This is a genomic window from Paraburkholderia sp. 22099, from assembly GCF_052045835.1.
Classification (GTDB): Bacteria; Pseudomonadota; Gammaproteobacteria; order Burkholderiales; family Burkholderiaceae; genus Paraburkholderia; species Paraburkholderia terricola.
In genome coordinates this window covers 1-57,671 of the sequence record NZ_JBQEPU010000032.1, presented here as the reverse complement: position 1 = coordinate 57,671, position 57,671 = coordinate 1, and the positions used below count along the sequence as shown (strand labels likewise).

48 protein-coding genes and 1 riboswitch (1 of these 49 running past the window's edge) are annotated in these 57,671 nt (G+C 63.2%); of the genes, 23 read left to right on the top strand and 25 right to left on the bottom strand.

Features of this window, described 5'->3' with window-relative positions; all coding sequences use genetic code 11:
• The 13 genes from urtA to ureG all read left to right on the top strand — a co-directional run.
• Nucleotides 1–991: the 3' portion of an urea ABC transporter substrate-binding protein gene (urtA, locus tag ACTJLC_RS25570; protein ID WP_083085774.1), read on the top strand. The gene continues 308 nt to the left of window position 1, outside the view; 991 of the gene's 1,299 nt are visible here — the last part of the coding sequence; its start codon lies beyond the left edge, outside the window; it ends in the stop codon at nt 989–991.
• 138 nt (nt 992–1,129) lie between these two features.
• Nucleotides 1,130–2,776, top strand: a complete 1,647-nt coding sequence (urtB, locus tag ACTJLC_RS25565; protein WP_310130258.1) for an urea ABC transporter permease subunit UrtB — start codon at nt 1,130–1,132, stop codon at nt 2,774–2,776.
• Nucleotides 2,776–3,960 carry an urea ABC transporter permease subunit UrtC gene (gene urtC, locus ACTJLC_RS25560; RefSeq protein ID WP_440845586.1) on the top strand — a complete coding sequence of 395 codons (1,185 nt, stop codon included), beginning with the start codon at nt 2,776–2,778 and terminating at the stop codon, nt 3,958–3,960. Before urtB ends, urtC begins: the two co-directional genes overlap by 1 nt.
• Entirely contained in the window at nt 3,957–4,820 is an 864-nt protein-coding gene (gene urtD, locus ACTJLC_RS25555; RefSeq protein ID WP_310130260.1) for an urea ABC transporter ATP-binding protein UrtD, read from the top strand. The genes urtC and urtD overlap by 4 nt, the downstream gene beginning before the upstream one ends.
• 965 nt (nt 4,821–5,785) lie before the next feature.
• Nucleotides 5,786–6,478 (top strand): urea ABC transporter ATP-binding subunit UrtE, encoded by a 693-nt coding sequence (gene urtE, locus ACTJLC_RS25550; protein WP_083085771.1) that lies wholly within the window; start codon nt 5,786–5,788, stop codon nt 6,476–6,478.
• Between the two features lie 105 nt (nt 6,479–6,583).
• Nucleotides 6,584–7,501: an urease accessory protein UreD gene (locus tag ACTJLC_RS25545; RefSeq protein ID WP_073431683.1), complete on the top strand. Its 918-nt coding sequence runs from the start codon at nt 6,584–6,586 to the stop codon at nt 7,499–7,501.
• Between the two features lie 228 nt (nt 7,502–7,729).
• Complete coding sequence (locus ACTJLC_RS25540; protein ID WP_073431682.1) at nt 7,730–8,533, top strand: transporter substrate-binding domain-containing protein; 804 nt, start codon at nt 7,730–7,732, stop codon at nt 8,531–8,533.
• Between the two features lie 177 nt (nt 8,534–8,710).
• Nucleotides 8,711–9,013, top strand: coding sequence for an urease subunit gamma (ureA, locus tag ACTJLC_RS25535; protein ID WP_011487082.1), 303 nt, complete (start codon nt 8,711–8,713; stop codon nt 9,011–9,013).
• A 12-nt stretch (nt 9,014–9,025) separates the two neighbouring features.
• The gene (locus tag ACTJLC_RS25530) at nt 9,026–9,331 is read left to right on the top strand and encodes an urease subunit beta (RefSeq protein WP_073431681.1); all 306 of its coding nucleotides are present in this window, start codon (nt 9,026–9,028) and stop codon (nt 9,329–9,331) included.
• Nucleotides 9,332–9,386: 55 nt separating this feature from the next.
• On the top strand, nt 9,387–11,093 hold the full coding sequence (gene ureC, locus ACTJLC_RS25525; RefSeq protein ID WP_440845582.1) for an urease subunit alpha: 1,707 nt from the start codon (nt 9,387–9,389) through the stop codon (nt 11,091–11,093).
• 2 nt (nt 11,094–11,095) lie between these two features.
• Nucleotides 11,096–11,728, top strand: coding sequence for an urease accessory protein UreE (gene ureE, locus ACTJLC_RS25520; RefSeq protein ID WP_073431679.1), 633 nt, complete (start codon nt 11,096–11,098; stop codon nt 11,726–11,728).
• Nucleotides 11,715–12,395: an urease accessory protein UreF gene (locus ACTJLC_RS25515; protein ID WP_073431678.1), complete on the top strand. Its 681-nt coding sequence runs from the start codon at nt 11,715–11,717 to the stop codon at nt 12,393–12,395. The genes ureE and ACTJLC_RS25515 overlap by 14 nt, the downstream gene beginning before the upstream one ends.
• Nucleotides 12,396–12,406: 11 nt before the next feature.
• The gene (gene ureG / locus ACTJLC_RS25510) at nt 12,407–13,060 is read left to right on the top strand and encodes an urease accessory protein UreG (protein WP_073431677.1); all 654 of its coding nucleotides are present in this window, start codon (nt 12,407–12,409) and stop codon (nt 13,058–13,060) included.
• 4 nt (nt 13,061–13,064) lie between these two features.
• Here the strand turns inward: ureG and ACTJLC_RS25505 are convergent, their stop codons facing one another.
• The 5 genes from ACTJLC_RS25505 to ACTJLC_RS25485 all read right to left on the bottom strand — a co-directional run bounded on the left by ACTJLC_RS25505 (nt 13,065) and on the right by ACTJLC_RS25485 (nt 19,012).
• Nucleotides 13,065–13,853 carry a Fic family protein gene (locus ACTJLC_RS25505; protein WP_235004973.1) on the bottom strand — a complete coding sequence of 263 codons (789 nt, stop codon included), beginning with the start codon at nt 13,851–13,853 and terminating at the stop codon, nt 13,065–13,067.
• Nucleotides 13,854–13,940: 87 nt separating this feature from the next.
• A complete protein-coding gene (waaA, locus tag ACTJLC_RS25500) occupies nt 13,941–15,251 on the bottom strand; it encodes a lipid IV(A) 3-deoxy-D-manno-octulosonic acid transferase (RefSeq protein ID WP_073431675.1) in 1,311 nt (436 codons plus the stop codon).
• A 67-nt stretch (nt 15,252–15,318) separates the two neighbouring features.
• Nucleotides 15,319–16,203 carry a Kdo hydroxylase family protein gene (locus ACTJLC_RS25495; RefSeq protein WP_310130266.1) on the bottom strand — a complete coding sequence of 295 codons (885 nt, stop codon included), beginning with the start codon at nt 16,201–16,203 and terminating at the stop codon, nt 15,319–15,321.
• A 48-nt stretch (nt 16,204–16,251) separates the two neighbouring features.
• Nucleotides 16,252–17,193: a lipopolysaccharide heptosyltransferase I gene (gene waaC, locus ACTJLC_RS25490; protein ID WP_235004975.1), complete on the bottom strand. Its 942-nt coding sequence runs from the start codon at nt 17,191–17,193 to the stop codon at nt 16,252–16,254.
• A 424-nt stretch (nt 17,194–17,617) separates the two neighbouring features.
• Nucleotides 17,618–19,012 (bottom strand): phosphomannomutase/phosphoglucomutase, encoded by a 1,395-nt coding sequence (locus ACTJLC_RS25485; protein WP_073431672.1) that lies wholly within the window; start codon nt 19,010–19,012, stop codon nt 17,618–17,620.
• A gap of 292 nt (nt 19,013–19,304) precedes the next feature.
• On the opposite strand from ACTJLC_RS25485, the gene ACTJLC_RS25480 reads away from it, so the two are divergent.
• The 4 genes from ACTJLC_RS25480 (at nt 19,305) to galE (ending at nt 23,644) form a co-directional block, all read left to right on the top strand.
• Nucleotides 19,305–20,567, top strand: a complete 1,263-nt coding sequence (locus ACTJLC_RS25480) for an oligosaccharide flippase family protein (RefSeq protein ID WP_310130269.1) — start codon at nt 19,305–19,307, stop codon at nt 20,565–20,567.
• Complete coding sequence (locus ACTJLC_RS25475) at nt 20,564–21,391, top strand: glycosyltransferase (RefSeq protein WP_310130272.1); 828 nt, start codon at nt 20,564–20,566, stop codon at nt 21,389–21,391. Before ACTJLC_RS25480 ends, ACTJLC_RS25475 begins: the two co-directional genes overlap by 4 nt.
• 69 nt (nt 21,392–21,460) lie before the next feature.
• Nucleotides 21,461–22,609: a glycosyltransferase family 4 protein gene (locus ACTJLC_RS25470; RefSeq protein ID WP_073431669.1), complete on the top strand. Its 1,149-nt coding sequence runs from the start codon at nt 21,461–21,463 to the stop codon at nt 22,607–22,609.
• A gap of 12 nt (nt 22,610–22,621) precedes the next feature.
• Nucleotides 22,622–23,644, top strand: a complete 1,023-nt coding sequence (gene galE / locus ACTJLC_RS25465) for a UDP-glucose 4-epimerase GalE (protein ID WP_310130275.1) — start codon at nt 22,622–22,624, stop codon at nt 23,642–23,644.
• 34 nt (nt 23,645–23,678) lie between these two features.
• Here the strand turns inward: galE and atzF are convergent, their stop codons facing one another.
• The 8 genes from atzF to ACTJLC_RS25425 form a co-directional block, all read right to left on the bottom strand.
• Nucleotides 23,679–25,490 (bottom strand): allophanate hydrolase, encoded by a 1,812-nt coding sequence (gene atzF / locus ACTJLC_RS25460; protein WP_310130278.1) that lies wholly within the window; start codon nt 25,488–25,490, stop codon nt 23,679–23,681.
• 25 nt (nt 25,491–25,515) lie between these two features.
• Nucleotides 25,516–29,133: an urea carboxylase gene (uca, locus tag ACTJLC_RS25455; protein WP_310130280.1), complete on the bottom strand. Its 3,618-nt coding sequence runs from the start codon at nt 29,131–29,133 to the stop codon at nt 25,516–25,518.
• Nucleotides 29,134–29,318: 185 nt separating this feature from the next.
• Nucleotides 29,319–29,960: an urea amidolyase associated protein UAAP2 gene (locus tag ACTJLC_RS25450; protein WP_208645232.1), complete on the bottom strand. Its 642-nt coding sequence runs from the start codon at nt 29,958–29,960 to the stop codon at nt 29,319–29,321.
• Nucleotides 29,961–29,974: 14 nt separating this feature from the next.
• Nucleotides 29,975–30,679 carry an urea amidolyase associated protein UAAP1 gene (locus tag ACTJLC_RS25445; protein ID WP_374710277.1) on the bottom strand — a complete coding sequence of 235 codons (705 nt, stop codon included), beginning with the start codon at nt 30,677–30,679 and terminating at the stop codon, nt 29,975–29,977.
• An 18-nt stretch (nt 30,680–30,697) separates the two neighbouring features.
• Nucleotides 30,698–31,513, bottom strand: coding sequence for an ABC transporter ATP-binding protein (locus ACTJLC_RS25440; RefSeq protein WP_440845576.1), 816 nt, complete (start codon nt 31,511–31,513; stop codon nt 30,698–30,700).
• Nucleotides 31,510–32,325 carry an ABC transporter permease gene (locus ACTJLC_RS25435; RefSeq protein ID WP_083085743.1) on the bottom strand — a complete coding sequence of 272 codons (816 nt, stop codon included), beginning with the start codon at nt 32,323–32,325 and terminating at the stop codon, nt 31,510–31,512. Before ACTJLC_RS25435 ends, ACTJLC_RS25440 begins: the two co-directional genes overlap by 4 nt.
• Before the next feature lie 36 nt (nt 32,326–32,361).
• Complete coding sequence (locus tag ACTJLC_RS25430; protein WP_073431710.1) at nt 32,362–33,432, bottom strand: putative urea ABC transporter substrate-binding protein; 1,071 nt, start codon at nt 33,430–33,432, stop codon at nt 32,362–32,364.
• A gap of 57 nt (nt 33,433–33,489) precedes the next feature.
• Nucleotides 33,490–33,589: riboswitch (guanidine-I (ykkC/yxkD leader) on the bottom strand.
• Between the two features lie 172 nt (nt 33,590–33,761).
• Nucleotides 33,762–35,312 carry a methyl-accepting chemotaxis protein gene (locus ACTJLC_RS25425; protein ID WP_440845574.1) on the bottom strand — a complete coding sequence of 517 codons (1,551 nt, stop codon included), beginning with the start codon at nt 35,310–35,312 and terminating at the stop codon, nt 33,762–33,764.
• A 272-nt stretch (nt 35,313–35,584) separates the two neighbouring features.
• Here ACTJLC_RS25425 and ACTJLC_RS25420 point away from each other — a divergent pair, with 272 nt between their 5' ends.
• Nucleotides 35,585–36,685 (top strand): MraY family glycosyltransferase, encoded by a 1,101-nt coding sequence (locus tag ACTJLC_RS25420; protein WP_114161967.1) that lies wholly within the window; start codon nt 35,585–35,587, stop codon nt 36,683–36,685.
• Between the two features lie 60 nt (nt 36,686–36,745).
• Here ACTJLC_RS25420 and ACTJLC_RS25415 read toward each other — a convergent pair whose 3' ends face one another.
• From ACTJLC_RS25415 to ACTJLC_RS25400, 4 genes are read right to left on the bottom strand one after another with little or no spacing between them, the layout of a single operon-like run.
• Nucleotides 36,746–38,623, bottom strand: a complete 1,878-nt coding sequence (locus tag ACTJLC_RS25415; protein WP_310130290.1) for a polysaccharide biosynthesis protein — start codon at nt 38,621–38,623, stop codon at nt 36,746–36,748.
• Nucleotides 38,624–38,634: 11 nt separating this feature from the next.
• On the bottom strand, nt 38,635–39,657 hold the full coding sequence (locus ACTJLC_RS25410) for an MraY family glycosyltransferase (RefSeq protein WP_310130293.1): 1,023 nt from the start codon (nt 39,655–39,657) through the stop codon (nt 38,635–38,637).
• Between the two features lie 8 nt (nt 39,658–39,665).
• Nucleotides 39,666–40,619 carry a UDP-glucose 4-epimerase family protein gene (locus ACTJLC_RS25405; RefSeq protein WP_310130295.1) on the bottom strand — a complete coding sequence of 318 codons (954 nt, stop codon included), beginning with the start codon at nt 40,617–40,619 and terminating at the stop codon, nt 39,666–39,668.
• Nucleotides 40,616–41,461 (bottom strand): glycosyltransferase family 2 protein, encoded by an 846-nt coding sequence (locus ACTJLC_RS25400; RefSeq protein ID WP_310130661.1) that lies wholly within the window; start codon nt 41,459–41,461, stop codon nt 40,616–40,618. The genes ACTJLC_RS25405 and ACTJLC_RS25400 overlap by 4 nt, the downstream gene beginning before the upstream one ends.
• Before the next feature lie 378 nt (nt 41,462–41,839).
• On the opposite strand from ACTJLC_RS25400, the gene ACTJLC_RS25395 reads away from it, so the two are divergent.
• The 4 genes from ACTJLC_RS25395 (at nt 41,840) to ACTJLC_RS25380 (ending at nt 48,231) form a co-directional block, all read left to right on the top strand.
• Nucleotides 41,840–42,979, top strand: a complete 1,140-nt coding sequence (locus ACTJLC_RS25395; protein WP_083085732.1) for a hypothetical protein — start codon at nt 41,840–41,842, stop codon at nt 42,977–42,979.
• Between the two features lie 167 nt (nt 42,980–43,146).
• On the top strand, nt 43,147–45,894 hold the full coding sequence (locus ACTJLC_RS25390; protein ID WP_440845570.1) for a rhamnosyltransferase WsaF family glycosyltransferase: 2,748 nt from the start codon (nt 43,147–43,149) through the stop codon (nt 45,892–45,894).
• Nucleotides 45,887–47,119: a glycosyltransferase family 4 protein gene (locus tag ACTJLC_RS25385; protein WP_310130301.1), complete on the top strand. Its 1,233-nt coding sequence runs from the start codon at nt 45,887–45,889 to the stop codon at nt 47,117–47,119. The genes ACTJLC_RS25390 and ACTJLC_RS25385 overlap by 8 nt, the downstream gene beginning before the upstream one ends.
• Before the next feature lie 59 nt (nt 47,120–47,178).
• Nucleotides 47,179–48,231 (top strand): methyltransferase domain-containing protein, encoded by a 1,053-nt coding sequence (locus ACTJLC_RS25380; RefSeq protein ID WP_440845567.1) that lies wholly within the window; start codon nt 47,179–47,181, stop codon nt 48,229–48,231.
• Between the two features lie 101 nt (nt 48,232–48,332).
• Here the strand turns inward: ACTJLC_RS25380 and ACTJLC_RS25375 are convergent, their stop codons facing one another.
• From ACTJLC_RS25375 to ACTJLC_RS25355, 5 genes are all read right to left on the bottom strand, one after another.
• On the bottom strand, nt 48,333–49,052 hold the full coding sequence (locus ACTJLC_RS25375; protein ID WP_027801963.1) for an ABC transporter ATP-binding protein: 720 nt from the start codon (nt 49,050–49,052) through the stop codon (nt 48,333–48,335).
• A gap of 7 nt (nt 49,053–49,059) precedes the next feature.
• Complete coding sequence (locus ACTJLC_RS25370; protein ID WP_083085726.1) at nt 49,060–49,866, bottom strand: ABC transporter permease; 807 nt, start codon at nt 49,864–49,866, stop codon at nt 49,060–49,062.
• Nucleotides 49,867–49,946: 80 nt separating this feature from the next.
• A complete protein-coding gene (locus ACTJLC_RS25365; protein ID WP_310130307.1) occupies nt 49,947–50,906 on the bottom strand; it encodes a glycosyltransferase family 2 protein in 960 nt (319 codons plus the stop codon).
• Nucleotides 50,906–51,877, bottom strand: coding sequence for a CgeB family protein (locus ACTJLC_RS25360; protein WP_310130309.1), 972 nt, complete (start codon nt 51,875–51,877; stop codon nt 50,906–50,908). The genes ACTJLC_RS25365 and ACTJLC_RS25360 overlap by 1 nt, the downstream gene beginning before the upstream one ends.
• Nucleotides 51,865–54,471, bottom strand: coding sequence for a glycosyltransferase (locus ACTJLC_RS25355; protein ID WP_310130311.1), 2,607 nt, complete (start codon nt 54,469–54,471; stop codon nt 51,865–51,867). Before ACTJLC_RS25355 ends, ACTJLC_RS25360 begins: the two co-directional genes overlap by 13 nt.
• Nucleotides 54,472–54,633: 162 nt before the next feature.
• Between ACTJLC_RS25355 and ACTJLC_RS25350 the strand changes: the two genes are divergently transcribed.
• The gene (locus tag ACTJLC_RS25350; protein WP_083085722.1) at nt 54,634–55,530 is read left to right on the top strand and encodes a glycosyltransferase family 2 protein; all 897 of its coding nucleotides are present in this window, start codon (nt 54,634–54,636) and stop codon (nt 55,528–55,530) included.
• Here the strand turns inward: ACTJLC_RS25350 and rfbD are convergent.
• The 3 genes from rfbD to rfbA form a co-directional block, all read right to left on the bottom strand.
• The gene (gene rfbD / locus ACTJLC_RS25345) at nt 55,527–56,429 is read right to left on the bottom strand and encodes a dTDP-4-dehydrorhamnose reductase (protein ID WP_310130314.1); all 903 of its coding nucleotides are present in this window, start codon (nt 56,427–56,429) and stop codon (nt 55,527–55,529) included. The two genes, ACTJLC_RS25350 and rfbD, sit on opposite strands and share 4 nt — an antisense overlap.
• A gap of 10 nt (nt 56,430–56,439) precedes the next feature.
• Entirely contained in the window at nt 56,440–56,991 is a 552-nt protein-coding gene (gene rfbC / locus ACTJLC_RS25340) for a dTDP-4-dehydrorhamnose 3,5-epimerase (RefSeq protein ID WP_073428795.1), read from the bottom strand.
• Nucleotides 56,976–57,671, bottom strand: a 696-nt coding sequence (gene rfbA / locus ACTJLC_RS25335) for a glucose-1-phosphate thymidylyltransferase RfbA (RefSeq protein WP_440845562.1), incomplete at its 5' end; no start/stop codon positions are given. The genes rfbA and rfbC, both read right to left, overlap by 16 nt.

Genomic DNA, 57,671 nt, shown 5'->3' with positions numbered 1-57,671 from the left:
GGTCGTGTTCGGCTGCTGGACCTCGGTGTCGCGCAAGTCGGTGCTGCCGGTGTTCGAGGAACTGAACGGCCTGCTGTTCTATCCGGTGCAGTACGAAGGCGAGGAAATGTCGCGCAACGTGTTCTACACGGGCGCCGCGCCCAATCAGCAGGCGATTCCCGCCACCGAATATCTGATGAGCGCGGAAGGCGGCGGCGCCAAGCGCTTTTTCCTGCTGGGCACCGACTATGTGTACCCCCGCACGACCAACAAGATCCTGCGCGCGTTCCTCAAGTCGAAGGGCGTGCAGGAGGCCGACATCCAGGAGGTCTACACGCCGTTCGGCCACAGCGACTATCAGACCATCGTCGCGAACATCAAGACCTTCTCGCAAGGCGGCAAGACCGCGGTGATCTCGACGGTGAACGGCGATTCGAACGTGCCGTTCTACAAGGAACTCGGCAACCAGGGGCTGAAGGCATCGGACGTGCCGGTCGTCGCGTTCTCGGTCGGCGAGGAAGAACTGCGCGGCATCGATACCAAGCCGCTGGTCGGCAATCTCGCGGCATGGAACTACTTCATGTCGGTGCGCAATCCGGCCAACGAGAAGTTCAAGAAGCAATGGGCCGCGTGGGTCAAGGAGAACAATCTGCCGGGCGGCACCAAGCGCGTGACGAACGACCCGATGGAAGCGACCTTCGTCGGCATTCATATGTGGAAGCAGGCCGTCGAGAAGGCCAAGAGCACGGACGTGGACAAGGTGCGCGTCGCGATGGTCGGCCAGCAGTTCGTCGCGCCGTCGGGCTTCACGCTGGAGATGGACGGCAATCACCATCTGCACAAGCCGGTGATGATCGGCGAAGTGCGCGCCGACGGCCAATTCAACGTGGTGTGGCGCACCAAGACCGCGATTCGCGCGCAGCCGTGGAGCCCGTTCATCGCCGGCAATTCGAGCAAGCCGGACGTGGTCAGCTCGATTCCGGCATTCCTGAAGCGCGCGCGCGTCGCCTGACCGCACGCCGGATCGTCACGCGGGCGCAGTCGGCCGGCGCGGCGATCCGGTGTGATCGACAGAGGGGCGCGCCCGTCGCGGCCGCGGCTCTCGCGCGCGATGCCGCGCCGCCCCGCTGGTTTATCTTCAAAGGCCATCATGGCGTTTTCATTTCCGACGTTTGTACGACCAGGCGCACGGCGCGCCATCGCCAGCGTGGCGCTCGCGCTCCTCGCGTTTCTCGCGGGCGCGCCGCTTGCCGCGTTCGCGCTCGTCCCGGCCGATGTCGCGCCGCTCGCCGCCGACGACTTCGATGCGAAGTCCGCCGCCATCGACAAGCTGATCGCCAACCACGACAAGGAATCGGTCGCGGTGCTCAAGGCGCTCTCCGAAGACAGCGCGCTCGCCACCGATGCCGGCGCCGTGCTGCTGCAAGACGGCGACACCGCGCGCGACGCGGTCACCGGCAAGACCGTCGCCGCCGGCGACGCGCAACCGGTCACGCTGAACAACCTGCTGCGCTCGAAAGTGGCCGGCGCGCTGTCCGGCCTGCAACTCGATTCGCCGGACAAGGCGACCCGTGAAGCCGCGATCGCCGCGCTGCTGCGCAACCCCGACCCGGCGATCAAGCCGCTGGTCGACGCGGCCCGCGCGAAGGAAACCGACCCCGCGCTGAAGAAGCGCCTCGACACGCTGTGGGCGATGACCGCCCTGCACGATGCCGATCCGGCGAGGCGTCTCGAAGCCGTGCAACTGGTCGCCGCCCGGCACGATCTCGACATGAACGAACTGCTGCGCCCGCTCGTCGCGAAGAAGCCGGACGGCAGCTTCAATGAAGCCGACGAGCGCATCCGCGCGGCCGCGCAAAGCGGCATCGACGAACTCGATGCGATCCAGCGCCGCAGCCAGATCGCCGGCACGCTGTTCGCCGGCTTGTCGCTCGGCAGCGTGCTGCTGCTCGCCGCACTCGGCCTCGCGATCACGTATGGCCTGATCGGCGTCATCAACATGGCGCACGGCGAATTCCTGATGATCGGCGCGTACGCCACTTACGTCGTGCAGAACCTGTTTCAGCGCTATGCGCCCGGCGCGTTCGACTGGTATCCGCTTCTCGCGGTGCCGGCCTCGTTCGCCGCGGCGGGGCTGGTGGGCATCGTGCTCGAACGGCTGGTGCTGAAGCATCTGTACGGCCGCCCCTTGGAGACTTTGTTGACCACCTTCGGCATCAGCCTGATCCTGATTCAGGCGACGCGCATGCTGTTCGGCGCGCAGAACGTGCAAGTGGTGAACCCGGCGTGGATGAGCGGCGGCGTGACCGTGCTGCCGAATCTGATCCTGCCGTACAACCGCCTCGCGATCCTGGCGTTCTCGCTGATCGTCGTCGGCATCGCGTGGACAGTGCTCACTAAAACGCGCCTCGGCCTCTTCGTGCGCGCCGTCACGCAGAACCGGCGCATGGCCGCGTGCGTCGGCGTGAAGACCGCGCGCGTCGATTCGTATGCGTTCGCGTTCGGCGCGGGCATCGCCGGTTTGGGCGGCTGCGCGCTGTCGCAGATCGGCAATGTCGGACCCGACCTCGGCCAGAGCTACATCATCGATTCGTTCATGGCCGTGGTGCTCGGCGGCGTCGGCCAACTCGCCGGCACGGTGATCGGCGGCTTCGGGCTCGGACTCGTCAGCAAGGCGATCGAACCGTTCTGGGGCGCGGTGCTCGCGAAAATCGCGGTGCTGGTGCTGATCGTGCTGTTCATCCAGAAGCGTCCGCAGGGCATGTTCGCCCTCAAGGGCCGTAGCGCGGAGGCATGATGACATCGGCTACTTCATCGCCCCACGTCGGCACGGCGGGCAGCCGTGCCGCGGCCGGACGCGGCGCCGATTCCGGCTTCGCGCTCGGCTTGCCGCCGCGTCCCGCGCTGTTGTCGCGCCGCGCGTGGCTCGCGCTGATCGCGCTCATCATCGTGTTCGGCCTCGGCGTGCCGTTCGCGACGCTGGTGGTGCCGGAGACGAGCCCGCTGCATCTGTCCGCCTACGCGATGACGATCACCGGCAAGTTCATGTGCTACGCAATCGCCGCGCTCGCGCTCGATCTCGTGTGGGGCTACTGCGGCATCCTGAGTCTCGGGCATGCGTTGTTCTTCGCGTTGGGCGGCTACGCGATCGGCATGTACCTGATGCGTTCGATCGGTCACGACGGCAAATACGGCAGCGACCTGCCCGACTTCATGGTGTTTCTCGACTGGCACCAACTGCCCTGGTACTGGCAAGGCACGCAGCATCTCGGCTACGCGCTGCTGCTGGTGGTGCTGGTGCCGGCGGTGGTCGCGTGGGTGTTCGGCTTCTTCACGTTCCGCTCGCGCGTGAAGGGCGTGTACCTGTCGATCATCACGCAGGCGATGACGTTTGCCGCGATGCTGCTGTTCTACCGCAACGAAACGGGTTTCGGCGGCAATAACGGCTTCACCGATTTCAAGCGCATCGGCGGATTTCCGATCACGCATGCGGGCACGCGCACGGCGCTGTTGCTGATCACGTTCGCGGTGCTGATTCTCGTGTTCATCGGCGCGCGGGCGATCGTCACGTCGAAGCTCGGCCGCGTGGTGACCGCGGTGCGCGACGGCGAAACGCGCTTGATGTTCCTCGGCTACAGCCCGCTCGCGTACAAGCTGTTCGTGTGGACCGTGTCCGCTGTCTTGTGCGGAATCGCCGGCGCGTTGTACGTGCCGCAGGTCGGCATCATCAATCCCGGCGAGATGTCGCCGGGCAACTCGATTGAAATGGCGATCTGGGTCGCCGTGGGCGGACGCGGCACGCTGATCGGGCCGATCGTCGGCGCGTTCGCGGTGAATGGCGCGAAGAGCTTTTTCACGGCGAACTTCCCTGAATACTGGCTGTTCTTTCTTGGTCTGATTTTCGTGCTGGTTCCGCTGTTCCTGCCGAACGGCATCATGGGGCTGATCGACATCGTGACGCGCAAGAGGAACCGTTCATGAACGAAAACCCGATGGTTCCCGACCTGGCATTACCGGAACAACCCGCTGAACATTCGTTGAGCGGCGTCGCGAGCATGGGGCACGCGGTGGTGCCGGGGCAGATCGACATCTCGCACGGCACGATTCTGTACCTCGAAGACGTGACCGTGAGTTTCGACGGTTTTCGCGCGTTGAATGCGCTGACGCTTTCCATCGACGCCGGGGAACTGCGTTGCGTCATCGGCCCGAATGGCGCGGGCAAGACCACGATGATGGATGTGATCACCGGCAAGACCGAGCCCGATTCGGGCAAGGTTTTTCTGGGGCAGTCGATCGATCTCACGCGCATGAATGAACCTTCGATTGCGCGTGCCGGGATTGGGCGCAAGTTTCAGAAGCCGACGGTGTTCGAGCAGCATCCCGTGTGGGAGAACCTCGAGTTGGCGATGAAGGCCGACAAGGGGTGGTGGTCGTCGTTACGGGCGCGGTTGGATCGCGAGGCGCAGGCGCGGATTGAAGAGACGCTTTTGTTGATCGGGCTCGAGAGTGAGGCGCGGCGACTGGCCGGCGAGTTGTCGCATGGGCAGAAGCAGCGGCTCGAGATTGGGATGTTGCTGATGCAGCAACCGGCGTTGTTGTTGCTCGATGAGCCTGCGGCTGGGATGACTGATGATGAGACCATGCAGTTGGCTGAATTGCTCAATCATTTGCGGGGGACTTGTTCGATGATGGTTGTCGAGCATGATATGGAGTTTGTCGCTGCTTTGGCCGGCGAGGCCGGGAAGGTTACTGTCATGGCCGAAGGGCGTGTTTTGGCGCATGGGAGTTTGGATGAGGTGAAGAGGGATGAGACTGTTATTGAGTCTTATCTTGGGAGGTGAGGGCTGATTTTTTTGTTCTCTGATTTTTTGTTCTCTGGTTTTTTTTGTTCTCTGATTTTTTGGCCTTTACTTGATTTGTTAGTGGTCTATTAGCGTTGCCCCTGTGCGGGGCGGCACCTACTTTTCTTTGCCGGCCGCAAAGAAAAGTAGGCAAAAGAAAGCGGCTCACACCGCTAATTTTTAAGTGGGTCCCCTGGCTTGGAGGGGATCGTGGTGCATCTGGAATCGGTGCCCTCGCGCACTCCGCGTTCGTGACAAGGCAGTCATACTTCCCGCCTCGCGCTCCGCGCTCGCCGGAAGGGTCCGCCAGCAAACCACCGGCTTCGTTTGTGCGCGTGGGGGCCGTCGGCTTCGCCTCGGCGTGGTGCTAAATGTGTGCGCAGAGCCAGGCACGAGTTGAATGGAAGTACCGCTTAGGCCAGAAGCGGCGCATAACTTGACGAAGTTTCGCTTAGCCCCAGAAGCAGCGCGTGGTTCGCTGAAGCACCACTTAGCCCCAGAAGCTGCACGTGATTTGATGAAGTACCGCTTAGCGCCAGAAGCAGCGCATGGTTCGATGAAGTACCACTTAACCCCAAGAGCGCCGCGGGGTTTGATGAAGTACCGCTTAGCGCCAGAAGCAGCGCGTGGTTCGATGAAGTACCGCATAACCCCAAGCGCGCCGCGGGGTTTGATGAAGCACCGCGACGGCGCGCGCAGCGTCGCCGGAAGAATGACTGCTGTGTCACGAACGCGGAGTGCGCGAGAACACGGATTCCAGATGCACCACGATCCCCTCCAAGCCAGGGGACCCACTTAAAAGTTAGCGGTGTGAGCCGCTTTCTTTTGCCTACTTTTCTTTGCGGCCGGCAAAGAAAAGTAGGTGCCGCCCCGCACAGGGGCAACGCTAATAGACCACTAAGAAAAGAAAAGACCACCCCAACAAAAGCCACAGCAAAAACCCCACCCCAACGGACGTTCAAAAAATGCTAGAAGTACAAAACCTAAACCAGTACTACGGCGGCAGCCACATCCTAAGAGACGTGAAGCTCACAGTGCCAGCCGGCAAACTAACAGTCCTATTGGGCCGCAACGGCGTAGGCAAGACAACCTTGCTGAGATGCCTGATGGGCGTAGTCCAAACCAAAAGCGGCTCGATCACCTGGCGTGACACGCCCATCACCAAACTCCCCACCTACTCGCGAGTAGAAAAAGGCCTGGCCTACGTCCCCCAAGGCCGCGACATCTTCCCGCGGCTAACGGTCGAGGAAAACCTGCTAGTGGGCGCCGCCAGCAAAAAAGCCCCAAGAAAAATCCCCGACCGCATCTACGAACTATTCCCCGTCCTGAAGGACATGCGCACCCGTCGCGGCGGCGATCTGTCGGGCGGTCAGCAACAACAACTCGCGATCGGCCGCGCGCTCATGAGCGATCCGCAACTGCTCATTCTCGACGAACCCACCGAAGGCATTCAGCCGTCGATCATTCAGGACATCGGCCGCACGCTGCGTCAACTGGTCGAGGAAATGGGCATGACGGTACTGCTCGTCGAACAGTATTACGACTTCGCGAAAGACATCGCGGACCGCTATTGGGTCATGAGCCGCGGTGAAATCATCGCGGGCGGCGAAGGCGCCAACATGGACGCGGACGGCGTGCGCACACTCATCGCCGTGTGACGGATATGAGCCAACCCGCGTGCTATTCTCGCCGCATGCCGGGGCAATGCGGCTCACTCGCATAGGCACGCTCCGCCTCACTCCGTCCACCGCAAGTCCATTCGCATGTCGCTTCACGAAAACCACATCACGCTCGCGAGCGCGCCAACCGACAAGCAAGCCGACACGCAAACCGGCACCCACGCCGGCGCCCATTCGCAATGGCGCGCGCGTCTCGAACTCGGCTTCGTCAAGCACGACCAACGCACCACGCTCAAGCATCGGCTGCACGATGGACCGCTGCGCGTGCAACGGCCGCTCTATCCCGAAGGCCATGCGATCTGTCATGCGGTGATCGTGCATCCGCCAGGCGGCATCGCGGGCGGCGATCAACTCGATATCGACGTGGCCGTCGGCGCCGGCGCGCATGCCGTCATCACCACGCCTGGCGCGACCAAGTGGTACAAGTCCAACGGACGCGCCGCGCAGCAAACCATCGCCGTGCGCGTCGGCGAGCACGCGAGGCTCGACTGGCTGCCGCAGAACAATATCGTTTTCGATCACGCGAACGCGATGCTCGATTTCTCGCTGACACTGAGCGAAGGCGCGACCGCCCTCGGCTGGGATGCGACGCAACTCGGGCGGCAAGCGGCCGGTGAGCGGTGGTCGGCGGGACGCTTGCAGGCGGTGTCGCGCATCGTGGGCGCGAATGGCGAACTGCTGTGGCTCGAACGCGCGAGCCTCACCGCCGACGATCCGCTGCGCGATGCCGCGCAAGGGCTGGCCGGCTTTCCGGCATATGGCGCGCTGTGGGCGGTCGGCGCCGCTTGCGACGATGCGCTCGCCGAAGCGCTCACCGCGCAACTACCGTTCGACGATACGCTGCGCGCGGCGGCCTCCTGCGTCACGCAAGGCGTGCTACTCGTGCGAGCGGTGTCGCGTTCCATGGAGACGCTGCAAAACGCGTTGACGAACTGCTGGCTTCAGCTCAGGCCGGTCGTGCATGGTGTCGATGCGGTGCCGCTAAGAATCTGGTCCACCTGATTCGCTTCATGGCTCGTGCCGCTGCATCGAGCCTTTCACCGCCGTAAGCACAGCAGCGCACCAAGCCGAGGCATCCGCGAGCCCCAATCCGGTGCGCGGCCGCGCCTTACGTCCAGCAAGCGCATGCTGCACCGGCATGGCACACACCTTGCGTTGAGAACCGTCACGATGCTGCCGCGTCCTGACGGCAGCCGACCGGCTTGCCGCCACCACCACCGCTCACATCACATGAACCGATCGACTCTTCGCCCCGCGCGTCGCGCCTGGCTCGCCGCACTGCTGCTCTCGCCCGTCCTCGCGCTCAATGCGCCCGCCGCTCACGCGGACACGCTCGACAACATCGCCAAGGCCGGCGTGCTGAAAGTCGCCGTGCCGGAAGACTATCCGCCGTTCGGTTCGGTCGGCGCGGACATGAAGCCGCAAGGCTACGACATCGAGACCGCCGCCCTGCTCGCGAAGTCGATGAACGTGAAGCTCGAACTGGTGCCCGTCAACAGCGCGAACCGCATTCCGTATCTGCAAACCGGCAAGGTCGATCTGGTGATCTCATCGCTCGGCAAGACGCCGGATCGCGAGAAGGTCATCGATTTCTCGACCGCCTACGCGCCGTACTACCAGGGCGTGTTCGGTCCCGCCGACGTCAAGGTCGCCGGCCCCGCCGATCTCACCGGCAAGACGGTCGGCGCGACGCGCGGCGCGCTCGAGGAAATCGGTCTCACGCAAATGGCGCCGAACGCCACGATCAAGCGCTTCGAGGACAACAACGCGACCATCGCCGCATTCCTGTCAGGCCAGGTGCAACTGATCGCCGCCGGCAATATCGTCGCCGCCGCGATTCTCGCGAAGAATCCGCCGCGCCGCCCGGAGCCGAAGTTCGTCATCAAGAATTCGCCTTGCTTCGTCGGCATGAACAAGAACGAAGCGCGCCTGCAGCAGAAAGTGAACGCCGCGCTCGCGCAAGCCAAGCAGGACGGCACGCTCAACACGATGTCGAAGAAGTGGTTCGGCGCGGCGCTGCCGACCGATCTGTAAGCGCGTCGTTAGCCAAACTTGATAGCGTGGCGGGCTTATCCGGCATTGCACTTGTCGTGGCCGCATCCCGTGCGTAGCATGCGATCGCGGCCATGACACGCAGCGCCTAACCTTGCCGCGGCCGGCCCCGCCCAGGCCCGGCGCAATCCAACGCACCCATTCGACGAAGCTGACTCGATGAAGCTGACACCCCGCGAGAAGGACAAGCTGCTGATCTTCACCGCCGCGCTGCTCGCCGAACGGCGCCGCGCACGCGGCCTCAAACTGAATTACCCGGAAGCGATCGCCTTCATCACCGCCGCGCTGATGGAAGCGGCCCGCGACGGCAAGACCGTCGCCGAGGTCATGCACTACGGCACCACGCTGCTCACGCGCGACGACGTGATGGAAGGCGTGCCGGAGATGATCCCCGACATCCAGGTCGAAGCCACCTTCCCCGACGGCACCAAGCTCGTCACCGTTCATCACCCGATCCCCTAACAGGCAGGCTCCATGATTCCCGGCGAACTCCTGATCGACGACGGCGAACACGAACTCAATGCGGGCCGCGCCACCGTCACCGTGGTGGTGTCGAATACCGGCGACCGGCCGGTGCAGATCGGCTCGCACTATCACTTCTACGAAGTGAACGCGGCGCTCGCCTTCGACCGCGAAACGGCGCGCGGCTTCCGCCTCAACATCGCGGCGGGCACCGCCGTGCGCTTCGAGCCGGGCCAGGAACGCACCGTCGAACTGGTCGAACTGGCGGGCGATCGCGTCGTCTACGGCTTCAACGGCAAGGTGATGGGCAAGCTGTGATGCGCCGCTTGCGCGCGCTTGCCCCGACCGCCCCGCTCATTTCCGGATCCACACCATGACCCTACGCATTGGCCGCCGCGCATACGCGGAAATGTTCGGCCCCACCACCGGCGACCGCGTGCGCCTCGCCGATACCGAACTGCTGATCGAAGTCGAGCGCGACTTCACCACCTACGGCGAAGAAGTGAAATTCGGCGGCGGCAAGGTGATTCGCGACGGCATGGGCCAGTCGCAACGCGTGCATGCCGACGTGGTCGACACCGTCGTGACGAACGCGGTGATTCTCGATCACTGGGGCATCGTCAAGGCCGACATCGGCATCAAGAACGGCCGCATTGCCGCGATCGGCAAGGCGGGCAACCCCGACATTCAGCCGAACGTGACGATTGCGATCGGCGCGGCCACCGAGGTGATCGCCGGCGAAGGCCTGATCGTCACGGCGGGCGGCATCGACACGCACATTCACTTCATCAGCCCGCAGCAGATCGAGGAAGCGCTCGCGAGCGGCATGACGACGATGCTCGGCGGCGGCACCGGCCCCGCGACCGGCACCAACGCGACGACCTGCACGCCGGGGCCGTGGCATCTCGAACGCATGCTGCAAGCGGCCGACGGCTATCCGATGAATCTCGGCTTTCTCGGCAAGGGCAATGTGAGCCAGCCGCAACCGGCCCTGGAGCAGATCGCGGCGGGCGCGATCGGTTTGAAGCTGCACGAGGACTGGGGCACGACGCCGGCCGCGATCGACAACTGCCTCTCTGTCGCCGACGACACCGACACGCAAGTCGCGATTCACACGGACACGCTGAACGAAGCCAGTTTTGTCGAAGCGACCGTGGCCGCGTTCAAGGGCCGCACGATTCACACGTATCACACGGAAGGCGCGGGCGGCGGCCACGCGCCGGACATCATCAAGGTGTGCGGCGAGGCGAACGTGCTGCCTTCGTCCACCAATCCGACGCGCCCGTACACCGTCAATACGCTCGAAGAGCATCTCGACATGCTGATGGTGTGCCACCACCTGGACCCCTCGATCGCGGAAGACATCGCCTTCGCCGAATCGCGGATTCGCCGCGAGACCATCGCCGCCGAGGACATCCTGCACGACCTCGGCGCACTGTCGATGCTCTCGTCCGATTCGCAGGCGATGGGCCGCGTGGGCGAAGTGATCATCCGCACGTGGCAGACCGCGCACAAGATGAAGGTGCAACGCGGCGCGCTGGCCGAGGACAACGCGCGCAACGACAACTTCCGCGCGAAACGTTACGTCGCGAAGTACACGATCAACCCGGCGATCACGCACGGCATCGCGCATGAAGTCGGTTCGATCGAGCCGGGCAAGTGGGCCGACCTGGTGTTCTGGGAGCCGGCGTTTTTCGGCATCAAGCCGTCGCTGATCCTGAAGGGCGGCATGATCGCGATGGCGCAAATGGGCGACCCGAACGCGTCGATTCCGACGCCGCAGCCGGTCCACTATCGCGAGATGTTCGCGACGCGCGGCGGCGCGCTCGGGCGCACGTCGTTGACCTTCGTCTCGCAGATGGCGGCCGATGCGGGCGTCGGCGAACGCTATGGCCTGAACAAGCGTATCGTTGCCGTGAAGAACTGCCGCAACATCTCGAAGGCGGACATGATTCACAACGCGTGGCGCCCCAGCATCAGCGTCGATCCGGAAACGTATCAGGTGATCGCCGACGGTCAGTTGCTGACCTGCGAACCGGCCACCGTGCTGCCGATGGCGCAACGCTATTTCCTGTTCTGACCATGCGCACCATCGACAAACTGATTGCCCCGCATCTGAAACTCGCGCCCGTGCTGGTGAAGCGCGCGCCGACCTTGACGCTCGCGTTCGACGAACGCCGCAAGAGCCGGCTCGCGGCAACGCTCGATAACGGCGAGGAAGTCGCGCTGCTGTTGCCGCGCGGCACGGTGTTGCGCGACGGCGATGTGCTCGTCGCCGACGACGGCGGTCTGGTGCGGGTGATCGCGGCGCCGGAAGCGGTGCTGTATGTTCGCGCGAAAGATGCATTGACACTGACGCGCGCCGCTTATCACCTCGGCAATCGTCATACGCCGGTGGAAGTCGGCGCGGACTACCTGAAGCTCGAATACGATCCGGTGCTGGCCGATATGCTCAAGCGCATCGGCGCGACCGTCGATCAGGTGTCGATGCCGTTTCAGCCGGAGTCGGGCGCGTATGGCGGCGGCCACAAGCACGGTCACGACGAGACGTTCGCTGAAGACTATGCGTTGGCGCAGCAGGTGTTCGGTGAGCATCATGGGCATGAGCATTCGCATGAGCACGACCCTGCGCACGACCCTGCGCACGACCACGGCGATCACGTCCACGACGAATCATGCGGCCACGGGCATCACCACCATCATGCGCATCGCTGAACTCACAGCGCTGCTGCATCTCGCGTCGCCGGCGCTGCCGATCGGCGCATTCAGCTACTCGCAGGGACTCGAAGCGGCGATCGAAGCGCAACTGATCACCGACGCGGACTCGGCCCGCGACTGGATCGCGAGCGGCCTGACCGACGTGCTCGCTCACGGCGAGCTGCCGTTTCTCGCGCATCAAATGGAACGCTGGCGCGCGCACGATGCAGCCGGCCTCGCGCAAGCCAACAGCGAATTCCTCGCGAGCCGCGAATCGGCGGAATTGAGGCGCGAAACCGGGCAAATGGGCTGGTCGCTGCGGCAACTGTGCGTCTCGCTCGAATGGGGCGATGCAGCGAGGCGCGACACGCTCGCCGCGATGACGCCGCTCGCGCAGCCCACGGCTTTCGCCTTCGCCGCCTACGCGCACGACACGGCCGTCGACGCCGCACTGGCCGCTTACGCTTTTAGCTGGGTGGAAAACCAGGCCGCCGCCGCGTTGAAGGCCGTGCCTTTGGGCCAACTCGCGGGCCAACGCATCATCGTCGCGCTGCGCGAGCCGATCGACGCCGCCGTCACGCGCGCCCTGGCGACGACGCCCGCCGACATCAACACCTTCGCGCCGCAGTTAGGCATTCTCTCGGCGCGTCACGAGTCGCAGTATTCGCGGCTCTTTCGCTCATAAGACGATCCATCATGAACGCACCTCATCATCCTGCCCACTCGTCCGCCCGCACGAAGAAACTGCCGCCGCTGCGCGTGGGCGTCGGCGGCCCGGTCGGCTCGGGCAAGACCACGCTGCTCGAAATGCTCTGCAAGGCGATGCGCGAACAGTACGACCTCGTCGCGATCACCAACGACATCTATACGAAAGAGGACCAGCGTCTGCTGACGGTGGCGGGCGCCTTGCCCGCCGAGCGGATCATGGGCGTCGAAACGGGCGGCTGCCCGCATACGGCGATTCGCGAGGACGCGTCGATCAACCTCGAAGCCGTCGATCGCATGCTGACGCGTTTTCCCGATGCCGACATCGTGTTCATCGAATCGGGCGGCGACAATCTCGCGGCGACCTTCAGCCCGGAACTGTCGGATCTGACGATCTATGTGATCGACGTGGCGGGCGGCGAGAAAATTCCGCGCAAGGGCGGCCCCGGCATCACGAAATCGGATCTGCTGGTGATCAACAAGACGGACCTCGCACCGATGGTCGGCGCGAACCTCGACGTGATGGCATCGGACGCGAAGAAGATGCGCGGCGAACGGCCCTTCGTGATGTGCAATCTGAAGGCGCTCGACGGGCTCGCGGAGGTGGTGAGGTTTATCGAGGCGAAGGGGTTGTTGAAGGTTTGAGGCGTTACTCGCCCGGATGACACTCGAGCAAGAACGCCATCATCTCCGTCGCGTCTTTCGACAGATAAAAGCGCACCATCTTTTCGTTGAAGTCACCGGCGCGCTGCGCCGGCACACTGATCGCGTCGATGCCGTTCGACATCAGCACGCCGTTCATCATGAAACGTGAGGTGCGCTTGTTGCCGTCGAAGAAAAACTGCTGCAACGCGCCGAACAGGAAGAAAGCGCAGCCGCGTTCGAACGCGTTGGGCACCTGATCGGTCAGCGCACGCGCGCCCGCGGCAAAAACGCGATTCAGTTCGGGGGCGCCCGGCAAGGTGGGCAACGGCGTGTGCCGCCCCGCCTCACCCAACGCAACGTCAGGTGTATAGCGCGTTTCCTCCCCTTCTCCTCGGAATACGCCCCACTCAAGCGCCTCGTTACGTGCAACGAGACGACGCAGGTCGCAAAACGTCGGCTTGTCGAGCGCGAACCGCCCCGTCTGCACAATGGCCAGCAGATGCTTCGAACTCTCCGCGAGGTTCAGGATCTGTTCGTGATCGGAGATTTTCCGGCCACCGACCGTGACGCCGTCGAGCAGCGTTTTTACCTCGGGAAACGTGAAGGGATTGCCTTCGAGCACACTCGCGTCCCACACGAATTCCGGCAGCATTCGATGAAAACGGAAGCACACCCGTTTGATCGAATGGGCGGGAATGTCTTGTGGAATCGCGGCGCGATCCCATTGAAAGCCGAGGTCGGTGAAGAGCGTCATCGCAGGCGGAAGAAGAAACAGTTCAAGTCTTAGGGCCACGCAGCGCGTGCCCCGATGTTCGCAGAATATATTATTTATCGACGCTCGAAACCTGAGCCACGCACGGCATCTCGCCAGCGATGCCCCTCACTCCGGCAACACCGCCATCAACACATCCACCGTCCGCGCGGTCGCTCCACGATGCCGAGCGGCGAACGCCGAAGCCGCGCCGCCCATCGCCAGCCGCCGTGCCCTGTCGTTGAACAGCTCGCGCAATGCCCGCGCCAGATCGGCCGGGTCTTGCACCTGCACCGCGGCGCCCGCCGCGACCGCATCCGCGGTGGCCTGCGTGAAGTTGAACACGTGCGGCCCGATCAGCACCGGCACGCCCACCGCGCACGCCTCGATCAGGTTCTGTCCGCCGAGCGGCAACAAGCTGCCGCCGATAAACGCCAGATCGGCAGCGGCATAGTAAGCGCCAAGTTCACCCATCGAATCGCCGAGCAGCACGTTCACTTCGGCGGGCAACGCAGGCACGTCGCCCAACACGCCCGCGCCCGACGCCACCTGCGCCGCCGGCGCCCAGCCCGAGCGCCGCTCCAACCGCAGCCCCGCTTTCTCGACCAGCGCCGCCACTTCGTTGAACCGCTGCGGATGACGCGGCACCAGGATCAACAACGCATCGTCGACGCCGAGCGCCGCGAACGCCTGCAGCACCAGTTGCTCCTCGCCTTCACGCGTACTCGCCGCGACCCACACCGGCCGCGCGCCGATCGCCGCACGCCACGCATGGCCGCGCGCCGCCAGCTCGGGCGGCGTGCTCATGTCGAACTTCAGATTGCCGAGCACCGCGACGTTGCGCGCGCCGAGCGCGGTGAGCCGCTCCGCATCCGATGGACTCTGCGCCAGCACGCGCGCAAAGCCGCCGAACACGCCCTTGGCCGCCTGGCCGAATTTCGCCGCGCGCCCGAACGAGCGCGCCGACATCCGCGCATTGGTCAGCACCAGCGGCACGTCCGCGCGACGGCATTCGTCGATCAGCGTCGGCCACACTTCGGTTTCCATCACGAGCCCCAACGACGGCCGCCATGTCCGCAAGAAACGCCGCACCGCATGCGGCATGTCGTAGGGCAAATAGCTGCGCAACACGCGGTCGCCGAAAATCTGCTCGCCGGTCGCGCGACCGCTCGGCGTCATATGGGTCAACAGGATGCGCGCATCGGGGCGCGCCTTGATCAGCGCGTCGATCAGCGGTTGCGCGGCGCGCGTCTCGCCCACCGATACCGCATGCACCCAGATCAACGGCGCGCTATCTTCGGGCAGCCGCCCGCGCGCATAACCGAAGCGCTCGCCGATATGCTCGCGATAGCCGCGCTCCTTGCGCGAACGGATCAAAAGACGCAGCACCGCCAGCGGCGCGACGATCCACCAGAGCGCGTTATAAACCGCCCTCAGCATCGGGGCTCCGCGTTCCTGAGCGCGCGCCTGAACACGCCGCGCAAAACCGGCCAACGGACAGCGGCGCTCAAACCAGCGCCCTGCCCTTCAGGCGTTCGAGAATGCCGAGCGGCGCGCATTCGGGCTGCGCCATCGCCTTGACCGGCAGGAAGAAAGTCTGCTCCATCATGAACTGGCCGGACATCACCGCGTGCGAGGTTTGGTCCGAGAAACAGATCCACACGCTGCCCGGCGGGAACGGCATGGTCTCCTGCGGGCTCGACTTCTGATAGTCGAGGTCGGCCTTCATGCCGTCGTGCAGATTCAGCATCAGATGGTCGTATTCGCTGCGCGGCGATTTCGTCACGTGCAGCAGATTCAGCAGCCATGCCGAGCCCGGCATTTGCGGCTTGATGCGCGGCAGAAAGCGCTTCGCCATGTCCTCGAACGGTTCGCCCACGCGCCACACGCGCGGCGCGCCATGCGGATTGATGTTGGTGAAGACGCGCAAGATGCGCTCGCCGTAGTTGGGCCGCGACGGGAACGCATCCACGTGCAGGCGGCTATCGTCCTTGCGCCATGACGTTTGGCGCGTTTCGACCTGATGCAGCCGCAAGCTCGTCGGCGCGACGCGCAGCTTGCCGTTGTATTCGGGAAAGAGCCCATCGACCAGCGTGCGCGCATTGGCCTGATAACGCGCGATCAGCGCGCGCACCGCCGATTGCGTGACCGCGTCGCCGGCCACGCCGTGCAGCGCGCCGCCGTTCGGTTCGAGGCTGATGTTCTTGCGGTTCGGATCGGCGAGCGCGGGGTCGAGCAGCGCCTGTTCGCCGCCTTCGATCGCAAAGCGCAGGTTCGGGAAATACAGCACCTTGCCGCGTTCGACGCCGGCAAGCAGCGTCTCGCGCGGCACGGACAGATTGCGTGCGTGCCAGTCGGCGTTCGCTACTTCGATGATCTGGGTTTCGTTCATGGTCGCCCTTGAAAACGGATGGAGCGTAAGGCGAGGCGCGCCGGTTCTTTACAACAGGCCGAAGCCGGCCAGCGCGGATTTGACCTCTTGCAGCGTGGGCGGCTTGCCGGCGGTGCCGAGATTGACGACGTTCGGCGACCAGTAGCCGCCGGTGCGCCACGCGGTCGCGAAATTGTACAACTCGACTGTCGGCCGCTTCAGCGCCGCCGCGATGTGAACCAGACCTGTATCAACCCCGACCGTCGCCGCGGCGCCTTCGATCAGGCCGACCACCGCGGGCAACGACAGCTTCGGCGGCACGATGGCCGCCGCGCCGAATTCCTTCGCGAGCCGCTCGCTCGTCGCGCGCTCTGACTCGCTGCCCCAGGGCAGCACGATCGACGCCCCGCGCCGCACCAACGACTGCCCCAACTCGATCCACGCGGCATCGGGCCATTGCTTGTCGGCGCGCGAGGTGGCGTGCACGAACACCACATAAGGCACCGGCAGATTCACCTTCGCCTCCGACAACGCCAGCGCGGCGCGGCCCGTGTCGATGCCGAAGTCGATCTCGTCGGTGGCTTGCGGCGGCGGGTCGTTCAGCGCCGCGGCCACCAGTTGGCGCGTGCGTTCGACCACATGCGTGCGCGGCTCGATCGGCACGCGCTTGCCGTAGAAGAAACGCACCGGCCATTCGAAGCCGGCGCCGTCCGTGCGATTGCCGAGGCCGACCAACGGTCCGCGCGCCATGCTCGCGACCCACGCGGTCTTGATGAGCCCCTGGCAGTCGATCACGAGATCGTAGTGCTCGGCGGCGAGCGCACGGCGAAACGCGCCGATCTCGCGCCAGTTGTCGGCCGAGAGGATGCGCTTGCGCCAGCGCCGCAGCGACACGGGAATCGCCCGCCGCACGCCGCTGACGAGTTCGACCAGGCCGACGAAGCTTTCTTCGACGAGCCAGTCGATCTGGGCTTCGGGATGGCGGCGCCGGATGTCGGCGATCACCGGCATGTTGTGAACGAGGTCGCCCAATGACGACACCCTCACGATCAGAATCTTTTGCGCGCTCAAGAGTGGGAAAACCGGTTATCCGGCCCGAAGATGCGTTGAGAGAGCCCCCGAACCTGCCGCTTCGCGCCAGGCCTCCCGAGGGGGTGAGAAAACGTGGGGCGGCCCGGCGTTTTCTCACGAGGTCGGCAATTTTAGCGCGTCACAGGTAAGTGGCATGAAAAAACGCGGCGCGGTAAGTGAAACCCGCGCCGCGTTGGCTGGCGGCCCGCGCGTTCAATTCGAACCGCGCCGCCGCCGTGGTTGTGCTTCTTTGCTGCTTCTTTGCTGCTTCTTTGCTGCTTCTTTGCTGCTTCTTTGCTGCTTCTTTGCTGCTTCTTTGCTGCCTGCTTGCTGCGTGCTTGCTACCTTGAAACCGCCACAGCGTTCAGAACGGCAGCTTCGCGTCGGCCTTCTCCGCGAGGATCACGCGACGGAAGTCTTCCTGGATGCGTTTGAGCGCCGCATCGTTATCGGCTTCGAAGCGCATCACCACCACCGGCGTGGTGTTCGACGAACGCGCAAGGCCGAAGCCGTCGGGATACTCGACGCGCAAGCCGTCGATCTTCACGACGTCGTCCGCGCCGGTGAACTGCGCGTTCTGCTGCAGGCGCGCGATCAGTTCGAAGTTCTCGCCTTCCTCCAGCTTCAGTTGCAGTTCTGGCGTGGAGTTCGAGTTCGGCAGCGAGTTCAGCAACTGGCTCGGATCGGCCACGCGCGTGAGGATTTCCAGCAGACGCGCGCCCGTGTACAGGCCGTCGTCGAAACCGTACCAGCGGTCCTTGAAAAACACGTGGCCGCTCATCTCGCCGGCCAGCGGCGCGCCGGTTTCACGCAGCTTCGCCTTGACGAGCGAATGGCCGGTTTTCCACATCAGCGGTTCGCCGCCCTTGTCCTTCACCCACTTGGCGAGATTGCGCGTGCACTTCACGTCGTAAATGATCTGCGCGCCCTTGTTGCGCGACAGCACTTCTTCCGCGAACAGCATGAGCTGACGGTCGGGATAGATGATCTGGCCGTCTTTCGTGACCACGCCCAGGCGGTCGCCGTCGCCGTCGAACGCGAAGCCGATTTCGGCGTCGGTTTCCTTCAGCGCGCGAATCACGTCCTGAAGGTTTTCCGGGTGAGCCGGGTCGGGGTGATGGTTCGGGAAGTTGCCGTCGATCTCGGTGAACAGTTCAACCAGTTCGCAGCCGAGCTTCTTGAAGAGCCTGGGAGCGAGACCACCGGCCACGCCGTTGCCCGTGTCGACCACGATCTTGATCGGCCGCGTGAGTTTGATGTCGCTCGCGATGCGATCGAGGTAAGCATCCTCGATGTCGTACTCGGTGTAGGTGCCGCTGCCCGCCGAAAAGTTTTCGTCGACGATGCGCTGATGCAGCGCGAGGATCTGCTCGCCATAAATGGCCGCGCCGCGCAGCACCATCTTGAAGCCGTTGTAGTCGGGCGGATTATGGCTGCCTGTCACGACGATGCACGAATCGACGCGGCGTTCGCCGCCGTCGAGCTGCAACGGCACGCTGGCCGCGAAGTAGCCGACCGGCGTCGGCACCATGCCGACATTGACCACGTCGACGCCGGCCGCACGCAGACCGTCCGACAGCGCCTGAATCAGTTCGGGGCCCGAGAGGCGCCCGTCACGCGCGACCACCACGGCGTCGCCGCCTTGCGCGCGCACTTCGCTGCCGAATGCGCGGCCGATCGAACGCGCGGCGTCGGCGTCGAGCGTCTTGCCGATCACACCGCGAATGTCATACGCCTTGAAAATGGATTTGGAGATCATGTTGGCTCACTTGCGTGCAATGGAAAATTTTGACCGGCACATCGCCGAGTGATCGGTAAAACTAGCTGTCATACCGGGCGATGCACCCTTGCCGGAAGCGATCCGGTTCCAACTTATAATTGCGCTTTTCGGACCAGCCTGGTAGCGCCATTCTAATGCTTAGACGCCCTCCCTTTGTAAAGTTGCCGCGACGATCGGCCAGGTGGGCAGCGACGCGCATCGCCACCGCACCATGCGCGCGACTCGCGCCATCCGGGCGCCGCGGAGAAGCGAACCGGCGAGCGCTCACCGGATGCTGACGCTCAAGCGCTTCGCCAATCCCGACGTGACGCGCGCCTTCACCAATATCATCTGGCTCGGGCTCGAACGGCTCACGCAGATCGGCGTGGCGATTCTGATCAGCGGCATGGTGGCGCGTTACTTCGGACCGGACACCTTCGGCAAATGGCAGTACGCGAACACGCTGCTGCTGGTGTTCTCGCCCATCACCTGGGTATGCGGCGCCGAAATCCTGGTGCCCACCATCGTCAACCGCCCGCCCGCTCAACTCGGCACCGTACTCGGCAGCGCTTTCGCGCTGCGCTTTTACGTCTCGGCCGCAGCCTTGCTGCTCACCTGGCTCGCCATCGCGCTGCACGTCTTCGAGCCGCTCGTCGGCGCGATGCTCGCCGGTCTCGCGGTGACGATGCTGTTTCGCGAGCCCTTCGTCGGCGTGATCAATGCGTGGCTGCAAAGCATGACCTACAGCAAGCCGCAGTTGCTCACCAGCATGAGCACGGCGGTGCTGAAAGCCGCGCTCGTCTACCTGCTCGTGCGCACGGCGACGGCGCCCGCGCACTTCGGCTGGCTGTGGGCGCTCGAATCCGCGGCCATCGGCGCCGTGCTGCTGATCTACTACGCGCGCCGGCATGGCGGCAAGCTCGGCTGGCATGTCGAGCGCTCGCTTCTCAAGCATTTCGCGAGCGCGGGCACGGTGTTCTGGCTGGGCCTCATCTGCATGTATCTGTTCCTGAAACTCGACCGGCTGATGCTCGAACGCGCGATTTCGTTCGCCGACCTCGGGCGCTATTCCGCCGCGCAGCAGTTGAACGAAAACTGGATCATGCTCGCGCTGATGCTCGCGCAGACCATCGCGCCCGCCTTCATCTACCGCGTGCAGGACGCCGCGCAACTGCGCCGCAACGTGTGGCGCCTGAGCGCGCTGACCGCCGTGTTGATGGTGAGCGGCGCGCTCGTGCTCGATCTGCTGGCCGGGTTCATCATCCGCCGCGTGTTCGGGCCGGGCTTCGAAGGCGCGATCGAGATTTTTCGCTGGGCCGTGTGGCTTTCGGTGCCGGCCGGCATCGAGGCGGTCAGCAATCTTATCGTGCTCAAATATCAGGCCAAATTCGTGTTGCTCACGAAATGGCTGCTGGCATTGGCCGTCGCGTTCGTGGTGAATCTGCTGGCGATCCCACGGCTCGGGGCTTACGGCCCGCTCGTGGGACTTGCCGCCGGTTATCTGGCCGCCGTGTCGGTTAATCTTTATTACATTCGTTTCAAATTGCGCCCATGACGAATTCATCCGCCGCGCATGTTTCGCTCGACGACGTCGCGGTGCTCATGCCCGCCTACAACGGCCAGGCCGACGTCGATCTCACTCTGGCTTCGTTCAGCGAGAGCGCGCCGATTCACGTGATGATCGTCGACGACGGCAGCACGCCGCCGATCGTCGCGCCCGCTATCCCCAACATGCACATCGAGGTGCTGCGCATGCCGCGCAACGGCGGCATCGAGCGCGCGTTGCAAAGCGGCATCGACGCCCTCGCGCAGCGCGGCTTTCGCTACGCGGCCCGCATCGACGCGGGCGACCGCAGCGTGCCGCAACGGCTCGCGAGGCAGCGCATGTTCATGGAACTGCATCCGCGCGTGGCGGGCCTCGGCATGTGGACGCAAGTCGTCACGCGCGAAGGCAAGCCGCTCTTCATGCTGACGCCGCCCGCCGAACCGAACGCGATCCGGCGCTTGCGCTTCTTCCGCTCATGCCTCGCGCATCCTTCGATGATGCTGCGCATCGACGCCGTGCGCGCGGTCGGCAACTATCGCGCCGACTACCATGCCGCCGAGGACCTCGATCTGTTCGTGCGTCTGATGGAGCGCTATGACTGCGCGAACCTGCCGGAACTCGGCCTTTACTACGAGTTGAACGAAGGCGGCATCAGCGCCACCCGAAGGCGCCGCCAGGTGAACTCGACACTGCGGCTGCAACTGCGTTACTTCAACGCCGCCAATTTCTACGACTGGCTCGGCCTCGCCAAGAATCTGCTGCATCTGGTGACGCCTTACCGCGCGTTGCAGCGGGTCAAGCGCGGCTTGCTCGCGCCGCGTGCGAGCCATTAGCCCGTGAACGATTCATTCTCCATTCAACGCCCGATTCGCCGTCCCATTCACCGCCGAGCCCGTTCCCGCATGAAGCCTGTCCTGAAGTCGACGCCCGCGCTGCGCATTACACTCGTGTGTAACACCGCCTGGGCAATCTATACGTATCGGCAAGGGCTGATTCGCATGCTGGTGGGGCGCGGCGTCGACGTGACGGTGCTCGCGCCGCGCGATCGCACGTTCGAGCTGCTCACGGCAATGGGCTGCCGCTGCATCGAATTGCCGGTGGCGTCGAAAGGCACCAATCCGCGCGACGACCTGCGCACGCTGGTCGCGCTCTACCGGCAATACCGGACCATCCGCCCGCACGTGGTGTTTCACTACACGATCAAGCCGAACATCTACGGCTCGATCGCGGCGAAGCTCGCGGGCGTGCAGTCGGTTGCGGTGACTACCGGCCTCGGCTACGTATTCATCCAGCACAGCCGCGCCGCCCAGGTCGCCAAGAAGCTGTATCGTTTCGCGTTCCGTTTCCCGCGCGAAATCTGGTTTTTGAATCGCGACGATCAGAGAGCGTTTGTCGAGCAGAATTTGTTGGTGCATCCTGAGCGTGCGCGGCTGTTGCATGGGGAAGGCGTCGATCTGGAGCAATTCGCCTTCACGCCCTTGCCCGAGCGCGCCGAATTCAGGTTCGTGCTGATCGGCCGGCTGTTGTGGGACAAGGGCGTCGGCGAATACGTGGAAGCCGCGCGGCGCTTGCGTGAACGTTATCCGCACGCGCGGTTCCAACTGCTCGGTCCGGTGGGCGTCGACAATCCGAGCGCGATCACGCACGCCGAAGTCGCGGCGTGGCAACAGGAAGGCATCATCGACTATCTCGGCGAGGCGCACGACGTGCGGCCTGTCATCGCCGAGGCGGATTGCGTCGTCTTGCCGTCGTACCGCGAAGGCGTGCCGCGCACGCTGATGGAAGCGTCGGCGATGGGCCGGCCCATCGTCGCGACCGACGTGCCGGGCTGCCGCGAAGTGGTGACCGACGGCGTCAACGGATTGCTGTGCGAGGTGCGCAACGCGGAAAGTCTCGCGGCGCGGCTTGCGCGGATGCTCGACATGAGCGGCGCCGAGCGCCGCGCAATGGCTGAACGCGGCCGCAAGAAAGTCGCGGAAGAATTCGACGAACGCGTGGTCGTCGAGACGTACAAGGACCTGGTGCAAAAAATGACGGGCGTTTTACTTTAACGGAGCAACAGAATGACCACGAAGGGCACGATTCTGGTAACGGGCGGCGCGGGCTTCATCGGCTCGCACACCTGTGTCGAACTGCTGAACGGCGGTTACGACGCCGTGGTAATCGACAATCTCGTGAACAGCAACCGCGAATCGCTGCGGCGCGTGGAGCAGATCACCGGCCGCGCAGTGAGCTTTTACGAAGCGGACGCGCGCGACGAAGCGGCGCTCAACCGCATTTTCGACGCGCATCCGATCACGGGCGCGATTCACTTCGCCGCGCTCAAGGCGGTGGGCGAGTCGGTGGCGAAGCCGATCGAGTACTACAGCAACAACGTCGGCAGTTTGCTGGCCTTGCTCGGCGTGATGCGCGATCGCAACGTCAAGCAGTTCGTGTTCAGTTCGTCGGCCACGGTGTACGGTGTGCCGAAAAGCTCGCCGATCGACGAGTCGTTTCCGCTGTCGGCCACCAACCCTTATGGCCAGTCGAAGCTGATCGCGGAGCAGGTGTTGCGCGATCTCGAAGTGGCCGACCCCTCATGGCGGATCGCGACGCTGCGCTACTTCAATCCGGTCGGCGCGCACGAGAGCGGCTTGATCGGCGAGGACCCCGCTGGCATTCCGAACAACCTGATGCCCTATGTCGCGCAAGTGGCGGTCGGCAAGCTGGAGAAGTTGCGCGTGTTCGGCGGCGATTACGAAACGCCGGACGGCACGGGCGTGCGCGACTACATTCATGTGGTCGACCTCGCACGCGGGCATCTGGCCGCGCTCGACGCGCTCGTCACCCAGGATGCGAGCTTCGTGGTGAATCTCGGCACGGGCCAGGGCTACAGCGTGCTGGACGTGGTGCGCTCGTTCGAAAAAGCCTCGGGCAAGCCGGTGCCGTACGAGATCGTCGCGCGCCGCCCCGGCGACGTGGCCTCGTGTTTCGCCGATCCGGCGGCAGCCGAGAAAATCCTCGGCTGGCGCGCGCAGTTCGGCATCGAGCGGATGTGCGCGGACCATTGGCGCTGGCAGTCGTCGAATCCGAACGGCTTCGTGTGACCTGACAGGAGCGGCTTGCCGGCCCACGCACGCGTCATGCGCGCTCACCGGCAAGCCACGCGCGCCAACCGCCGAACCCGGTGATATCGGTCCCGGATTCCACCCCGAAACTTTCGCACACGAAGCCGGTGACCCACTCGCCATTCGCTAGTTCAACCTTCCCCAGCGCAAGCGGAGAGGGAATGGTCGCGACGAACGAACCCAACTCCAGGCTCGGCATCTCCCAGACCTCCACCGCGATCGCCCTGCCGCCGTCCGACACTCGCCACATACCGGGCCGCCTCGTACCGCCCGGCGTGGCCGCCAGCGCGGCCAACCGGTAATTCGGCGCTGTGTGCGTCGCTGCTATCAGGCGCGCGCCGCGGCAGACCAACTCACGATTGAGCGGCAAACCCTGCATATGCGCGCCGCACACCGCGACGCGCACCCGATCGTTGAGCGCCGCCGAGCGCTCGCTCGTATCGGTATCGGGCTTGCCGTGCCCGACGCATTCAACACCGCTCATGCGCTGCAACGTGTCGGCCACGCTCAACAGATACTGATCCGTGAACGCGCGGCCGAACACGGTCACGCCCCACGGCAAGCCGTTCGCCATGAACGCGGTCGGCGTCGCGACGGCCGCATAGTCGAGCAGGTTCATGAAGTTCGTGTAGTAGCCGAGCAGCGAGTTCGGCCCGATCGGGTCGCGCTCCAGTTCCGCCAGCGTGACGGGCCGCGGATACGTCGGCGTGAGCACGAAGTCCAAGGGTTCGAGCGCGGCATCGCAGACAGCCTTCAACGCCTGCAGGCGGTATTGCGCGCGAAAGAGTTCGACAGCGCTCGCGCCCGGTGCGCGCGCCAGCACGTCGCGAATGACCGGCAGCACCGCATCCGCGTCGGCCTCCAGCAACTCGCCCGCGACGCTGTACCGCTCCGCGACCCACGGACCTTCATAGAGCAGTTTTGCCGCTTCGACGAAAGGCGCGAAGTCGATGTCGACGGCTTCACCGCCCGCCGCCTCGAGTATCGCGCGCGCCGCTGCGAACAGCGCGGGGCTTTCCGCGCAGTCCGCGAAATAGAGTGCCGACGGCACGCCGAAGCGGAACTTCGTCGGCGTGCCGAACGCGCGTGCGTCGTTCCACTGCGGATTCCTTCGGCTGTAGGCATCGCGCGGATCGGGCCGCGCGGTCAACGCGAGCAGTTCGCTGGCCTCGTGCGCGGTGGCCGTGAAGTACGTCACGCAATCGAGCGTGCGGCAGGCCGGCACGACGCCGGCCGTCGACAGCAATCCCCTGGTCGCCTTCAGTCCGACGAGGTTGTTCAGTCCCGCGGGCACGCGGCCGGAGCCGGCGGTGTCGGTGCCGAGCGCGAAGCTCGCGAGGCCCAGCGCGACCGCCAGCGACGAGCCCGCGCTCGATCCGCCCGACGGATAGTCGGGATGCACGCTGTTGCGGCACTTGCCGTAGGGCGAGCGCGTGCCGTTCAGGCCGGTGGCGAACTGGTCGAGATTGGTCTTGCCGAGCGGCACGGCGCCCAGTGCGATCAACTGCGCGACGAGCGTCGCCGATTCCGCAGGCGTATAGGCAAACGCCGGACACGCCGCCGTGGTCGGAATGCCGGCGAGATCGATGTTGTCCTTGATGGCGAACGGAATGCCGTAGAGCGGCAATGCATCGATCTGCTGGGTGTCCAGCCAGTCCAGGTAGGGCGCGAGTTCGGCGTCGTCCAGAAGGCGGATGAACAGATGAAACTCGGGATCGAGCGCCGCGGCTTTCGCTAGCAGATCGCCGATCAGTTGGCGCGGCGTGAGCGTCTTCGCGCGGTAGGCGGCGCGCAGCGTGGAGAGGCGCAAATCGAATGAAGACATGAGTGGGTTCCCCGAATGGTCCAATTCAAATACGTTCGATGACGGCGACACGCTGCCCCGCGCGCACCGGCGAGCCAGGCGCCACATGAATCTCGCCGACGGTTCCCGCACACGGCGCGCACACGGCAATCTCCATCTTCATCGACTCGATCACGAGCAGCACGTCGCCCGCCGCGACGGTGTCGCCCGACGCCGCTCTCACCTGCCACAGGCGGCCGGCGATCTCGCTCTCGACCGCCACTTCGCCGTCTTTCAGCGGCGCCGGTTCGGCGCCCTCGGCGATAGGCGCATCGAAGGACGCTTCCGTTGTCCCGGCTTCGCGCCAACGCTCGCGCTCGGTCTGAAACGCGGCTTGCTGACGCGCGCGGAAGTCCTGGATGCCGGCGGCTTCGCGCGCGAGAAACGCTTGATAGTCCGCCAGCGACAGCATGCTCTCGTCGATTTTCAGCGGGTATCGGCCGAGCGGAAAATCCGCGCGGATGCGCAGCAGTTCGTCGGCGCTGACTTCGTAAAAACGGATCTGGTCGAAGAAGCGCAGCAGGTACGGCCGCCCCGCGAAATCCGCGAAGTCGCGATAGCGGTTCCACATCTGCAGCGTGCGGCCGACGAACTGATAGCCGCCCGGCCCCTCCATGCCGTACACGCACAGATACGCGCCGCCGATTCCCACCGAGTTCTCCGCCGTCCACGTGCGCGCGGGGTTGTACTTGGTCGTCACGAGCCGGTGGCGCGGATCGAGCGGCGTGGCGACCGGCGCGCCGAGATACACGTCGCCGAGACCCATCACCAGATAGCTGGCGTCGAAGACGATCCGTTTGACCGCGTCGATCGAATCGAGGTCGTTGATGCGGCGGATGAACTCGAGGTTGCTCGGACACCAGGGCGCATCGTTGCGCACCGTCGTCATGTATTTGTCGATCGCGAGCCGGCACGCGGGATCGTCCCACGACAGCGGCAAATGCACGATGCGCGACGGCACGCGCAAGTCCTTCTGCAACAGCACGTCCTGCCATGCGCGCTCGACGATCGCGAGCAAGCGCGCGAGCGGCAGGCTGTCGGGCCGATAGTGAATCTGCAGCGAACGGATACCCGGCGTCAGATCGATCACGCCCGGCAACGCCAGCGCTTGCAGCGACTGCATCAGCGCATGGCTGCGGAAACGCAGCACGAGATCGAGTTCGGTGGGACCGATTTCGAGCAGCAGATGCGTATCGCCCGACACGCGCGCCACGAGGCGCTCGCGATCCGCGCCGGTATCGAGGACGATCGGCGACGTGAGGGGCGCGTGCGGTGTGGCGACGGGTCGTGCCGCTTGTGTCGCTTCCGCGTCGCATTCGAGCGTCCGCAGTTCGTGCTCGCGCCGGCGCATCGCCTCGCGCGCCTCGGCGATCTGGACCGGCACGAAGCGCAGCTTGTCACCGGCCTTCAACTGGCCGATCTGCCACAGGTCCGCCTCGATGATCGTCACCGGACACACGAAGCCGCCCAGGCTCGGACCATCGGGTCCGAGGATCACCGGCATGTCGCCGGTGAAATCGACGGCGCCGACCGCATACGGGTTGTCGTGAATGTTCGACGGATGCAAGCCCGCCTCGCCGCCGTCCTCGCGCGACCACTCCGGCTTCGGTCCGATCAGGCGTACGCCGGTGCGGCTGGAGTTGAAATGGATCTCCCATTCGGTGGCGAAAAACCGTTCGATATAACGCGGACTGAAGTATTCGGGCGCGCCGTGCGGACCATAGATCACGCGCAGCGTACGCACCGCCGCCAGCGCCGGGACGTGGGCGAGCGCAGCGCCCGCACGCTTGTCCCGCAACGGCTGAAGATGCAGCACGTCGCCGGCGCGCAGCGCTCGGCCGCCGTGGCCGCCGAACTGGCCCAGCGTGAACGTGCTGCGGCTGCCGAGATACACGGCGACATCGAAGCCGCCGCGCACGCACAGATACGCACGCGCGCCCGCGCCGCGTATCGTGCCGAGCGCGAGCGTCGAGCCGGCGGCGACGAACAGCGCGGTGTTCAAAGGCTGTTCGATATCGTCGAGCGTCAGCGGCAAACTCGCGCCCGTCACGGCGACGACCGCATCCGTGTTGAAACGCAGGATCGGTCCGCTCATCGTGATTTCGAGCGCGGCGGCGTCGGCGGCGTTGCCCAGCAGCCGGTTGCCGAGCCGCAACGCGCGATCGTCCATCGGACCCGACGGCGGAATGCCGACGGCCCAATAGCCGAGCCGCCCCGGATGATCCTGCACGGTAGTCTGCCGGCCGCCGCTGACGACTTCGACCGTGCTCGCCCGATAGGCGAGCCCTTCGAGGCAGCGCGTCCACGGCTCGCCGGACGCGAAGGGCCGGTCGTCGAGAATCTGGCGCAGGTAGTCGCGGTTCGTCTCGATGCCATAGAGGCGCGTGTTCCCCAAGGCGTCCGCGAGCGCGTGGCGGGCCGCGTCGCGCGTCGCCGCCCAGGCGATCAGCTTCGCCAGCAGCGGATCGAAATAAGGCGGCACGTCGCAACCCGCATCGATCCACGTATCGATGCGCAGCGCGCGGCCCTCGGCGGGAGGAAACGCAACGTCGGTCAGCAGGCCCGGACTCGGCTTGAAGTCGCGGCCCGGGTCCTCGGCATAGAGCCGCGCCTGAATCGCGTGACCGTGCGGCTTCAGACCCGCCGCGAGCTCGTGCAACGGCGCGAGCGTGCCGGCCGCCAGTTCGATCATCCAGCGCACCAGGTCCACGCCCCACACCTGTTCGGTCACGCCATGCTCGACCTGCAGGCGCGTATTCACTTCGAGAAAATAGAATTGCCGCGCAAGGCTGTCGTAGACGAATTCCACCGTGCCGGCGGAGCGGTAATGCACCGCTTTCGCGAGCTTGATCGCGGCCTCGCATAAGGCTTGCGACATACCGTCCGGCAAACCGGGCGCAGGCGTCTCCTCGAGCACTTTCTGATTGCGCCGCTGCACCGAGCAGTCGCGCACGCCGAGCGCGATCACGTCGCCGCGGCCGTCGCCGAATACCTGCACTTCCAGATGCCGCGCCCGCTCGATGTATTTTTCGAGGAACACGCCGGCGTCGCTGAAATTGTTCTGACCGAGGCGCTTGACCGCGTCGAAATGCGCGCCGAGTTCGTCGGCGTTCCAGCACACCCGCATGCCGATCCCGCCCCCGCCCGCCGTGCTTTTCAGCATCACCGGATAACCGATCGCCGCGGCCGCCGCGAGTGCGGCGCGCAGGTCGTCGAGCAGGCCGGTGCCCTCCAGCATCGGTATCCGCTCCTTTGCGGCGATGGCGCGGGCCGTGTGCTTGAGGCCGAACGCGCGCAACTGCTCGGGCGTCGGTCCGATGAACGCGATGCCCGCCGCTTCGCACGCTTCGCCGAAAGCCGCGTTCTCCGAGAGAAATCCGTAGCCCGGATGAATCGCCTGAACGCTCTCGCGGCGCGCGATGTCGAGGATCTTGTCGATGTCGAGATAGGTGGCCGACGCGGGACCGTCGCCGAGCGCGTGCGCGATGGGCGCCTCGCTCACATGCAGGCTCGCGCGATCCGCTTCCGCATACACGGCGACCCCGGTTACCTCGAGTTCACGCAGCGTTCTGAGAATGCGGCACGCAATGGCGCCGCGATTGGCGATCAGGATTTTCTCGAACATGAGATGACTGGATTCATCGGCGGGTCGTCCCGCCACGTGGGAGATGCATGCCGGGGTCGTCCGCGGCAGCATGCACGGCAGAGGTACGCGTCAGCGCCCGGCGTGCGTGAGTTGTTCGCGCGTGAGCGTGCAGCAGCGGCCGGAACGGACCAGCAGCACGTAGTAGAGCCAAAGGCGGATGCGCTTCAGTTCCATATCAGCAATTCCGCGGGCGTGGGGTTGTAGGCGTTGCACGGATTGTTCAGTTGCGGGCAGTTAGAAATCAGCACGATGACGTCCATTTCCGCGCGCAGTTCGACGTACTTGCCCGGCGCAGAAATGCCGTCCTCGAACGTGAGACCTCCTTCCGAGGTCACCGGCACATTCATGAAGAAGTTGATGTTCGCGCCGATATCGCGCTTCGACAGGCGGCCGTCGTGCGCGCAGGCACGCAGGTAGTTGTCCCGGCAGCTATGCATGTGGCGCTTTTCCAGCGCGTAGCGCACGGTGTTGCTTTCCTGCGCGCACGCCCCGCCGAGCGTATCGTGACGCCCGCACGTGTCGGCGACGATCGTGAGCATCGGCTTGCCGAGATTCGAATACAGCACCGTGCCCGTCGTGAGATAAAGGCTTCCCTGCCGGCGCAACGTGCGTTGCGGGTCGAAGCGCTCGCGCGGATCGGCGAGGCTGTAGAACAGCGTATCGACTGCCTGATTGCCTTCGAGATCGAGAATGCGCAGCGTCTGTCCGGCGCGCAGTTCGTGCAGCCAGGGTTCGCCGGCCGCGAGCGTCTCGCGAAACACCGCCTGTTCGGGGCGCTTGTCGCTGAGCGTCAGCGTGTTCGTCATGATGTCGGCTCCCGTCAAAGAAAGAAACGTTCGGTGTTGATGAACCCGCGCACGTTTTCGTCGCAGGACGTGCGGCACAGCTCGGCGACGTCGGGCGACGCATGGCTCAACGTGAGCTTGACCGGCTTGGGCGCGTAATGCGGATCGGGATCGAGCGGGTGCTGGATCGCGGTCAGCACGACGAGCGTGTTCATCGGCGCATACAGTTCGACGTAGTCGCCCGCCTTCGAATTGCCGGGCACGAAATTCAAGGCGCCCGCATGCGTGACGTCGACGCGGCTAAAGAGATTGAGCGTCATCAGCAGATCGGAAATGCCGAGCCCCCACTTGCCCATTTCGACGAGCAGGTTGTCGGCGCCGTTGCGATGGAACGCGTTGCGCAGTTCCTGATAGCGGCCCGTGCCGTAGCGCTCGTGCACTTCCTCGGCATTCGATACGCCGCCGATGCTGTCGTGCCAGCCGCAGGTGTCCGCGACGATCGCGGCGAGCACGCGGCCCATGTCGGAGTACAGGCAATGACCGGCCGTGAGCTTCGCCGTGTGCTGGCACTTGAGCGTATCCGGCAGGTTGAGCCGTTCGCTCTTCTCGGTGGCGTTGACCAGCATGACGCTGACGTTCGCGCCGCCGCGCAGGTCGGTGATTCGCAACGATTGGCCGCGCTTGACGATCAGCGATGCGTGGCCGCCGCCGGGGATGGTTTCTTCGAGTAACACGTTCATGTCGTTCATGATTTTTCTTCACACCGAAATCGTGGCGATCCGCGAGTCGGCCCGCGCGTCGCCCCGTTCCGCGCCCCGCACCACCGCCTGGGCCAGATGGAGGGACGATGGGCTGGCGCGGCTGTGGTCGAGCGGAATGTTGTAGGTGATGCGCGCGCCATAGGCGCCGGGCGCCTGCGGATCGACACGGACCTTGTCGAACACCAGCACGCGGCTGCCGAGCGTGAAACCTTCCTTCAGGTCGTGCGTGACCATGAAGATCGTCAGCTTCGTTTCGCGCCATAGCCCGAGCAGCAAGTCGTGCATGTCCTTGCGGATGCCGGGATCGAGCGCGCCGAACGGCTCGTCGAGCAGCAGCACGCGCGGCTTCATCATCAGCGCCTGGGCAATCGCGAGACGCTGCTGCATGCCGCCCGACAGGTGCTGCGGATACTTGTCCAGCGACGCGCCGAGGCCCACGCGTTCCAGCATCGCGACGGCTTCGTCGCGCGCGGCGCGCCGCTTCGCACCAAAGAGGCGGCCGGTCAGTTTCGCGCGCGGCAATTCGAGGCCGAGCATCACGTTGCGAAGCACGCTCAGATGCCCGAATACCGAATAGCGCTGGAACACCACGCCGCGATGCGCATCCGGTTCCGCCGGCAGCGGTTCGCCGTCGAGCAGAATCGCGCCGCGTGTCGCCCGTTCCTGGCCGAGCAGCAGGCGCAGGAACGTCGACTTGCCGCAGCCCGACGCGCCGACCATCGAACAGAACTCGCCTGCTTCGATCCGCAAGTCGAGCCGTTCGAGCACGACCTGATCGCCATAAGACTTCCAGACGTTGCGCACTTCGATCATCGCGCGTCTCCGCCGTACCACGGGAACGACCAGCGCGTGAGGCGGCGCAGCAGTTCGTCGGTGACCCAGGCGAGCAGCGTGATCCACGCGACGTAAGGCAGGATCACGTCCATCGCAAGGTAACGGCGTACCAGAAAGATGCGGTAGCCGAGCCCGTCCGTCGCCGCAATCGCTTCGGCTGCGATCAGAAACAGCCACGCGGAGCAGAGCGAGAGCCGCATCGCGACCAGCAGGCGCGGCAGCAATTGCGGCAGCAGGAGGCGCAGGATCAAGGTCCAGCTCGTCGCACCGAGCGTTTGCGCCTTGACCCACAGTTCGGTCGGGATCTCACGGCCGCGCGCGTGCAGATCGCGAATGATCATCGGCGTGATGCCGACCACGATCAGCACCACCTTCGACAATTCGTCGAGCCCGAACACGATGAACAGGATGGGCAGCACCGCGAGCGGCGGGATCATCGATATCACCGTGACGAACGGCGAAAACGTCGCGCTGACGAGCGGAAAAGCCGACGTCGCGAGCGCCGCCGCGAGCGCGATCACGGCGCTCACCGCGAGGCCGATGCCGAGCCGCCGCAAGCTCGACGCGGTGTCGGCCCACAGCAGATACTCGCCGGTGCGCTTGTCCTCGGTGAACGCCACTTCCTTGATGGCGTCGCTCATCTGCGTCGCGCCCGGCAGCAGCTTGTCATCGGGATTGGCCTTGAGCCGCATCGACGAGCCGGTGAAATAGACCGCCGCCATGACGATGAACGGCAGCAACAGCAGCATCAGGCCGCCGCTTCGGCTCGGATGTCGATTGATGAGTCGCATGGATGCCTGCCTTGCAGAAAGCGTGAGGAATCGGACTCAGAGCTGGCCGGCCGCGGCCATCTTCACGTAGGTCGGATCGAAGCGCAGCTTGACGTTGCTCTTGCTGCCGACCACCACGCCCTTGTCGAACGCCATGCCGACCACGTCGGCGCTCTTCGCGTTCTGCCCGAGCAAACCGTGATCGAACGAGAACTTCGCGACGCGCGCCATGATCTTCGGCAGATCGGGATTGGTGACGAAGTCGACGGCGGCCTGCGGCGTGTAGAACAGCGCGGTGGTCGACAACTGGCCCTTGAAGCCCGCGAGATCGGTGCCCGACGCCTTCGCCATCGCGGTGAGCGCGGCCGTGCTGCCGGCGCTGTTGGCGTGCATCAGCGCGACCATTTCGAACCAGGCGCCCGTCAGCGCCTTGCCGAGCGCGGGGTTGTCGCGCAGGGTCTGCGTGTTGACCACCATCATGTCCATGATTTCGCCGGGAATCCGGCTGGAGTCGAAGACTTCGGTGACGTTCGGCTGCGCCTTGAGATCGGCGAGCATCGGGTTCCACGTCACGGCGTTATGGACGGCGGGCGTCGCGAACGCACCCGAGATGTCGGCGTCCGATGTGTTGACCACCTTGAGGTCGCGCTCGCTCATGTGCGCGCTGTCCAGCGCGCGCGCCAGCAGGTAGTGCGACACGGAGAACTGCACGAGATTGACCTGCTGGCCCTTCAGATCGGCGACCTGTTTGCCCTTGCCCTTGATGAGCACGCCATCGTTGCCGTTCGAATAATCGCTGACGATGAGCGCGGTCGAATCGACGCCGCCCGAGGCCGGAATGGTCAGCGCGTCCATGTTCGTCATCGCGCAGCCGTCGAACTTGCCGGCGGTGTACTGGTTGATGGATTCGACGTAATCGTTCAGTTGCACGACATCGACGTTGATGCCGTATTTCTTCGCCCACTTCGAGACGATGCCTTGGGTTTTGGCCTCGCCCCACGGCATCCAGCCGGCGTAAATGGTCCAGCACACCTTGAAGTCGGTGCGGCCGGCGGCAAACGAAGTCGTTGAGGTGAAGGCGGCGAGGGAGACGGCGGCAATGCCGAGAAAGCGGACGAGCTTGCGCATGAGGTTGACCTCGAAGGGACGGTTAGCGGCGGCAGGGAGCAGCGCAAACATCGCGTTCTCTCCCGGGCTTTTATCCCGCCGTGTAACCTCGCCTGAGGTCGACAGCTCTCGGACCAGCGCCTGCGTGAAGCAGGCCGGAACCCTAGCCGTCCATTTCCAGATTGTGTGCTGAACCGGATGACGCGCCGGCTCCTTGCGCCTGTTCTTATGCCAGAAGCGTGCCAGCGGGAAATCGCCGTATTTCGGCCCGGCGCGGCGGATATGTGCCCCGCTGCGGGGACGGGGCGCACCGCGGCATGCGCGACCGGCACCTCATTCGTGCATGGGCGCTAGGCCGCCACCTGAAACACCGCGACCGCGTCGCGCAACAGCCCCGCCTGTTCTTCGAGCGACTTCGCCGCCGCGGCCGCCTCCTCGACGAGCGCCGCATTGTGCTGCGTGACTTCGTCGATCTGCGAAACCGCCTTGTTGACCTGTTCGATGCCGTCGCTCTGCTCGTGCGCGGATGCCTCGATCTCGTTCATCACGCCGGTCACGCGCTGCACCGCGCCGAGCGCTTCCTGAATCGTCTTTTGCGCATCGGAGACGAGCGAGGCGCCCTCCCGCACCTTGGCGGCCGATTCGCCGATCAGTTCCTTGATCTCCTTGGCCGCCGCGCCCGAACGCTGCGCGAGACTGCGTACTTCCGACGCCACCACCGCGAAGCCGCGCCCCTGCTCGCCCGCCCGCGCCGCTTCCACCGCCGCGTTCAGCGCGAGGATGTTGGTCTGAAATGCGATGCCCTCGATCATGCCGATGATCTCGGCCACCTTGCGCGACGATTCGGTAATGCCGTCCATGGTCTCGGTGACGCGCGACACCACCGCCCCGCCGCGCGTCACCGTATCGAGCGCGCCTTGCGCGAGGCGGTTCGCCTGCTTCGCGTTGTCCGCGTTCTGCTTCACCATGGCCGAAAGCTGTTCCATGCTCGCCGCGGTCTGCTGAAGCGCGGCCGCCTGCTGCTCGGTGCGCGACGACAGATCCGCATTGCCCGAGGCGATTTCGTTCGCGCCCAGCGTGATTGCCGTGGTGCTGCCGCGCACCTTGGCCACGGTTTCCACCAGACCGTCGCGCATCTTCGTCAGCGCGCTCAGCAACTGGCCCATCTCGTTGCGCGATTTGCTCGCGATCGCAACCGTCAGATCGCCGGCGGCGATTCGCTCGAAATGCTTGACGGTCGCGTTCACCGGCTTGATCAGCGCCGCCGACAAAGCGGCGCGCGCCGCCACGCCGATCACGATCGTGATGACGCCGACCGAGACGAACAGCAGCGTCGCCATTTCGAAGCGCTGTTCGGCGGTTGCGGCTTGCTGCCGCTGGTTGCCGGTCTGCGAGCGCTCGAGCGCGTCGATGGCCTTCGAATAGCTCGCGTAAAAGCCGTTGGCCGTCTCGCCCTGAATATTGCGGAAGGTATTGAAGTCGAAGTCGGCGAGCGCCTTGAACTCCGGTTCGATCGCCTTATCGACCAGCGTCGCGCGCGCCTGCTCGACGCTTTGCGCGAGCTTCTTCTCGTCCTCGTTGGTGAACGGGCCGGCCATGTAGTTGCGGAAATCCTTGTTCGATTCGACCAGCACCTTGTGCGCGGCCGGCAACAGATCGTCGGTCTGCTTGCCGACGCTAAAGAGCGTCTGATACGTGCCCAGCGCGAGTTGCACTTGCAGCAGCTTCTCCGAACTCGCCTTCAGATGCGACAGCGCGACGGCGCTGCGCTGCGTGTCGTCGAGACTGCTGTTGGCGAGCTTGAGCGCGCCATAGCCGACACCGATCACCGTCAGCAGGAAAACGACGAATACGCTGATCACCAGCGTCAGGCCGCCACGAATTGTGATGTTATTTAGCATTGGGTCTCCGGAACGTCTTGCCGATCGGCGGCGAAAACAGGCTGGCATGCGCGGCATGCTTCTTTCGGCGCATGACCGACACGTCGCCGCATCCCGGGTTAACGACGCGCGCGAGTGCTCGCTAAATAGGTGGAATCCATGACTGGCGGGCGTTTGCGGGCAGCCCGAACCTCACTATCTGGGATTTGCCACGGGCTCGGCGGGAATGCCGCTTTTCCGGGCGGCCCGGATTTCATTTGTATAATTCGGCGTCTTCGCTCAGGCCCACTTTCATGCTCAGTTTTGCGCTCGGCTTTCTCGTTTCACTGCTGATCACGCTGTTGATCGTGCGCTACGCGCATCTGCATGAAAAATTCTCCACCGACACCGATCTGGCCGGCGTGCAGAAATTCCATGTGCGGCCGGTGCCGCGCATCGGCGGAACCGGAATTCTGCTCGGGCTGATCGTGTCCGCCGTGCAGTTGCATGGCGCTTATCCGGCCGTGTCGGGCGGCATTCTCGGGCTGATCGCGTGCGGCATGCCGGCGTTCGGCTCGGGGCTCATCGAGGATCTGACCAAGCGCGTGTCGCCGCTCGCGCGCCTCGTCTGCACGATGGCGGCCGCCGCCCTCGCCTATTTCCTGCTCGATATCGCGGTCACGCGCATCAGCGTGCCGCCGCTCGATTTTCTGCTCTCGTATGCGGTCATTTCGTTTGCGGTGACCGTGCTCGCCGTCGCGGCGCTCGCCAACGCGATCAATATCATCGACGGCTTCAACGGCCTCGCGTCGATGGTCGCGTTCATGATGTTGGCGTCGCTCGCCTATGTGGCCTTCCAGGTGCACGACCCGATCGTGCTGTCGGCGTCGTTCATGATGATGGGCGCGGTGCTCGGCTTCTTCATTTGGAACTTTCCAGCGGGGCTGATTTTTCTCGGCGACGGCGGCGCGTATTTCATCGGCTTCATGCTGGCCGAACTGTCGATCATGCTGGTGATGCGCAATCGCGACGTGTCGGCGTGGTATCCGGTGCTGCTCTTCATGTATCCGATCTTCGAGACCTGCTTCTCGATCTACCGCAAGAAGTTCATTCGCGGCATGTCGCCGGGCATTCCCGATGGCGTGCATCTGCATATGCTGGTGTACAAGCGGCTGATGCGCTGGGCGGTCGGCGCGCGCACCGCTCGCGAGTTGACGCGGCGCAATTCGCTGACGTCGCCGTATCTGTGGCTGCTCTGTCTGATCGCGGTCGTGCCGGCGACGTTGTTCTGGCGGCATACGCTGCATCTGTTCTGCTTCGTGGTGGTGTTCGCGGCGACCTACGTATGGCTTTATATGAGCATCGTGCGCTTCAAGTCGCCAAGATGGATGGTGGTGAGAAAGGCGAAGCGGTAAATGACAAAGGCGCCCGTGGGCGCCTTTGTCATCGTGCAGACTCATCGCACCGCGTCGGTTCTACGACGCCCGCGTCGCCACCTCGACGCTGCGCAATGCGGGCGCGGCGGCCGGCTGGTATTCCGGCACCCAGCGCCGTAGATCGCGGCGCACCTCGTCGTCGCTTAGCACGCGATGCTGCATCAGCCACGGCAACAACTTGTCCAATAGATCGTCGGACACTTCCCGCGCACGCGCGATCCGCAGTTTGGGATGCGGCGTGCGTGTCGTCGTTTCGTCGCATGCGAGCAGTTCTTCGTAAAGCTTTTCGCCAGGACGCAAACCGGTGAAAACGATTCTGATCTGCTCCTCGGTAAAGCCGTACAGGCGGATCAGGTCACGAGCCAGGTCGACGATCTTGACGGGTTCACCCATGTCGAGAATGAAAATCTCGCCGCCATGCCCCATGCTCGATGCCTGCAACACGAGTTGCGACGCTTCGGGAATGGTCATGAAGAAGCGCGTGATCTCCGGGTGAGTGACCGTGACCGGACCGCCCTTCGCGATCTGTTGCTGGAACTTCGGAATCACACTGCCGGCGCTGCCGAGCACGTTGCCGAACCGGACGGTTTCGAACTGGGTACGCGAACTGGTCTGCTGCAAGGCCTGGCAAGCCATTTCCGCGAGCCGCTTGCTTGCGCCCATCACGTTGGTCGGGTTGACCGCCTTATCGGTCGAGATGAGCACGAAGTGCTTGACGTCGTGCCGGATCGCGGCGCGCCCTACCCGATAAGTACCGAGCACGTTGTTGCGGACGGCCTGCCACGCGTTCTGCTCTTCCATCAGCGGGACGTGTTTATAGGCGGCTGCATGAAATACGATGTGCGGCGTGTGGCGCGACATGACCTGATCGAGCAGCAGCGAGTCCTTCGCATCGCCAATCACCGGAATCACGGACAGGCCGGGGAAGCGGTCATGCAACTCCTCGGTGAGCCGATAGATCGCGAATTCGGACAGGTCATAGGCAATGAGTTGAGCCGGCTGAAACCGCAAGATCTGACGGCATAACTCGGAGCCGATCGATCCGCCCGCGCCCGTGACCATGACGATCCTGTCGCGCAGCAGCGCCTCGACATGCGGCGTATCGATGTGGACGGGATCACGGCCCAGCAAATCCTCGAGATCGATCTGCCGCACGCGCGACAGAAACGCCTGGCCTTGCGTGACATCCGTCAGCGCGGGGAGCACGAGGGCGCGCACGCCGGCGCGCACGCACAGTGTCGCGACGCGACGCTGAACATCCACCGAAGCCGACGGAATCGCGATGATCGCGTATTCCGTCTTCAGTTCCTCGGCCATTTGCGGCAATGCGCTGATGGAGCCCAGCACCTTGTAGCCGTAGATTTCGCGCCCATGCTTCGAAACGTCGTCGTCGAGCAGGCCGACGAGACGCCATTCGCTCGAACGGGAGAGTTCACGCGCGAGATTGGCGCCCGCGTTGCCGGCACCGAGCACGACTACCGGCTTGCCTTGGCCGACGAGTCCGCCGTATAGATAAAACTCCTTGGTCGCCCGATACAGCGCGCGCGCGCCGCCCATTGCGAGGAACAGAAATAACGGCGACACGACCAGCACGGAGCGCGGCACGATCGGCACCGGCTGGACCATCACCGAGACGACCATGGCAACCAGCGCGCCGGCGACCACGGCTTTTGAAATGCGGACGAGATCCGGCAAGCTCGCGAAGACCCACATGCCGCGATACAGGCCGAAGATGCGGAACATGACGCCGTAGACCGGCAGCACCCAGAGGAGAGAGTGCAAGGCGCCGACCCGGAAGTCTTCGGGAACGGAGCCGTTGAAGCGGATGATGTACGCGACGAGCCAGGAGCCGGCCACCGCGCATAAGTCGAAAAGGAAAGCGCTGAAAGACAGCCAGGTGGCCTTGGTTCTTAGCATCAGCGTCTACCTCAGTTATCGGACAGTGTTGATTGAAACCGACGCCAGCGCAGATCGATTACCGCGCCTGCTACACAGAGAACGACGATCCAACCGGCAACCACGCCCCACTGAAAAACAGGGGCGCTGCCCAGCGCACAAAGAGCAAGCATTATGCCAGCTACCATCAGGACATACCACGCCAAAGCTGTCCGGGCGTGCCCGATGCCGGAACGCACCATACGTTGATAGTAGTGCTCGCGGTGAGCTTGCCAAAATTTTTCGCCGCGAAGCAGCCGCCGCGCCAGAGTGACCGACGCATCGGCGATGAACGGCGCGAACGCCATGACCGGGAACCACACGGGCCAGACGGCCGCGCGCCAGCCCCAATAGCCGAGCGCACCGGCCAGGAAGCCCAGCGAGATGGAACCGGCGTCGCCGAGAAAAATACGCGCCGGATGGAAATTGAACAGCAGGAAGCCGAGCGCCGCGCCTGCAAGCGCGCTGGCCGACCACGCGAGTTGCGGCAGAGGATGCTCGCTGAGCAAGGCCGCCGCCGCGTAGCCAGCGAAACCGAACAGCGCCATGCCGCCTGCAAGACCGTCTGCGCCGTCCATGAAATTGTAAAGATTGACCAGCCATAACATCAAAAACGCAAGAATTGCCAGGAACCACCAGGGCGCGTCGGCGGGAAACAACGCGACCAGTCCGACCACGGCGACCATGTGCGCGGCGAACCTGACGCGCGCCGGCAAGCCGCGACGGTCGTCGAGTTGCGAAACCGCCGCCAGAAAGGCCGTGCCCAGCGCGGCGTACCACAGGCTCGGCGCGAGCAGCAGCGTTGCCGCCACGCCGACCGGGACGATGCCCCAGCCACCGACGCGCGGGGTCGGCGCGACGTGCAGCGAGCGGTCGTTGGGGACGTCGGTGGCAAGCCGCCAGGCGATGCCGGTCTTGAGCAGCGCCCACAGAATGGCGGCGCACGCGCCAGCGGAACCGAGCGCGATCAAGGTCACGGTCATCCAGATCGGGAGCGTGGAAATGTACGTCGACATGCGCGCCCTCAGTGCGTGGATCGATACCAGCGGGCGGTCGCACCCAGCCCGTCGTCGGTCGAATACGGCGGCTGCCAGTCGAGCGCCGCGCGAATCCGGGCGGTGTCGAGCTGCAAGGCGCCCACCAGCCGGTCGACTTGCGCCGTGCGCCCGCTCAAGCGGCCCGCGAGCCGCAGCCAGCCGGCAGGCACCGGCAGCAACCGCGCGGGCTTGTGCAAATGACGGCCGAGCGCGCGCGCCAGTTCGGCGACCGTGGGCGCGTCGCTGTCCGCGACGTGGAAGCATTGGCGCGTGGCGCGCGGGTCGATGGCACAGTGCATCAGCGCATCGGCCAGGTTGTCGACGTAGACGAGACTGCGCCGTGCGCTTATCGCGCCGAGCGGCAAAGGCACGCCCTTCCAGATTGCGTCCATCAGGCGCAGAAAATTGGCGCGCACCTGGGGCCCGTAAACCAGCGGCGGACGCACCGTCACCACGTCGAGGCCGGTTTCCTCGGCGTAGCGCGACAGGGCCTGTTCGGCGGCAAGCTTGGAGCGGCCATAGGCGTCCTGCGGGGCCGGCGGGTCGTCTTCACGCAACGGACGGCCGGGGTCGCTTTCGGCCAGCGCCTTGACGCTGCTCACGAATACGAAGCGCCGCACGCCGTGATGTCGCGCGGCCTGCGCGACGCGTAAAGCGCCTTCGACATTGGTCGCGTGAAACGCCGCGTCGGGGTCGGCGGCGTTGTCGCGCATGACATGGACGCGTGCCGCGAGATGGACGACACAGTCGGGTGTCAGCGCTTCGGACCATGTGCTTGCAAGACCGGCGAAATCCCGGGTGGCATCGACCCACTCATCCACATCACTCACGCAGCCGCCCGCTTGCCGCACCAGGCCCGTGACGTTATGACCGTGGTCGACCAGGGTTCGGCATAGCGCCCGCCCGACGAAGCCGTTCGCACCGGTGACGAGGATCCTCATAGCCATTTCCAGCCGAAGCGGCGAAAGAATTTGTACGCCGATGCCGCGAACATCTGGATATGCGCGGAGCCCTTGCGCGCCGCGCCGCCGCCGTGATGCAGCACGCGCACCGCGGGTGTGTAGACGACTCGGGTGACGTCATGGGCTCGCAGGCTCAGGTCGTAGTCCTCGAAGTAAAGGAAATAACGGGCGTCGAAGCCCTTCAGCTCCTTGAGCACGGACGTGCGGAACAACATGAAACAGCCGCTGACGATCGGCGGATCCCATACGACGTCGTGCGCATTGATCCGGTCGCGCATCTCGTAGAGAGCAAGACGACGCCTGAAGAGCCGGCGCAGTTGCGCAGGCAGAAAACCGCGTGCGAACAGATCGAGAAGCGTCGGGTAGCGACGGCATAAGAACTGCTGGTCTCCCTGCTCGTCGCCGATCCAGGGCGTGATGAGACCTGCCTCGGGGTGCGCCTCGAAAAAATCGAGCGCGTGGTCGAGCGCGTCGTGCTCGAGTTCGATGTCCGGGTTCAGCACCAGGTGATAACGGCTGCTGATGCGCTCGATCGCCAGGTTGTGACCGCGCCCATAGCCGACGTTACCGTGCCCGGCGACGATCGTGCAGACGACGCCGTGCGCCCGGAGCGCCTCGAGGGTCGCGGATACGTCGGGCAGCCCGCCGTTGTCGACCAGGTGGAGTGCGATCGGAAAGCCCGGCCGCCTGGCAATCAACGCATCACAGGCAGCGCCGAGGCTTGCAAGCGTGCTTTGCAATTTCGCCATATCCGGCCGATAGACCACGACGGAGACGGACAAACCTTCAATTGTGGAACGGGGCGCGCTTGTGGCATTCATGTGGACGAAGCGGTCTGGCGCCTCTTGGAAATTATCGTAAGGAGGGCCGCAACAAAAGCGCAAGTGTGCTTAAAAGCGCCGATTAGAGCAACAGGCTTTGCGCTTTGTTACTCGAACGGCATGCGGATAGCGGCATAAAACAGAAAAATTGCGTTGAATATGCACGCCACGTGGTTCGGCAAGACGTCGCGGCAAGCCGGGTAAGCCACGGTAAGCATGGAATGCCGAGGTCGGGGGTTGTCAAACGTTAAGTAAATTGGACAATTAATGCCCATTGAGGAAAACGAGAGCGATGAAAGCTCGATTGACGGCCCGCCGGGGCTCCTCTTGTACAATTCGCCACCCATCGAAATCGATTCGCGTCTTTAGCCGCTAAATATGAGCCACCACGTAATTATCGCCGGCACCGGACGTGCCGGCACCAGCTTTCTCGTTCAATATCTCGCCGCCTGCGGCCTGGAAACGCATCTGGCGGCGAATCCGGACGACAAGCTCGATGAGAACGCAAACGCGGGTCTGGAAGACACGCCGATCGCCGGCCATGCGCTGCCGTACATCGTCAAGTCTCCGTGGTTGTTCGAGGTGGTCGACGACCTGATGGCGAGGACCGACATCACCCTCGACGCGGTCATCATGCCGATGCGCGACATCGTCGAGGCGGCGACAAGCCGCGTCATACTCGAAATGCGCGCTCGCTACGGCAACGAAAACGTGGATCCCCAGGTGGCGCAATGGGAGACCTGGGGCCAGACGCCCGGCGGCATCGTCTATTCGCTCAATCCGATCGACCAGGCGCGAATCCTCGCCTTGGGTTTCCATGAAACGGTGAGGGCGCTCGTCAAAAAAGATGTCCCGATGATTTTTCTGGACTTCCCCCGGCTCGTCGAGGAAGGAGATTATCTCTGGTCCAAGCTCGAACCGATTCTGCAGACCCGCATCAATCGGCAGGACGCGAACGCTGTCCACTCGAGGATCGCGGATTCCGGCAAGGTGAGAGCCGGCAAGGAGATTGGCGAAGCTGCAAAGCAACAGGCGCAGTCGGGCCAACCGGAGAAGCTGTCGAAGAGCCAGGTCTCATTTCCGTCGCATGAAACGCTCGATCGCGCGGCGCTTTTACGCGAACTCACCCGCCTGCGAGGCGAAGTCAAGGCCAGGTCGGCGGACGCGGTTCACTGGCAAGGTCAGGCCGAGCAAGCGAGCGCACTCGCCGATCGTTTGTCCGCGGAGAAAGAGGGGCTCCGCTCACAGCTCGAACAAACGATACGGGAAGCGGCTGACGCACAAGCCAGAGCGGAAGCCGATCTGAAAGCGCATCAGGAAGCAGCGCGAATGCACGCCAGCGAGCTTGAGCAGCAGTTACAGCAGGATTACGAACAAAGAACGCGAGATGAGCGAACTGAAGCCAGTGCTCGAATCGCGGCGCTCGAACATTCGATCGCCCATCTACGCGACTCCACCTCGTGGCGCGTCACCGAACCGATCCGTGTGATTGCCCGGCGAGTCCGCGGCAGGTCGTAGCGCATATCCGCGTTCTTCGCGGATCGATTCGCCCGGAGGCCGCTGCCAGGCGGGCCGCACCGGGGCCAACGGTGCCCGTGAAATGACCTTTCGTGGTAACGAACGACAAGCCGCCGTAATCTCTGGATATAATTTGTGCCTCCTTTCGCAACAATATCTCGAGGCGCATGAATACGGCCAACTTGCCTGTCGGTACCGCTGGACCGGCCGACCTCCCCGATCTATCCGTCCAACGACTGTACGATGATCGGCTCGACCCTCTTTTTTGGGTAGCGGACCGAATTGATGCGCATAGCGCGTGGAGCGGGCATATCCCCTTCGCGCACTGGATCATAAGTGCGGTCAAGCCAAGGCTATTCGTAGAACTGGGCACTCATACGGGCGTTTCCTACGCCGCGTTCTGCCTGGCCATCGAGCGCCTCGGCCTCAATACGCGTTGTTATGCGGTGGACACCTGGACCGGAGACCCGCACGCAGGACGATACGGCGACCAGGTCTTTGCCGATCTGGATCAGTATCACCGCACCAAGTTCGCGGCATTCTCCACGCTCATGCGCTGCACGTTCGACGACGCGGCACCGCATTTCGCGGATGGAACGATCGATCTGCTTCATATCGACGGTCTCCATACCTACGAAGCGGTCAAGCACGATTTTGAAACCTGGAAAAGCAAGCTAAGCGATCGAGCCGTCGTTCTGTTTCACGACACCAACGAGCGACATGACGACTTCGGCGTATGGAAATTGTGGGCGGAACTGCGAACGCAATTTCCGTCGTTCGAGTTTCTTCATGCGCATGGTCTCGGCGTCCTTGCCGTCGGCACGAATGTCAGTGAAAGCGTCAGCACGCTGTGCGCACTCGGCAATGCGGACGCGGCGACGGTCCGCAACCGGTTCGCCCTGATAGGCGGACGCTGGGAAGCGGAGCAAAGAGAAAAAGGACATATCGAATACGCGGGCGCTCAGGCTCAAGCACACGTGCAGGCTCTGAACGACGCGCGAGCTTCCGCGAACGCGGAACTCGAACAGGCCAAAGTCGGCGAGCGGCAGATGGCCGCTCATGTCGTGGAGGCCGAGGTCAGGGAGCGAACCGCCAACGCGCGTGCCGCCAAACTCGAAGCAACGCTCAGACGCGAGCGGGACGATCATGCGCGCGAGATAGCGGCGATGAGTGAGCGCATTCATGCCGCTCCGGCAGTTCGTCCAGAAGTGGAGAAAGCGCTCGCCGATGAGCGGGCGCAACGCATGGCGATCGAATCGAGCATATTCTGGCGCCTGACAAGCCCGGCTCGAAGCTTTCTTACTTCACACCCGGCAGTGCATCGCAATGCCGTCCGCGCCGCCAAGGTCGTGTTCTGGTCGCTGCGAGGCCAACTCCGCACCAAGCTCGTGGAGCGCAGGCAAAGAACGGAGGCCGCGGCTATCATCAGCCGCTCTCCTCTTTTCGACGCAGCCTGGTACGTCTCTCAATACCCCGATGTCGCAGCCTCCGGTCTGCCGCCCGCGTTGCACTACGCGGTGGTCTGGACCGATCGCAGAAATCCCAGCCTCAAGTTCGACGCCAACTGGTATCTGAGCCACTACGCGGATGCTGCGGCAATGCAACTCAATCCTCTCGTCCACTACGAAAGGTATGGACGAGAACAAAATCGCGCCATTCAACCGGTTTCCCGCTCGCCTTCCGTAGCGTCGAATACGCATGTTCATGCGGCGCAGGGAATCCGTCATCCGATCGACGTCCGCGATTTACTCAGCCAACACTTTGCGTCAATCGCCCCATTGCGCACGTACGCGGTGACCGGCGAGCCGAGGCGCGTTACCTTGGTCACCGATAGCATTGGCCCCGGTAGTTTGTTCGGCGGGGTCGGCACCTCGATCGTGTTCGCGGCTTCGCTGGCCAAGCACATCGGCGCACGGTTGCGCCTCGTTACGCGAAGCGAACCGGCTGATCCGAATGCATTCGGGCATATCCTCAAACTGAACAATATCGACTGGCACGACAACATCGACTTTATTTTCTCGGGAATAACCGGTGGACACGAAGTACCGGTAGTACCCGACGAACTGTTCGTCACCACCTCATGGTGGACGACCAGGTCGGTGCGACAGATAGCTCACCCGGACCGCATTATTTATCTGATGCAGGAAGATGAGCGAATGTTCTATGCGCACGGCGATGAGCGACTTCGCTGCATTGAAACGGTCAGCGATCCAGACATTCGCATCGTGATCAACACCAGGATGCTATTCGATCATTTGACAACCGGTCCTGATGCACTTGCGAACGTATCGCGGAACGGCGCGTGGTTCGAACCCGCATTTCCGACACTGTTTAACGGCGAGAACCATCCGAAGGCGACGAACGGCGTGCGTCGATTCTTTTTCTACGCTCGCCCCCATAACCTTCGCAATCTGTATTGGAGAGGCCTCGAAGCGATTAGCGCGTGCCTGGAAGATGGAACGCTTCCCGCCGAGCAGTGGGAGTTCCATTTCGTTGGCAAGGATATGCACGACATCGAGCTACCTCATGGTATTCGGCCGTTCTTTCACCAGAATCTGCCGTGGCAAGACTATATCGATCTGGTGCGGACCATGGACGTTGGACTGTGCCTCATGGATACCCCCCACCCCAGCTATCCGCCGCTTGATCTCGCGGCTACGGGCGCCGTTGTCGTCACCAATCGAAGCGGGCTCAAGAAGTCTTTGGAACGATATTCCCGCAACATTCTCTGTGCCGATCACAGTGTGAGCAGCCTCAAGCAGGAAATCGTCAAAGCCGTGGCATTGGCAAACGATCCAGTGAGAAGATCGGCGAACTTCGCTCAAAACAAGATCGGCGAAAACTGGTCCGAATCTCTAAGCCAATGCCTGTACCAGCTTTACCCTGACGCAGGCTCGGAGGGGCGTCATGTTTGAGTCTGCCCTCACGGACCGTATCGAATACAGTGACCCGTGGCACCTCACGTTCGAACAGCGCTTTTCGATGCTGAACACCGCGCCGACGCGTGTCGCCTATTTCTATGAAAGGCCAGACAACAGCACGTTCCGGTACAGAATTTTCAATATGGTCGAGGCGCTCAACGCGGAAGGCGAGGTGTCCGCGTCCTGGTTCCACTACGGCGACATAAAGAGAATGCACGCGGTGATCGACCATGTCGATGCGCTCGTGTTTTGTCGTACCAAATACGCGCCGTGTATTGCGCAACTGGTGTCCCACGCGAAAAACCGTGGCGTGCGAGTGCTGTACGACGTCGACGATCTGGTGTTCAACGCGGACTACGTGCATCTGGTCCTGGACACGCTGGACCGGGACGTCGACCAGGAACCTGTGCTCGATGATTTCTTCGCTTATTGCTCGCGAAACGGTGCTTTGTTACGGGCGTGCGATGGCGCGATTACGACCAATACATTTTTGGCGCAGCAGATACGGACTTTTGCGCCACATGTCACCGTCGGCGTCATACCCAATTTTCTTAACCGCGAACAGCAGGCGGTATCAGAGCGACTTTTCAGGCGCAAGGAAGTCACTGGCTTCAAGTCGAGCGCTCCATACCACATAGGCTATTTCAGCGGATCTCCCACGCATAACCGTGACTTCGCCGTGGTTTCGCAAACGTTAGCGCAGTTGCTCAGGCAAGACGACGACCTTCGGTTGGTGATCGTCGGATTCCTGCAACCGGGGCCATCGCTCGAACAGTACGCGGATCGCATCGACCGATATCCGCTCCAGGATTATCTGAATCTTCAGCAGCTAATCGCGCAAACCGAAATCAATATTGCGCCACTCATCGACAATACGTTCACGAACTGCAAGTCCGAACTCAAGTTTTTTGAAGCGGCGATTGCCGGCACGATCTCGATAGCCACGCCGATCTTCACATTCCGTAATTCGATCGTCGATGGAAAGACCGGATTTCTCGCCAAGTCTCACGAGTGGGAAGCCAAGTTGTCGCGTGCGCTGATGCTGTTACGCGACAGGGACGAGTACGCGAAAATGGCGGTAGCCGGTTTCGACTACGCGAAGCAGAACTATGCCTGGGACCAATATGGCAAGACAATCGTCAACACCATTTTCGGCAAACAGATTTCACCCCACAGCGACCAGATGAGTAGTCCCGAAGCAGCATTAGCTCAACTCTAGGCGCGCCCCGCCCCGTCGTTCGCAAGACGACGGAGGGCGCCCTAAAACCGGAGACATGCATGGACCGCAGAGGCAAATTGATTGATGGATTGGATCTACAAACGGCCGTCGGCGTCGAGATAGGAGCCCTCTGCAATCCCATATTGACCAAGGCCGATGCAGCGGTCATTTACGTGGACTACGCCGACGCCGACACACTTAGACGGCACTATCACGGCAATCCCCACGTCGATCCGGCAAAGATCGTCGAGACCGACGTTATCTGGGGAGCAAAAACATTAAAAGAGTCCCTGAACCGGGAAATTGACTTCGTCATCGCTTCCCATGTCGTGGAACATGTCCCGGACCTGGTTGCCTGGCTCAATGAACTCCATTCAGTCTTGTCTCCCTCCGGTGAAATCCGACTCGCGGTACCGGACCGACGCTTTACCTTTGATTTTCTCCGCAGGGAAACCCAACTCGCGGAAGTTCTGGCGGCTCATCTGACGCACCCTCGAGCGCCACAGCCTTATTTCATTCTCGACTATTTTCTGAATGCCATTCCAATCGATGCCATGGCCGCGTGGCGAGGCGACATTCACGCCGAGAATCTGAGCCGAACCGCCGATGTGCGTCGCACATTAGAGCGCGCGAAGAACGCTTTGGAAACGGGCGTGTATTGCGATGCGCACTGCTGGGTTTTTACCCCTTATTCGTTCGCAACGTTGATGGAGCAATTGGCCGCGGCGGGGCTCATATCCTTGAGTTGCGAACAGTTTTTCGACACGGAGCGGGACACCATCGAGTTTTTCGTCGCCCTCCGCCCCTGTGAAGATAGGGCACGTGTCGTCGACAGCTGGCGACGCATGGCCGAGACGTGCAATGTCGAGGCTCCCGATACCGCCGAGAGCACCGCTATCAGCGATCTCACCAACCAGTTGTCGATGGCGACAGAAGCGTTAGCGGCAACCCAAGCCGACGTCGAGCGACTGCAACAGACGCTCAACGTTACCGAGGCTCGCTTGCAAAACGCGCTCAAGACCATCGAGTCGATACATCACTCGAGTTCGTGGCGAGTGACCGAGCCGCTAAGAAAAATGAAAACCACGCTCAATAGACGCGCCAGTCGATAAACACGCCGGCGAGTGGTTGTTGCTCCCGTTCAGCGCACGATTGACGGGAGCGGCGGACGCCCTGCTATCTCGCCGTTCAACGGCCTACGCAAGCGATACGTTCACACCGATATCTCGGTGATCTTGCCGTGCTCGAATGAAAATACCCGATTGCACATGCGCTTGACCATGTCCGGCGAGTGCGACGCCAAAACGAGAATGGCCGATTCCTCGACAACCTGAGTGAGGCGCTTCGCGGCTTTGTCGTTGAACGACGCATCGCCCACGGAGAGCCATTCATCCATGAGCACGATGTCCGACTTGACCGCGGTCGACACCGCAAATGCCAAACGCAACATCATGCCGCTCGAGTAGGTACGCACGGGCATGTTCAGGAAGTCTTCGCCGAGTTCGCTGAAAGCCGCGATTTCGTCGAGCTTTTCCTCGATCTCGGCGGGCCGTAAACCCATGATGATTCCGCGCAGAAAGATGTTCTCGTAGCCGGTCGCCTCAGGTTCCATGCCGAGAGACATGTCGATCAGCGACACGATGCTGCCTTTCACGACCAGGCGTCCGGACACTGGCGGATACACGCCCGCCAGAACCCGCAGCATGGTTGTCTTGCCCGCGCCGTTGTGCCCCACGAGACCGACCCGGTCACCCGGCCGAAGCTCGAACGAAACGTCGTCGAGGGCGCGCACGGTAACGCGGCGCCCCGCGTCGGAAGCGACCCGTCCCCCGGTCGTTGCGCTAAGCAACGATTTCCGCAGCGATCTATGCGACGCGTTGTAGATCGGGAATTCGACCAGGAGGTTCGTCGCGCGAATATAAGATTCAGTCATCAATTAATCAAAGCCAATACGCAATGCGGTCCTTGAAGCGACCTTGCAGCATTACGCCAAAAATGAGGAGGATTGCCGCCGTTGCCAGCGACCACAGCCACGACTCGACAGGAAACCTTGCCTCGATCAACGGAGCCCGGACGATCTCGATCAAATGCGCAAACGGGTTATAGGTGGCGACCCATTGATGCTGCGGACCAAGCGCCGAGGGGCGCCAGATGATCGGCGTGATGTAGAACATCACCAGCATCAGGTTTTGCACGATCATCGGCATATCGCGAAAGCGCGTGCAGAACACGCTCACGATCAGCGAGGCGCCCATCATTGCCGCGCTGCCGAGCAGCAGTCCGGGCAATGCGAGCCAGGCGACCCAGGTCAACGGCGGAGCGAGCCACACCAGCACAACGATAATGATGACGCAGTTGTGCGCCAGGATAATCAGATTGCGCATCAGGATCCGCAGCAGATAGACCGCCATCGGAAAGCGGATCTGCTTGATGATGTTCTCGAACTGCGTAAAGCCCAGGCAGGCTTCATTGATTTGCGTCGAATAGAACGTCCAGACGATATTACCGACTGCAAAGAACGGCAGATAGGCGCGCACGTCGCTCTTGAAAAGCACTGACCAAAGCAGGCCCATCGTGCCGATCATGACGCCAGTCGAAAGCGTTACCCAAAACGGGCCGAGAACGGACCTTCTATAACGTTGCCGGATGTCGTACCAGGCCAGTAGCGCCCAAAGATGCGGCGTGGCCAGTGCCGCGAGAAACTCGCGAAGTCCACCGTAGCTTTTCAGGGTGTTGTCGTGTTCCATACGATTCCAGCAAATTACGAACGAGTATTGTATCTGAAGCACTTCTTCCGAAGCCGTCGCATACCAGCGCTGCAGAGCCGCTAACGCGCCGCCGCTTCGGCTCTGAGCCCGTCGCGGATTCCGCGCGTCATCGCCGCGAGCCGTTTTGCGCGGGGCGCCACGCACAAGGTCTGAGCGACAAACGACAGCACCAGCACGCGCGTCCAGTATCTCTTCCACGGCGCGCTAACCAGCCCCGACCGGAACAAGGCAAGCGTGTTGCGGAAGAAGAAATAGTTACGTAGGGGCGCATGCACGCTCAGTTCCCTCCACCGGAACAGCCACACGCGGATAACGCGCTCGCCTATCGCATGGTGGAGCAAAGCCGCCGGCTCGCAGAACAGCCTCAAGCCCCGCGCCGCGGCTCGAAAACACCATTCCACGTCCACCTGGTCGATGAAAAACGATTCGTTCATCGGGCCCACTGCCGACAATGCCTCGATCGATATGAGCGTTCCCGAGGCGATCAGATAATCGGCTTCGATCGGTCCTGCGTCAACCGCGGGAACGGCAAATGAAGCGCGGCCTTCACGCGATCGCGCGACGGGCGCGCGCTTGCCGGTTCGACGGTCGACCGCCACCGCACCGACGGCGCCCACCGGGATGCCTTGACTGGACAGTTGCTGGCGCGCTCGAAGCAGGCGCGCCACCATGCTGCCGTCGGGCACGCTGTCGTGATCGAGAAGCAGAATGTCGGTCGCGTGGTGTGCCTTGGCCAACTCCACGCCGGCGTTCTGCGCCGCAGCAACACCGACGTTCCGCCCGAGCGGAAGGAATACGATGCGATCGTTGTCCAGAAGCGAAAACCTGGACACGTCCTCGCGCGAGCCGTTATCGACCATCACCAGACCGCTGACTTGTGCAAGCGTGGCCGCGACCAGTTCGGCAAGACAAACCGCGTCCGGATTGAACGTGACGACGACCGCGAAGATGCGGCTTTCACCGATCTGCCGCGCCGCAAGACGGTCCGCCGTTGGCTCGCTCGTTGGATCTTCGGCCATCACGCGCGCATGACCGAACGAACCGTGTTCAGGATGAGTTCCGCCCGGTTCCTGTACGTGTGATCCGCAAGCGCACGGCGCTGTGCCGCCTGGCTATAGCGGATCGCGAGTTCGGGATCGTCGCGCAACGCGTCGACTTGCCGGCGCAACTCTTCGGGGGAATCGAAGAGGAGAATCTCACCATTATCGGGATCGAAATAGTCCAGTATCTCCAGCCCTTCGACGAACATGCACTGCACAGCGCCCGCCATTGCCGCCTCGAAGGTCCGCGGACCGGGCGTCGATGCATCGAGATTGAAGCGCTCGTTCGCCAGGTTATAGCGACGCCCGATGTTCAGCGTCACGAGCGATCTCGCCGACCAATCGGGCAGCGCGGAATTCGCAATTCGCTCATTACGGGCAAACGCGATATCGGTGGGCCAGCCATCGCCGAGCACTTCGACCTTCAAACCCGTGAGCCGCGGCGCGCAGTCGCGCAGCAACTGCTGACGGTTCGGGAATCCGACTCCGCAAAAAAACACGTCGCGGTCCTTGATGCCGCCGGTCTCGCGAAAGTGAGCATCCCGATCAGCCGCGAGCGGGACGTGGTACGTGTGCGGGTGCTGATAATGGGTGGCGGCCCAGCGATCGTTCGAGAAAATGATGTCCGCGACGTCCAGAATCTTGTAGTGATAGTCGAATTCGTACGGATCGTCGTGCAACCAGAAACTCAGCACGGCGCCGGAGCGCGCGCAGTAGTTGCGCAGCCCATGATAGATGGAGGTCTGCGGCATACACGAGCCGAATACGACCACGAGCTGGGGCGAGAACTCCGCCGCAATCTGCTCGGCTGCTTCGAGCGAAGAAGTGCGCACCGCGGCATCCCCGAGCACCTCGCCGAAGCCGCGGCCCACGTAACCACGCAACACCGAGTTATTGTTGACGGCATCCAGCGACGCACCGCAAACCAGTACGCGTTCTATCGGCGCCATAGAATCCTCTTGCCGTGTTTAACAAAAAGCTTGAATGTCTGCACCGGTCCTCTTTCCTTATAGAACTGATAGACACGGACGGCCCTGCCGCCGCGCGGACCGGCGGGCCGCCACCGAGGAATTCGCGGCCGCCCCACCGTCTGATGGGTCCACGCATTCGATTGCAGGACGATGCCGTAGTCCTTGAGCACGGGAAGCCGTTTCGGCGGCTCATGCTGGGTCGACTGCGCGGGCAACGAACGAAGTAACGGGCTGTACACGGCGTTCAACGCTTCCACATGCGCGGTCAAGGTTTCATACAGCCCGCTTGTGATATTCGACTTCAGCTTCGCGAGCAGATGCCGGTCTTCCGCCAATAAGCGAATGGCGTCGATCAGATCGCCTTCACTCTGCACGCGAACCTTGAGGCCGTTCACGCCATGCGACACGCGTTCACCGAGTGCGCCGATGTCGGTGACGATCGGCACGATGCCCTGCTGCCATGCTTCCGAGAGCGTCAGGCAATAGGTCTCGGGCCAGATCGATGCATGAACCGAGACTTCGCATTCGGATAAAGCCTCGGGAATGTCATCCGCGGAATATGAGCCATGCAGCGTGATGTTGGGATACCGAGCGGTATCGGTGAGTTCCTCATAGCCCAGGTTGACGCGGCCAAACACATGGAATTCGACAGGCGCATCGGCAAGGCCGGCGAATGCGTGAAGCAGAACGTCGCCCCCTTTCTCGGGCGTCAAATTGCCGAGAATCGCCACTTTCAGTGTGGGTCGGCCGCCTTGTCCGCCTTGCTCGACCTGCGTGGTTGGCCCGGACGACTTCGTCGAGTCGGCTTGCGTCGGTTGCGAAGCTCGCACGGTGGGGATTTCCCCCGCGGGCCGACCGGACGCAGTTCGGCGCGGCACGTCGTCATGAATCGGGACCGGGACTATTTTGAGCCCGCGATGCTCGCGCACTGCCGGGTAAACGTCGCTCAATATGTCGCGAGTGCCGGCGGTGTTGAACACCAATACGTCTGTTGCGCCCAGCACGCCATTCCAGAAGTTCCGGCGTGTCGCCTGCGAGCCTGGCGGGATCGAATGCTTCTCCAGCAGGCAGGTGTCGCATTGCGCCAGCGAGACCTTCGGCGCGCCGCAAAAGCGCCCGTTGAATGAGATCAGATTGAACTCATTACAGAGCGGCAAGAAATCATGCGCGGTGATCGCGGTCGGCACACCCAGGCCCTTTGCCACATAAACGAGCGAAGGCACGTGGCCGATGAAATGATGAAAGTGAACCAGGTCGATCTGATAGTCGACAAGAATCGAATAGAACGCTTGCTCGCGTTCCGCCGATGCCATCAACACCGGGCTATACCCTTCCCTGAACTTGACGCTTTTGAGCACGGTGTAATCGTGCGAAAGCAGATGGGCTTCATGGTGATGACCGCGCTCGCCAGGCACGTAGAAAAGGACATCGAACTCCTCGCGCAGCGCCGTGCGCATCCGGTCGAGATACACCTCCACTCCGCCAAAGTTGCCGCGCTCCACCATGTTGTGACAGACGAAGAGGAGCGTCTTGCGGGTCTTGCTACAGGAAGCATCGGCGGCTGCGGGCTCGTTGCCGGCGCGCCATTCGACTGGCTTTGCAGGCGTGAGAAGCCGCGAGTGATCGAGGATCGTCGCAACACGCCGGTCATACGTATGGTCGCGAAAAGCGCGCTCTCGCGCGGCTTGCGCGATGCGATTACGGTAGGGACGATCGTTGACCAGCGCCGCGGCTTTCTCGATGAATTCGCGCTCGGTGTCGAAAAACAGGATCTCCTGCTCGGGAGCAAACGAGTGCGCAACCTCCGCCAGCGAACCGTGGACGAGTTGCGCTCCGCCCGCTAGCGCCGCTTCGAACAGGCGCGGAGGTGGCGTCTCGGCAAAATCGCGCGTACCCGAAGCTGAAAATTTACGCGGCAAGACGACCGTCGCCGCGCTGTGATTCACAAAGCGCCCGAAGTCGACCGGCGACGTTCGCCATGACAACATGCTCTCGGGCATGTCGACATCGCGCGGCGGCAGATGTTCGTTGGTCGGCAGCGCAAGCTTGAAACGCCAGTTGGCGGGTATGTCTCTCAATACCGAGCGAACGAACGCCGTGCGATTGGGCCATGCCGTCCCGGCGAAAAACAGCTCGTACCGAAGCGGCTTGTCGACCGGAATCACGGCGTGGTCGTGAAACTCGGTTGCCCCCGCGAGCGGCAGATGACGTCCCTTGGTGCCGTAGTTGTCGACACTGGCCGAATCGTTGGTGAAGACAAGATCGAACAGCTTCGAATGACGAACGTTGACATCGATCTCGTATGGATCTTCCGTGACCCAGAGGACGGAACGGCCACACAACGTGGATAAACGCTCGCAGAGAATCGCGTCGAGTTCCTCGCCGTCGAAAGCAACGAACAGATTGCAGCGATGCTCGTGCGCGACGCTCAGCGCATCGAGCGGATCGGCCTTCCTGACAAACTCGACATCGGGATTGCGCTCGAACGCGCTACCCAGCGCGATACAAATATAGTGGTTCGGATTTCGATACTTCGTATCGAGCAACACGATGCGAAATTTGTCAGCTTGCATGTTTTCCTAACATCAGTTCAAACGCGGCACGCCACGCCCTCAGTGCCCCAGCCCAAGCGGTCGCTACGAGCGCCAGCTACGCGTCGCGCAGCAGACGGCTGAATTGACCACTCCTCGTTCTTCGATTACCCTCGCTCTCGATCCCGACAGGAATTCCCAGTAGTGTCAAACCGAACTTCAGCCGTCATTGTCACCTACGAACCGGAAGCCGAAGCGCTTCTGCGTCTTGCGAAGCATCTTGCGCCGCAGGTTCAGGCGGTGTTCATCATCGACAACGCATCCAGCAATTTCCCGGCATGGAATGCAGCGCTCGAACCCGTCGTGACCGGCATCATCCGCCTGTCGTCGAACAATGGAATCTCAGCGGCTCTGAATCGCGGCTTCACCGCCGTTCAGACGCACACGACGAGTGAGTTCTGCGCACTGTTCGATCAGGACAGCACCCCGCTCGACGACATGATCCAGCGGCTCGAAACACATGCCGACCAACTCGCGTCGCGCGCCCCGTTTGCGCAGATCGGCCCGTACTTCTTCGAGACCAACCGCGGCTATTACTTGCCGTTTATCGAGTTCCATCATGGTTTCCCGCGCCGCAAGCGTGACGATGGCGGGCCGAGAGTCACGACCGCCGACTATCTCATCACGTCGGGCGCACTGATATCACTCGCCGCGATTACGAAAGTCGGTCCAATGGACGAAGACCTGTTTATCGACTACGTGGATATCGAATGGGGCTTGCGGGCGAAGGCGAAAGGCTATCAAAGCTATGGCGCCTACGACGTCACGATGACGCATACCATTGGCGAAAAGGCGCTTGAAGTCGCAACCGTTCGCCTCGCGGTTCACAAGCCGATCCGACGTTACTACTACTATCGCAACGCATTGCTGCTTTGCCGCCGCCCTTACATTTCACTCAGCTGGAAAGTCAACGAACTGTGCAGGCTAGCGATCAAATTCGTTATCTTCGCCCTTCTGTCCAGTCGCCGGCGTGAAGACATCGTAATGATGAGCAAGGGCATTTGCGACGGTCTTCGCGGCAAAGGCGGCAAGCTCGATTAAGAACGCGCGAGTGAGTCGAGACTCAGCCGCAACGCGTCTTCCCATTCCGGCGCCTTGACCCCGAACGTCGCATACAGCTTATCGTTCGACATCCGCGAATTGGCCGGGCGTGCGGCGGGCGTTGGATAGGAAGCGGCGGGAATCGGCTTGACCGTGGGCTTTTTCGCCAACGTCGAGTTATCGAAGATCGCTTGCGCAAAACCATGCCACGACGTTGCGCCTGACGCCGTGAGGTGATACACGCCGGAGTTCCGCTTCCACCAGTCGTCGGGATCGCCTACTACTGATTGCGACAGTACATTCGACGTCAACGTTGCGATAGTGTTCGACCATGTCGGCGCACCGATCTGGTCGGCCACCACGCTCAATTCATCGCGCTCCGCGCCGAGGCGCAGCATCGTCAGCAGAAAATTCTTGCCGCGCGTGCCGTACACCCAGCTCGTGCGGAAAATCAGATGCGAGCAGCCGGAAGCCGCGATCGCCTGTTCGCCGGCAAGCTTGCTCTTGCCGTACATGTTCTGAGGATTGACCGCGTCGTCTTCGACATAAGCGCCGATCTTCGTGCCGTCGAAGACGTAGTCGGTTGAATAATGAACCAACGCCGCGTTCAATCGCCTGGCTTCTTCCGCCAGAACCGCGGGTGCCTCCGCGTTCAGGCGCATTGCCAGATCGGGTTCGCTTTCCGCTTTGTCGACAGCCGTGTGCGCGGCGGGATTGACGATCAATGTCGGCTTGACTTCCCGCACGACGCTCCTCACCTGATCGAGATTGCCAAGGTCGAGACGGCCGCGATCGAGCGCGACAACCCGGCCCAGACCCTGAAGGGTGCGCGCCAGTTCAAAGCCGACCTGACCATTCACGCCAGTCAGCAGGATAGTCGCGGGTTTCCGTGTAGTCATTCAACCGTCCTCACGCGAAATGCTCGGCATCGGCCAACCGCTTGCCCGCCGCATCCTTCGCGGCCAGCAACGGCTCGGCGTCGATCGGCCACTCGATGCCGATCGCCGGATCGTTCCAGACGATGCTGCGCTCGTGCTCGGGGAACCAGTAGTCGGTGGTCTTGTAGAGAAACTGCGCGGACTCCGACAACACCACGAAACCGTGCGCGAAACCCGGCGGCACCCACAGTTGCCGGTGGTTGTCGACCGAGAGCGTCACGCCCACCCACTTGCCGAAGTTCGGCGAGCTCCTGCGGATGTCGACGGCCACATCGAACACTTCGCCTTCCACCACGCGCACGAGCTTGCCCTGCGCATGCTGGATCTGGTAGTGCAGCCCACGCAACACACCCTTCGCCGAGCGCGAATGGTTGTCCTGCACGAACGTCACGCCGGCTTCCACGTGTTCGGCAAACTCCAGCGCATTAAAGCTCTCGTAGAAATAGCCGCGCGCATCACCGAACACCTTCGGCTCGATGATCTTCACTTCAGGCAGCGCCGTAGCGGTTACTTGGATGGCCATGCGACTTGATCCGTAAGAATGTTTTGCAGATATTGCCCGTAGGCGTTCTTCGCGAGCGGCCTGGCGAGCGTCAGCAACTGCTCGCCGTCGATCCACTGCTGGCGGTAGGCAATCTCCTCCGGACAGGCGACCACGAGGCCCTGGCGCTTCTGCAGCGTCGCGATGAAGGTCGCCGCCTCGATCAGCGAATCGTGCGTGCCGGTGTCGAGCCACGCATAGCCGCGCCCCATGATTTCGACATTGAGCGCGGCGTCCGCCAGATAACGCGAGTTGACATCGGTGATTTCAAGCTCGCCGCGCGGCGACGGCTTGATGTCCGCGGCGATATCGCACACCCGCCTGTCGTAGAAGTAGAGACCCGTAACCGCGTAGTTCGAGCGCGGCTTGAGCGGCTTCTCCTCGATCGAGAGCGCGCGGAACTGCTTGTCGAATTCGACCACGCCGTATCGCTCGGGATCGTGCACGTGATACGCGAACACGGTCGCGCCATGATCCTGCTGATCGGCGCGCTCCAGCTGCTTCGCGAGATCGTGGCCGTAGAAAATGTTGTCGCCGAGAATCAGCGCCGACGGATCGTTGCCCACGAAATCACGGCCGATGATGAACGCCTGCGCGAGGCCGTCCGGCGAAGGCTGAACCGCGTACTGGATGTTCATGCCCCACTGGCTGCCGTCGCCGAG

Bases quoted from the DNA above. Each gene is read 5' to 3' on its own strand.
- urtB (WP_310130258.1), top strand. From the start codon at position 1,130: ATGGCGTTTTCATTTCCGACGTTTGTACGACCAGGCGCACGGCGCGCC.
- urtC (WP_440845586.1), top strand. From the start codon at position 2,776: ATGACATCGGCTACTTCATCGCCCCACGTCGGCACGGCGGGCAGCCGT.
- urtD (WP_310130260.1), top strand. From the start codon at position 3,957: ATGAACGAAAACCCGATGGTTCCCGACCTGGCATTACCGGAACAACCC.
- urtE (WP_083085771.1), top strand. From the start codon at position 5,786: ATGCTAGAAGTACAAAACCTAAACCAGTACTACGGCGGCAGCCACATC.
- ACTJLC_RS25545 (WP_073431683.1), top strand. From the start codon at position 6,584: ATGTCGCTTCACGAAAACCACATCACGCTCGCGAGCGCGCCAACCGAC.
- ACTJLC_RS25540 (WP_073431682.1), top strand. From the start codon at position 7,730: ATGAACCGATCGACTCTTCGCCCCGCGCGTCGCGCCTGGCTCGCCGCA.
- ureA (WP_011487082.1), top strand. From the start codon at position 8,711: ATGAAGCTGACACCCCGCGAGAAGGACAAGCTGCTGATCTTCACCGCC.
- ACTJLC_RS25530 (WP_073431681.1), top strand. From the start codon at position 9,026: ATGATTCCCGGCGAACTCCTGATCGACGACGGCGAACACGAACTCAAT.
- ureC (WP_440845582.1), top strand. From the start codon at position 9,387: ATGACCCTACGCATTGGCCGCCGCGCATACGCGGAAATGTTCGGCCCC.
- ureE (WP_073431679.1), top strand. From the start codon at position 11,096: ATGCGCACCATCGACAAACTGATTGCCCCGCATCTGAAACTCGCGCCC.
- ACTJLC_RS25515 (WP_073431678.1), top strand. From the start codon at position 11,715: ATGCGCATCGCTGAACTCACAGCGCTGCTGCATCTCGCGTCGCCGGCG.
- ureG (WP_073431677.1), top strand. From the start codon at position 12,407: ATGAACGCACCTCATCATCCTGCCCACTCGTCCGCCCGCACGAAGAAA.
- waaA (WP_073431675.1), bottom strand. From the start codon at position 15,251: ATGCTGAGGGCGGTTTATAACGCGCTCTGGTGGATCGTCGCGCCGCTG.
- ACTJLC_RS25495 (WP_310130266.1), bottom strand. From the start codon at position 16,203: ATGAACGAAACCCAGATCATCGAAGTAGCGAACGCCGACTGGCACGCA.
- waaC (WP_235004975.1), bottom strand. From the start codon at position 17,193: ATGCCGGTGATCGCCGACATCCGGCGCCGCCATCCCGAAGCCCAGATC.
- ACTJLC_RS25485 (WP_073431672.1), bottom strand. From the start codon at position 19,012: ATGATCTCCAAATCCATTTTCAAGGCGTATGACATTCGCGGTGTGATC.
- ACTJLC_RS25480 (WP_310130269.1), top strand. From the start codon at position 19,305: ATGCTGACGCTCAAGCGCTTCGCCAATCCCGACGTGACGCGCGCCTTC.
- ACTJLC_RS25475 (WP_310130272.1), top strand. From the start codon at position 20,564: ATGACGAATTCATCCGCCGCGCATGTTTCGCTCGACGACGTCGCGGTG.
- ACTJLC_RS25470 (WP_073431669.1), top strand. From the start codon at position 21,461: ATGAAGCCTGTCCTGAAGTCGACGCCCGCGCTGCGCATTACACTCGTG.
- galE (WP_310130275.1), top strand. From the start codon at position 22,622: ATGACCACGAAGGGCACGATTCTGGTAACGGGCGGCGCGGGCTTCATC.
- atzF (WP_310130278.1), bottom strand. From the start codon at position 25,490: ATGTCTTCATTCGATTTGCGCCTCTCCACGCTGCGCGCCGCCTACCGC.
- uca (WP_310130280.1), bottom strand. From the start codon at position 29,133: ATGTTCGAGAAAATCCTGATCGCCAATCGCGGCGCCATTGCGTGCCGC.
- ACTJLC_RS25450 (WP_208645232.1), bottom strand. From the start codon at position 29,960: ATGACGAACACGCTGACGCTCAGCGACAAGCGCCCCGAACAGGCGGTG.
- ACTJLC_RS25445 (WP_374710277.1), bottom strand. From the start codon at position 30,679: ATGAACGTGTTACTCGAAGAAACCATCCCCGGCGGCGGCCACGCATCG.
- ACTJLC_RS25440 (WP_440845576.1), bottom strand. From the start codon at position 31,513: ATGATCGAAGTGCGCAACGTCTGGAAGTCTTATGGCGATCAGGTCGTG.
- ACTJLC_RS25435 (WP_083085743.1), bottom strand. From the start codon at position 32,325: ATGCGACTCATCAATCGACATCCGAGCCGAAGCGGCGGCCTGATGCTG.
- ACTJLC_RS25430 (WP_073431710.1), bottom strand. From the start codon at position 33,432: ATGCGCAAGCTCGTCCGCTTTCTCGGCATTGCCGCCGTCTCCCTCGCC.
- ACTJLC_RS25425 (WP_440845574.1), bottom strand. From the start codon at position 35,312: ATGCTAAATAACATCACAATTCGTGGCGGCCTGACGCTGGTGATCAGC.
- ACTJLC_RS25420 (WP_114161967.1), top strand. From the start codon at position 35,585: ATGCTCAGTTTTGCGCTCGGCTTTCTCGTTTCACTGCTGATCACGCTG.
- ACTJLC_RS25415 (WP_310130290.1), bottom strand. From the start codon at position 38,623: ATGCTAAGAACCAAGGCCACCTGGCTGTCTTTCAGCGCTTTCCTTTTC.
- ACTJLC_RS25410 (WP_310130293.1), bottom strand. From the start codon at position 39,657: ATGTCGACGTACATTTCCACGCTCCCGATCTGGATGACCGTGACCTTG.
- ACTJLC_RS25405 (WP_310130295.1), bottom strand. From the start codon at position 40,619: ATGAGGATCCTCGTCACCGGTGCGAACGGCTTCGTCGGGCGGGCGCTA.
- ACTJLC_RS25400 (WP_310130661.1), bottom strand. From the start codon at position 41,461: ATGAATGCCACAAGCGCGCCCCGTTCCACAATTGAAGGTTTGTCCGTC.
- ACTJLC_RS25395 (WP_083085732.1), top strand. From the start codon at position 41,840: ATGAGCCACCACGTAATTATCGCCGGCACCGGACGTGCCGGCACCAGC.
- ACTJLC_RS25390 (WP_440845570.1), top strand. From the start codon at position 43,147: ATGAATACGGCCAACTTGCCTGTCGGTACCGCTGGACCGGCCGACCTC.
- ACTJLC_RS25385 (WP_310130301.1), top strand. From the start codon at position 45,887: ATGTTTGAGTCTGCCCTCACGGACCGTATCGAATACAGTGACCCGTGG.
- ACTJLC_RS25380 (WP_440845567.1), top strand. From the start codon at position 47,179: ATGGACCGCAGAGGCAAATTGATTGATGGATTGGATCTACAAACGGCC.
- ACTJLC_RS25375 (WP_027801963.1), bottom strand. From the start codon at position 49,052: ATGACTGAATCTTATATTCGCGCGACGAACCTCCTGGTCGAATTCCCG.
- ACTJLC_RS25370 (WP_083085726.1), bottom strand. From the start codon at position 49,866: ATGGAACACGACAACACCCTGAAAAGCTACGGTGGACTTCGCGAGTTT.
- ACTJLC_RS25365 (WP_310130307.1), bottom strand. From the start codon at position 50,906: ATGGCCGAAGATCCAACGAGCGAGCCAACGGCGGACCGTCTTGCGGCG.
- ACTJLC_RS25360 (WP_310130309.1), bottom strand. From the start codon at position 51,877: ATGGCGCCGATAGAACGCGTACTGGTTTGCGGTGCGTCGCTGGATGCC.
- ACTJLC_RS25355 (WP_310130311.1), bottom strand. From the start codon at position 54,471: ATGCAAGCTGACAAATTTCGCATCGTGTTGCTCGATACGAAGTATCGA.
- rfbD (WP_310130314.1), bottom strand. From the start codon at position 56,429: ATGACTACACGGAAACCCGCGACTATCCTGCTGACTGGCGTGAATGGT.
- rfbC (WP_073428795.1), bottom strand. From the start codon at position 56,991: ATGGCCATCCAAGTAACCGCTACGGCGCTGCCTGAAGTGAAGATCATC.